The sequence below is a fragment of the Streptomyces sp. NPDC059255 genome, assembly GCF_042752355.1.
Classification (GTDB): domain Bacteria; phylum Actinomycetota; class Actinomycetes; order Streptomycetales; family Streptomycetaceae; genus Streptomyces.
On sequence record NZ_JBHYZP010000013.1, the window covers coordinates 1 to 57,671 of the forward strand.

36 protein-coding genes (1 of these 36 running past the window's edge) are annotated in these 57,671 nt (G+C 72.4%); 13 read left to right on the forward strand and 23 right to left on the reverse strand.

Annotation, left to right across the window (positions count from 1 at the left end; genetic code table 11):
* Positions 1-9,740 (forward strand): amino acid adenylation domain-containing protein (locus tag ACFXKG_RS17140; protein WP_384838869.1); only part of this gene is annotated, 9,740 nt, incomplete at its 5' end.
* Positions 9,741-9,866: 126 nt separating this feature from the next.
* Here ACFXKG_RS17140 and ACFXKG_RS17145 read toward each other — a convergent pair.
* Positions 9,867-11,471 (reverse strand): MFS transporter, encoded by a 1,605-nt coding sequence (locus tag ACFXKG_RS17145; RefSeq protein WP_384838872.1) that lies wholly within the window; start codon positions 11,469-11,471, stop codon positions 9,867-9,869.
* A gap of 304 nt (positions 11,472-11,775) precedes the next feature.
* Between ACFXKG_RS17145 and ACFXKG_RS17150 the strand changes: the two genes are divergently transcribed.
* The 3 genes from ACFXKG_RS17150 (at position 11,776) to ACFXKG_RS17160 (ending at position 16,826) form a co-directional block, all read left to right on the forward strand.
* A complete protein-coding gene (locus ACFXKG_RS17150; protein ID WP_384838875.1) occupies positions 11,776-12,411 on the forward strand; it encodes a YigZ family protein in 636 nt (211 codons plus the stop codon).
* 123 nt (positions 12,412-12,534) lie between these two features.
* Entirely contained in the window at positions 12,535-13,701 is a 1,167-nt protein-coding gene (locus tag ACFXKG_RS17155; protein WP_384838878.1) for an exonuclease SbcCD subunit D, read from the forward strand.
* Complete coding sequence (locus ACFXKG_RS17160) at positions 13,698-16,826, forward strand: AAA family ATPase (RefSeq protein ID WP_384838881.1); 3,129 nt, start codon at positions 13,698-13,700, stop codon at positions 16,824-16,826. Before ACFXKG_RS17155 ends, ACFXKG_RS17160 begins: the two co-directional genes overlap by 4 nt.
* Before the next feature lie 37 nt (positions 16,827-16,863).
* Here ACFXKG_RS17160 and ACFXKG_RS17165 read toward each other — a convergent pair whose 3' ends face one another.
* Positions 16,864-18,084 carry an MFS transporter gene (locus ACFXKG_RS17165; protein WP_384838884.1) on the reverse strand — a complete coding sequence of 407 codons (1,221 nt, stop codon included), beginning with the start codon at positions 18,082-18,084 and terminating at the stop codon, positions 16,864-16,866.
* Positions 18,085-18,141: 57 nt separating this feature from the next.
* Between ACFXKG_RS17165 and ACFXKG_RS17170 the strand changes: the two genes are divergently transcribed.
* Positions 18,142-19,113 (forward strand): transcriptional regulator, encoded by a 972-nt coding sequence (locus tag ACFXKG_RS17170; RefSeq protein ID WP_384838887.1) that lies wholly within the window; start codon positions 18,142-18,144, stop codon positions 19,111-19,113.
* Between the two features lie 220 nt (positions 19,114-19,333).
* Here ACFXKG_RS17170 and ACFXKG_RS17175 read toward each other — a convergent pair whose 3' ends face one another.
* Complete coding sequence (locus tag ACFXKG_RS17175; protein WP_384838890.1) at positions 19,334-20,233, reverse strand: ATP-grasp domain-containing protein; 900 nt, start codon at positions 20,231-20,233, stop codon at positions 19,334-19,336.
* 115 nt (positions 20,234-20,348) lie between these two features.
* On the opposite strand from ACFXKG_RS17175, the gene ACFXKG_RS17180 reads away from it, so the two are divergent.
* Positions 20,349-20,753: a GNAT family N-acetyltransferase gene (locus tag ACFXKG_RS17180; protein ID WP_384838892.1), complete on the forward strand. Its 405-nt coding sequence runs from the start codon at positions 20,349-20,351 to the stop codon at positions 20,751-20,753.
* A 12-nt stretch (positions 20,754-20,765) separates the two neighbouring features.
* Here the strand turns inward: ACFXKG_RS17180 and ACFXKG_RS17185 are convergent, their stop codons facing one another.
* From ACFXKG_RS17185 to ACFXKG_RS17205, 5 genes are all read right to left on the reverse strand, one after another.
* The gene (locus tag ACFXKG_RS17185; RefSeq protein ID WP_384838895.1) at positions 20,766-22,448 is read right to left on the reverse strand and encodes a DUF885 domain-containing protein; all 1,683 of its coding nucleotides are present in this window, start codon (positions 22,446-22,448) and stop codon (positions 20,766-20,768) included.
* Between the two features lie 400 nt (positions 22,449-22,848).
* Positions 22,849-24,300 (reverse strand): GNAT family N-acetyltransferase, encoded by a 1,452-nt coding sequence (locus ACFXKG_RS17190; RefSeq protein WP_384838898.1) that lies wholly within the window; start codon positions 24,298-24,300, stop codon positions 22,849-22,851.
* A 97-nt stretch (positions 24,301-24,397) separates the two neighbouring features.
* Complete coding sequence (locus tag ACFXKG_RS17195; protein ID WP_384838901.1) at positions 24,398-27,097, reverse strand: DUF6493 family protein; 2,700 nt, start codon at positions 27,095-27,097, stop codon at positions 24,398-24,400.
* Positions 27,094-28,563, reverse strand: coding sequence for an SWIM zinc finger family protein (locus tag ACFXKG_RS17200; RefSeq protein ID WP_384838903.1), 1,470 nt, complete (start codon positions 28,561-28,563; stop codon positions 27,094-27,096). Before ACFXKG_RS17200 ends, ACFXKG_RS17195 begins: the two co-directional genes overlap by 4 nt.
* Positions 28,564-28,630: 67 nt before the next feature.
* Positions 28,631-30,280, reverse strand: coding sequence for an alkaline phosphatase D family protein (locus ACFXKG_RS17205; RefSeq protein ID WP_384838906.1), 1,650 nt, complete (start codon positions 30,278-30,280; stop codon positions 28,631-28,633).
* 146 nt (positions 30,281-30,426) lie between these two features.
* Between ACFXKG_RS17205 and sigJ the strand changes: the two genes are divergently transcribed.
* On the forward strand, positions 30,427-31,323 hold the full coding sequence (sigJ, locus tag ACFXKG_RS17210; RefSeq protein WP_384838909.1) for an RNA polymerase sigma factor SigJ: 897 nt from the start codon (positions 30,427-30,429) through the stop codon (positions 31,321-31,323).
* Between the two features lie 166 nt (positions 31,324-31,489).
* Entirely contained in the window at positions 31,490-32,254 is a 765-nt protein-coding gene (locus tag ACFXKG_RS17215) for a GntR family transcriptional regulator (protein WP_384838912.1), read from the forward strand.
* Positions 32,255-32,359: 105 nt separating this feature from the next.
* On the opposite strand, the gene ACFXKG_RS17220 is transcribed toward ACFXKG_RS17215, so the two are convergent.
* The 8 genes from ACFXKG_RS17220 to ACFXKG_RS17255 form a co-directional block, all read right to left on the reverse strand.
* A complete protein-coding gene (locus ACFXKG_RS17220; RefSeq protein ID WP_384838915.1) occupies positions 32,360-33,517 on the reverse strand; it encodes an ROK family transcriptional regulator in 1,158 nt (385 codons plus the stop codon).
* A gap of 201 nt (positions 33,518-33,718) precedes the next feature.
* Positions 33,719-35,173: an MFS transporter gene (locus ACFXKG_RS17225; protein ID WP_384838918.1), complete on the reverse strand. Its 1,455-nt coding sequence runs from the start codon at positions 35,171-35,173 to the stop codon at positions 33,719-33,721.
* Between the two features lie 159 nt (positions 35,174-35,332).
* Positions 35,333-36,385, reverse strand: a complete 1,053-nt coding sequence (locus ACFXKG_RS17230; RefSeq protein WP_384838921.1) for an NAD(P)-dependent alcohol dehydrogenase — start codon at positions 36,383-36,385, stop codon at positions 35,333-35,335.
* A gap of 94 nt (positions 36,386-36,479) precedes the next feature.
* Positions 36,480-38,003 (reverse strand): mannitol dehydrogenase family protein, encoded by a 1,524-nt coding sequence (locus ACFXKG_RS17235; protein WP_384838924.1) that lies wholly within the window; start codon positions 38,001-38,003, stop codon positions 36,480-36,482.
* A 6-nt stretch (positions 38,004-38,009) separates the two neighbouring features.
* A complete protein-coding gene (manD, locus tag ACFXKG_RS17240) occupies positions 38,010-39,233 on the reverse strand; it encodes a D-mannonate dehydratase ManD (protein ID WP_384838927.1) in 1,224 nt (407 codons plus the stop codon).
* A complete protein-coding gene (locus ACFXKG_RS17245) occupies positions 39,230-40,219 on the reverse strand; it encodes a 2-hydroxyacid dehydrogenase (RefSeq protein ID WP_384838930.1) in 990 nt (329 codons plus the stop codon). Before ACFXKG_RS17245 ends, manD begins: the two co-directional genes overlap by 4 nt.
* Positions 40,216-41,277: a LacI family DNA-binding transcriptional regulator gene (locus ACFXKG_RS17250; RefSeq protein WP_384838932.1), complete on the reverse strand. Its 1,062-nt coding sequence runs from the start codon at positions 41,275-41,277 to the stop codon at positions 40,216-40,218. The genes ACFXKG_RS17245 and ACFXKG_RS17250 overlap by 4 nt, the downstream gene beginning before the upstream one ends.
* A gap of 224 nt (positions 41,278-41,501) precedes the next feature.
* Positions 41,502-42,089, reverse strand: a complete 588-nt coding sequence (locus tag ACFXKG_RS17255; RefSeq protein WP_384838935.1) for a TetR family transcriptional regulator — start codon at positions 42,087-42,089, stop codon at positions 41,502-41,504.
* 97 nt (positions 42,090-42,186) lie between these two features.
* Here ACFXKG_RS17255 and ACFXKG_RS17260 point away from each other — a divergent pair, with 97 nt between their 5' ends.
* On the forward strand, positions 42,187-43,236 hold the full coding sequence (locus tag ACFXKG_RS17260; RefSeq protein ID WP_384838938.1) for an NAD(P)-dependent alcohol dehydrogenase: 1,050 nt from the start codon (positions 42,187-42,189) through the stop codon (positions 43,234-43,236).
* Positions 43,237-43,388: 152 nt separating this feature from the next.
* Here the strand turns inward: ACFXKG_RS17260 and purB are convergent, their stop codons facing one another.
* Both purB and ACFXKG_RS17270 read right to left on the reverse strand, forming a co-directional pair.
* On the reverse strand, positions 43,389-44,822 hold the full coding sequence (gene purB, locus ACFXKG_RS17265) for an adenylosuccinate lyase (protein ID WP_384838940.1): 1,434 nt from the start codon (positions 44,820-44,822) through the stop codon (positions 43,389-43,391).
* A gap of 493 nt (positions 44,823-45,315) precedes the next feature.
* Positions 45,316-46,305: a LysR substrate-binding domain-containing protein gene (locus tag ACFXKG_RS17270; protein ID WP_384838943.1), complete on the reverse strand. Its 990-nt coding sequence runs from the start codon at positions 46,303-46,305 to the stop codon at positions 45,316-45,318.
* Positions 46,306-46,415: 110 nt separating this feature from the next.
* On the opposite strand from ACFXKG_RS17270, the gene ACFXKG_RS17275 reads away from it, so the two are divergent.
* Positions 46,416-47,039, forward strand: coding sequence for a LysE family translocator (locus ACFXKG_RS17275; RefSeq protein WP_384838946.1), 624 nt, complete (start codon positions 46,416-46,418; stop codon positions 47,037-47,039).
* A 208-nt stretch (positions 47,040-47,247) separates the two neighbouring features.
* Positions 47,248-48,036 carry an alpha/beta fold hydrolase gene (locus tag ACFXKG_RS17280; RefSeq protein ID WP_384838949.1) on the forward strand — a complete coding sequence of 263 codons (789 nt, stop codon included), beginning with the start codon at positions 47,248-47,250 and terminating at the stop codon, positions 48,034-48,036.
* Positions 48,037-48,355: 319 nt separating this feature from the next.
* On the opposite strand, the gene ACFXKG_RS17285 is transcribed toward ACFXKG_RS17280, so the two are convergent.
* The 5 genes from ACFXKG_RS17285 to ACFXKG_RS17305 form a co-directional block, all read right to left on the reverse strand.
* The gene (locus ACFXKG_RS17285; protein ID WP_384838952.1) at positions 48,356-49,228 is read right to left on the reverse strand and encodes a phytanoyl-CoA dioxygenase family protein; all 873 of its coding nucleotides are present in this window, start codon (positions 49,226-49,228) and stop codon (positions 48,356-48,358) included.
* Positions 49,229-50,271: 1,043 nt separating this feature from the next.
* On the reverse strand, positions 50,272-51,024 hold the full coding sequence (locus tag ACFXKG_RS17290; protein ID WP_384838955.1) for an iron-containing redox enzyme family protein: 753 nt from the start codon (positions 51,022-51,024) through the stop codon (positions 50,272-50,274).
* A gap of 72 nt (positions 51,025-51,096) precedes the next feature.
* Positions 51,097-52,413, reverse strand: coding sequence for an acetyl-CoA carboxylase biotin carboxylase subunit family protein (locus tag ACFXKG_RS17295; protein ID WP_384838958.1), 1,317 nt, complete (start codon positions 52,411-52,413; stop codon positions 51,097-51,099).
* 32 nt (positions 52,414-52,445) lie between these two features.
* Positions 52,446-53,540 (reverse strand): DUF1611 domain-containing protein, encoded by a 1,095-nt coding sequence (locus ACFXKG_RS17300; RefSeq protein WP_384838961.1) that lies wholly within the window; start codon positions 53,538-53,540, stop codon positions 52,446-52,448.
* Positions 53,541-53,598: 58 nt separating this feature from the next.
* Complete coding sequence (locus ACFXKG_RS17305) at positions 53,599-54,840, reverse strand: acetyl-CoA carboxylase biotin carboxylase subunit family protein (RefSeq protein ID WP_384838964.1); 1,242 nt, start codon at positions 54,838-54,840, stop codon at positions 53,599-53,601.
* Between the two features lie 965 nt (positions 54,841-55,805).
* Here ACFXKG_RS17305 and aroA point away from each other — a divergent pair.
* Positions 55,806-57,155, forward strand: a complete 1,350-nt coding sequence (gene aroA / locus ACFXKG_RS17310) for a 3-phosphoshikimate 1-carboxyvinyltransferase (RefSeq protein ID WP_384838967.1) — start codon at positions 55,806-55,808, stop codon at positions 57,153-57,155.
* A 226-nt stretch (positions 57,156-57,381) separates the two neighbouring features.
* Positions 57,382-57,671 carry the start of a histidinol-phosphate transaminase gene (hisC, locus tag ACFXKG_RS17315; RefSeq protein ID WP_384838970.1) on the forward strand. Its footprint extends 778 nt past the window's final position, so 290 of the gene's 1,068 nt are visible here — the first part of the coding sequence; the start codon lies at positions 57,382-57,384; the stop codon falls past the right edge of the window.

Genomic DNA, 57,671 nt, shown 5'->3' on the forward strand with positions numbered 1-57,671 from the left:
GGTCGCAGGTGCTGGGTGTCGGGCGGGTCGGGGTGCACGACAACTTCTTCTCCCTCGGCGGCGACTCCATCTCCAGCCTCCAAGTCGTCTCCCGGATCCGCGATGCGTGCGGTGCGGCCCTGTCGCCGCGGGCGCTGTTCGATCAGCCGACCGTGTCCGGACTTGCGTCCCTCGTGACGGGTGCGGCGAGCACCACCGTCGGCGCGGCGATCACTCCGGCGCCCAGAGATGGGGACCTGCCCCTCTCGTTCGCTCAGGAACGCCTCTGGTTCCTGGACGAGTTCGCGCACGGCAGCGTCGAGTACAACGTCGTGGAAGCGCTGAGGCTCACCGGGCCCCTGGATGTCCGCGCCCTGCGCTCCGCCGTCGCCTCGCTGGTCGGCCGGCACGAGGCGCTGCGCACCACGTTCGACTCCGTCGACGGACGGGCCGTCCAGGTCGTGCACGGTCCGGCGGACCTTCCGGTGTCCTTCCGCACCGTCGATCCGAGCGGCTGCCCCGGTGAGCTGGACGAGTTGGTGCGCCAGGAGGCCGCCACCCCGTTCGACCTGCGTACCGGCCCGCTGCTGCGGGTCCTGCTGATGCCGGTGGCCGAGGACGATCACGTTCTCGTCCTGTCGATGCACCACATCGTCACCGACGGCTGGTCGATGGGTGTGATCGCCCGCGAACTCGGCATCTTCTACGACGCCGCCGTACACGGTGAGCACGCAAGTCTGCCCGATCTGCCCTTGCAGTACCCCGACTTCGCACTCTGGCAGCGCGAGCGCCGGCCCGCGCCGGACGAACAACTCGACTTCTGGCAGCGGACGCTGGACGGTCTCGAACCGCTCGACCTGCCCACCGACCGGCCGCGCCCCGCCGTTCGTACCTCCGCCGGTTCGCTGTACGCGTTCGACGTGCCCGAGGCGCTGTCGCGCCGGCTGCGTGCCGTGGGCCAGGAGCAGGACGCGAGCCTGTTCATGACGCTGACGGCCGTCACCCAACTGCTCCTGTCCCGGTGGACGGGGCAGCGGGACATCGCCGTCGGCACCGCCGTCGCGGGACGTGAGCGCGCCGAGCTGGAGAACCTCGTCGGCTTCTTCGTCAACACCCTCGTGCTGCGCTCGCGGATCGACGAGTCGCGCTCCTTCGCCGAGCTGCTCGCCGACTCGCGCGCGACGGTGCTCGACGCCTTCGCCCACCAGGACATCCCGTTCAGTGTGCTCGTGGACGACCTCGCCCCCGGGCGGGACACCAGCCGCACCCCTCTCGTGCAGGCCATGGTGAGCCTCCAGAACACCCCGGACGAACAGCCGCTGACCCTGGCCGGCCTGGAGGTGTCACCGCTCGAAGTGGAGCGCGAGACCGCGCAGTTCGACATCACCTTCGGGTTCCGGGAGGACGCCGGCACCCTGCGGGCCGGGGTCGAGTACAACACCGACCTGTTCGACGCCGACACCGTCGAGAGGCTGGCCCGGCGCTGGCTGCATCTCGCAGGGGCGCTGCTTGCGTCTCCGGCCGCTCCGCTGTTCACCGCCGACGCGCTGCCCGCCGCCGAGCGGTCCGCCCTGACCGGTGCGAACGATCGTACGAGTGATGACGTGCCCGGACTGTCCGCCCCGGCCCTCTTCGGGAAATGGGTCCACACGACCCCCGATGCCCCGGCCGTACGGTGTGCGGAGGGCCCCGTGCTGACGTACAGCGAGCTGGACGACCGGGCCGGCCGGCTGGCCGGGCACCTTCTCCGTACGGGGATCGGGCCGGAGTCCCGCGTGGCCCTCCTCCTGCCGCGTTCCGTCGACCAAGTCGTCTCGGTGCTCGCGGTGTTGAAGGCGGGAGCGACATTCGTCCCCGTGGATCCCTCGTATCCCGCCGATCGGGTCGGCTACATCCTCACCGACTGCGACGCCGAGCTGCTGATCACACATGAGTCACACGCCGCCGCCCTGTGGGACACGCTGGCGGATCACTCGGGGGCCGGGCCGCTCCCTGTCCTCGCCCTCGATGCTCTCGACATACCCGCTATCCCGGATATTCCGGGCGAATCGGAGGTCAGAAAGGTCCCCCTTTCCGCCGGTGCCTACGTGATCTACACCTCCGGCTCGACCGGGCGACCCAAAGGCGTGACCGTCACCCACGCGGGGCTTGCGAGCCTGGCAGCGACCCAGGCGGAGCGGCTGGGGGTGGGGCCGGGATCGCGGGTTCTCCAGTTCGCCTCGCCCGGGTTCGACGCCTCCTGGTGGGAGCTGTCCATGGCGCTGCTGACCGGCGCCACCCTGATCGTGGACGGACCTGGCCCCGGCGCCGGGACGAACGGGCCCTCCACCGACTGGGGCACCACGCTCGGCCCCCTCGTCGCCGCCTGCGACGTCACCCATGCGACCCTGCCGCCCGCCCTCGTCGCGGCGCTGGACCCCGCCGACCTGCCGCCCACACTCGTGGTCGCCGGGGAGGCCTGCCCCGCCGAGACCGTCGACCGCTGCGCGCCGGGCCGGACCATGGTCAACGCGTACGGGCCGACCGAGACCACCGTGTGCGCCACCATGAGCGGCGCACTCGCACCGGGCGACGGTACGCCGCCCATCGGCACCCCGGTCGTCCGCACCAGGGCCTACGTCCTGGACGCCTGGCTGCGCCCGGTCCCCGTCGGCGTGCCGGGTGAGCTGTACGTGGCGGGGCACGGGCTCGCCCGCGGTTATCTCGGCCGGCCCGGGCTCACCGCGGGGAGCTTCGTCGCCGACCCGTTCGGCAGCGGTGAGCGGCTGTACCGCACCGGGGACGTGGTCAGCCGCCGTACGGACGGCGAACTGGAGTTTGTCGGGCGCGGCGACGACCAGGTCAAGGTGCGCGGCTTCCGGGTCGAACCGCGCGAGATCGAGGGCGTGCTGAGCCTGCACGCGTCGGTCGCCCAGGTGACCGTCGACGCCCCACCGGTGGTGCGGAGCGGGTCCGGAGGCGGTGGCCCGGCCGGGGTGGCGGCGCGGCTCGTCGCCTATGTGGTGCCCGTCGAACCGGGCGGAGTGGACGCGGCCGCGCTCCGCGAACACGCGGCGGCCGTGCTGCCCGACTACATGGTGCCCTCGGCCTTCGTCGCGCTGGACCGCATCCCCCTCAACGCCAACGGCAAGGTCGACCGGGCCGCCCTGCCGGCCCCCGGCCCCGCCGCCGGCGCGGAGGACGGCACGGGCGACGGCGGATACGTCGCGCCCCGGGCGGGTCTGGAGGAGGTGCTCGCCGGGATCTGGGCCGAGGTGCTGGGTGCCGAGCGGGTCGGCGCGCACGACAACTTCTTCGATCTCGGCGGCGACTCCATCCTGAGCATCCAACTCGTCGCGAAGGCACGCCGCGCGGGCATCGGGATATCGTCGCGGGACGTGTTCGCCCGCCAGACCGTGGCCGCGCTCGCCGCTTTCGCCGCACGCGCGTCCGCCACCGGGCCCGGACGCGTGGTAGGGACCGAAGTCCTCGCAGATCAGGGAAGGTTGAGCGGACCCGTCGGGACCACCCCGATCCGGGAGTGGTTCTTCGCCACCCATCCGCTGGACCCCGGGCACTTCGCCATGTCGATGGCCTTCGAGCTACGGGACGGGACCGACCCGGCCCTCCTCCGGGAGGCCGTGCACGCGGTGCTCACCCACCACGACGCGCTGCGGACGTCCTTCACCGGTGACTCCGACGGAGTCGCCACCGCCCGGATCCTGACCGAGGTCGACATCGACACGGTGTTCCAGGAGTACGACCTGTCGGGCGAGCCCGATCCGGACGCCGCCTGGGAGGAGATCGCCGCCGAGGCCCCGGCCCGCATCGGGCTCGGCGGGCCGCTGCTCCGTGTGGTCGTCGGCCTGATGGGCGGCGGGGGCGGAATCCGGGTCCAGTTCACGGCACACCACTTGGTGGTCGACGGGGTGTCGTGGCGCGTTCTGCTGGCGGACATCGAGGCGGCTTACGAGACGGCACAGACGGCTCACGAGACGGCACGGACCGCTCACGAGACAGCACAGACGGCTTACGAGACGCAGGCGTCGCCGTCCGGCCGTCGAGCCGGCCTGGGCCGTAAGACCACCTCCGTACAGCAGTGGGCCGACCGCCTCGTCGCACATGTCGCCTCGGGTGGCTTCGACGCGCAGGTCGGCTACTGGCGGTCGGCCCTCGAAGGCGCGACGACCGAACTGCCGGTGGACACACCGGGCGGTGCCGACACCGTGGCCGACGAGCGCACCGTCCTGTGTGCGCTGAGCGCGGCGCAGACCGACGACCTGCTGCACCGGGTGCCCGCCGTGTACCGGTCGCGTACGAACGAGGTCCTGCTCGCCGCCCTGGCACGCACCCTGCGCGCCTGGACCGGACGGGACCGTGTGGCGATCGATCTGGAGGGCCACGGACGCGAGGAGCTGTTCGAGGACATCGACCTCACCCGTACCGTCGGCTGGTTCACCTCGCTGTACCCGGTGGCACCCCAACTGCCGCCGGGGGAGTGCTGGAAGGACAGCGTCACCGCCGTCAAGGAGCAGCTCCGCGCGGTGCCGGACCGGGGCATCGGCTACGGAGCGCTGCGCCATCTCGCTGCGGCGGGCTCCCCGGGAGAGGCGCTGCGCGCCCTGCCGAGCCCCCGTATCTCCTTCAACTACCACGGTCAGTTCGATGCCGTACGGGAACGGGGTGACGGGGACGGCCAGGCCGACAACGAGGGGCTCTACCGCGCCGAACTCCCCGACGCGGGAGGGGATCGTGGCGGTCGGGAACGGCGCAGCCACCTCCTCGACGTCGTCGGCGGGATCGAGGAGGGCCGACTGACCTTCGCCTGGACCTACTCACCGGGGCTCCACCAGGAGGAGACCGTACGGATCCTCGCCGATCGGTTCGCGGCCGAGCTGGCGGACTTCGTCGCGCACTGCGCCGAGCCCGGGGCCGGTGGATGCAGCCCCGCCGACTTCCCCCTGGTCACCCTCACCCAGGACGAGACGGATCAACTCGCGGGCGACGGAAGGAACGTCGAGGACATCTACCCGTTGACGCCTCTCCAGGCGGGGATGCTGTTCCACACGCTGGCCGAACCGGACGCCTCCGCCTATCTGGAACAGTTCGCCTGTGTACTGGACGGGGTGACCGACCCGGGCGCCCTGGCCCGTGCCTGGCAGCGGGCGGTGAACGCATCGGACGCTCTGCGGATCTCCGTCGCCTGGGCGGAAGTCGACCACCCCGTGCAGATCGTCCACCGCCAGGTGCGACTGCCCGTCGACGTACGGGACTGGACCGGCTGCTCGGAGGCGGAGCGCGCCGGGCGACTGACCGCCGCGCTCGCGGAGGAACGGGAGCGCGGGGTGGATCTCGCCGAGCCCCCGTTGACCCGGGTGATGCTGGCCCGGCTCCCCGGCGGGCGCGTACAGCTCGTCTGGACCTTCCACCATCTGCTGCTGGACGGGTGGAGCAGCGCCGCGCTGCTCTCCGACGTCATCGCCGAGTACGCGGCACTCACCGGCGCCGCACCCGCACCCGCACCGGCACCCGCACCCGGACATGTGTCCGGTCCGGCGCCGCGCGGCCCGTTCCGGGACTATCTGAGCTGGCTGGCGGGGCGTGACCACGCCCAGGGGGCGGCGTACTGGCAGAACCGGCTGGCCGGCTTCACCGAGCCGGTGGCACTCCCGTACGACCGGCCCGCCGCCTGGCAGCACCGCGGCCGGTCCACCGCGCGCACCGAGGTCCCGCTGTCCCCCGAGACGGCCGTTCGGGCCACCCGGTTCGCGCGCCGCCACCGGATCACCGTCAACGCGGTGGTCCAGGGCGCGTGGGCGCTGCTTCTCGCCCACCACGGGGGAACGCAGGACGTGGTCTTCGGCGCGACGGTCTCCGGGCGTCCGGCCGAACTGCCCGGAGCCGGGGAGATCCTCGGGCTGTTCATCAACACCCTCCCGGTACGTGTCGACGTGGACCCGTACCGCGGCCGTTCCGCCTGGCTGGCCGGGATCCAGGAGCACGCGTCGGAGGCCGGGCAGCACGAGTATGTCGCCCTCCGCGACATCGCGACCGAACTGCCCTCGGGCACCGCGCCCTTCGACAGTCTGGTGGTCTTCGAGAACTACCCGGCCGACGCGGACGCCGCCACCCGCCACGGTGTGGCACTGCGCGATGTCGAGGCCATCGAGGCCACGAACTATCCGCTCACCCTGATCGCGGGCGCCGACGGACCGGGCCTGAGCCTCACCCTGGCCTACGACCCGAGCCTGTTCGACGCCGCCACGGCGGACCGCCTTGCCGCCCATCTCGTCCGTATGGTCGAGGAGTTGACGTCCGGTAGAGATCGGCCGCTGGGCGACATCCCGCCGGTCTCCCCGGAGGAGGCGCGCCGCGCGGCCGACCGGGGTACCGGCCCGGCCGCGGCGGCGCCCGTACCGCTGGGGGAATGGTTCGCCCGGCGCGCCGCGGCACACCCCGAGGCGCCGGCCCTGGCCTTCGGCGGCGACGAACTGTCCTACCACGAACTGGACGAACGGGTGAACCGCCTCGCGCACCTGCTGCGCGCACGAGGAGTACGGGTCGAGTCCCGGGTCGCGGTGCTGCTGCCGAAGTCGGTGGAGTGGGCCGTCGCCGTGCTCGCCGTGGTGTGCGCGGGCGGTGTTTACGTTCCGGTGGACCCCAAGTGGCCCACGGAAAGGCTGCGTTACGTCCTCGACGACTGCGGTGCCACGCTACTGCTGACGAACCGTCACCATCTTTCCGTCCAAGGCTCGGACGGGGCCCGGTCCGGGTCCGGGTCCGGGGCCGGCGGGACGGCGTGGCTGGCCGTGGACGATCCGGCGGTCGCCGGGGAACTCGCACACCTTCCGGCGGCGGCACCGGACGTCGCGGTGCCGGCCTCGGCGGCGGCGTACGTGATCTACACGTCGGGGTCGACCGGGCGGCCGAAGGGCGTGGTCGTACCGCACACCGGACTCACCTCGCTCGCCCGGTCGCTGGTCGGGCGCGACACGATGGCCGAGAACCGGGGAGTTCCGCGTGACGCGGACGGCGCGGACGGTACCGACGGTACGGACGGTTGTTCGATGGACGGTTGCTCGTCCGATGCGTCCGCCCGCGTCCTCCAACTCGCCTCGTCGGGCTTCGACGCGTCCGTACTGGAGCTGCTGCTCGCCTTCGGCGGCGGTGGAACGCTCGTACTGCCCACGCAGGAAGGGCCGTTGGCGGGGGAGGAGCTGGCGCGAGTGCTGGAGGAGGGCCGGGTCACCCACGCCCTGGTGCCGCCGACCGTGCTCGCCAGCATCCCACCGGGCCGGGCGTCCGGACTGCGTACGCTGCTGACGGGCGGCGAAGCGTGCGACGCCGGACTGGCCCGGCGCTGGGCCGGCGGACGGACCATGGTGAACGCCTACGGCCCCACGGAGACCACGGTCGTCGCGACGATGAGCGGGACCCTCCCCGGCGGCGAGGAGGGCGGTACGCCACCGATCGGCGCGCCGGTGTCCGGGGCCGCCGTGTCCGTACTCGACCGGCGGCTGCGCCCCGTCCCGGTGGGCGTCGCAGGTGAGTTGTACGTGGCGGGCGCCGTGCTGGCCCGCGGCTATCTCGGCCGCCCCGGACTGACGGCCTCCCGGTTCGTGGCGGCCCCGTCCGGCGGCGGACGGCTGTACCGGACCGGCGACCTCGTACGGTGGCGCGCGGACGGCCAGTTGGAGTACGTGGGCCGCGCGGACGACCAGGTGAAGATACGGGGCCTGCGGATCGAACTGGGCGAGATCGAGGCGGTGCTGGCCCGGCACACCGCGGTGGAGCGGGCGGCGGTGACGGTGCGCGAGGACCGGCCCGGCGTCAAGCGCATCGTCGCGTACGTCGTTCCCCGTACCGAGGACGAGCTGCCGGCGGGAGACGAACTGCGTGCGTTCGCGGGCACGTCGCTCCCCGAATACATGCTGCCTGCCGCCTTCGTCACGCTGCCGGAACTGCCGGTCAACGCCAGCGGAAAGACCGACCGCCGGGCACTGCCCGCCCCCGACGAGGACGCCGACCGCGCCGCCGCCGCGTACACCCCGCCCCGTACCGAGACCGAACGGACCCTGTGCGGGATCTGGGCGGAGGTCCTCGGCGTCGAGCGGGTGGGCGTCCACGACAGCTTCTTCGCGCTAGGCGGCGACTCGATCCTCAGCATCCAGGTCGTGTCACGGGCCCGCCGCGCCGGACTGGAGCTGTACTCCCGCGACGTCTTCGTCGGGCAGACCGTGGCGGGGCTCGCGGCGGAGGCGGACGCGACCCGCGACGCTGCCTCCCCGGCCCCCGCGGCGGAGGAGACCGAGGAGGGGCCGCTGCCGCCCACTCCGGTCGCCGAGTGGTTCTTCGCCACGCACACCAAGGACCCGGCCCATTTCGACATGACGATGTCCTTCGAACTCGCCCCCGACACTGATGAGTCGGCGCTGCGACAGGCGGTCGCGTCCCTGCTCCGACGGCATGGCATGCTGCGCGCGGTCTACCACGAGGGGAGTTCAGGACCGGCGACTACCGCAGCGACCGACCGGGCGGGCCGGTCCGGACGGATCCTTGAACACGTCGACCAGGACGCGGTGTTCACCGGCCACGACCTCGGCGCCGGCAACGCCCCGGCAGCACCGGCATCGGCTCCGGCGTCAGCAGCGGTGGCCGTGGCGGTAGCGGGTGTGCCGGAGGCGCGCTGGGATGCACTGGTCCGTGAGGTGCAGGCAGGATTCCGGCTGGAGTCGGGGCCGCTCTTCCGTGTCCTGTTCGGCACCAGGGGCCCGGGCCTGGCCCCCTGGCTCACCGTTGTCGCGCACCATCTCGTGGTCGACGGTGTGTCCTGGCGGATCCTGCTGGACGACCTGGAGGCGGCGTACGCCGAGACTCTGGCCGCCGCTTCCGCCGCTTCCGCCGCTTCCACCGGTGCCGCCGAGCGGGCCCGGGCGGTCGTACCCCGGCCGAGGACGTCCTCCGTGCGGCAGTGGGCCGAACACCTCGCCCGGCATGTCGCGAACGGCGGATTCGACGGTCAGCTCGACCACTGGCGGGCGGCCACCGATCCGGCGGCGGTCCCGCTCCCCGTGGACCGGCCGGGGGCGCCCAACACCGGTGCCGAACTGACCGCCGTCGCCGAGACCCTCGGTGCCGAGCGGACGCACGCGCTGCTCAACCTGGCCCCCGGCCGGTACCGCACCCAGATCAACGACGTCCTGCTCGCCGGGCTCGCCCGCACCCTCGCCACCTGGACCGGCCGGGCCCGTACCGTCGTCGACATGGAGAGCCACGGGCGGGAGGACCTGTTCGACGACATCGACCTCTCGGGCACCGTCGGCTGGTTCACCGCCATCCACCCGGTCGTGCTGGAGGCCTCCGCCGACACCGGCTGGGACGCGACGATCCGGGCGGTCAGACGACAGCTCCGGGCGGTCCCCGACCACGGAGTCGGGTACGGGGCGCTGCGCCGTCTCAGCCCCCCCGGCGCCCCGGGCGGCACGCTCGCGGACGCCCCCGAGCCGCAGATCAGCTTCAACTACCTGGGCCGCTTCGACCTGGCGGGCGGACGCGGCGGCGAAGGGCTGCTCTGCTCCGAACTGCCGTTCACAGGGCGGGACTTCAGTCTGTCGGAGGAGCGTCCGCATCTGATCGATGTGGCCGCGGTCGTCCAGGAGGGGCGGCTCACGGTCACCTGGTCCTACTCCTCGGCGATGTACGACCGGAAGACGATCGCCGAACTGGCGGCGGCGTACACCCGCGCCCTCGCGGAGATCGCCGACGGCTGCTCGGTGAGGTGAGGTCAGGTCAGGTCAGGTGAGTTGAGGTGAGGTGAGGTGAGGTGACCGGGCCCACCGGGCCCGCACACAGGAAGGCGGCCGGACCGTGGAAGGACGGTCCGGCCGCCACGGGCCCGGCGGGGTGAGTTACGTGCTCGGTGCTTTCGCCTTCTCCGTACCGGTGTCCGTATCCATGCCGGCTTCCGTACCGGCGCCTGAATCCGGGTCCGTATCCGTGGCGGCGCCCGTACCGGCCGGTCCCGCAGCCTCGGCCCGTTCCGCGCGGCGCAGCAGCAGCGCCGCCAGCAGCCCGCCCGCGAGCACCGCGACCGCGCCGAAGAGCTGGCTGGTCTCCAGGCCCGAGGCGAACCCGTCCGCGATACGCTGCCTGGCCGCCGCGCTGTCCGCCTCGGCCAGCACCGTGGGCAGTGACGCCGCCCCCACCGCGCCCGGGACAAGGGCCGCGAAGCGGGAGTTGAGCACCGCGCCGAGCGTGGCGACGCCGAGGCCGTTGCCGAACTCGCCGAGGGTGCCGTTCACCCCCGCGCCCACCCCGGCCTTCTCCGGCGGGATCGCGCTCATGATCGCGTTGGCCATGGCGGGCGTGGCCAGCGCGATGCCGGCGCCCATCACCACCAGGCCGAGCAGCATCCCCGTATACGCGTGGCCGCCCAGCACGGCGATCGCCGTCAGCCCCGCGGCGAGCATGGCCATCCCGATGGCGATGGTGAGCGGCGTGCCCAGCCGGGGCAGCAGCCGAGCCCCGACGCCGGTGAGATTGAGCGCGACGACGGTGAGCGCGAGGGGAGCGGTCCGCAGGCCGGCCTCCAGCGGGCCGTAACCCAGCACGAACTGGAGGTGCTGCGTGAGCAGGAAGAGCGAGCCGCCCATGCCGAAGGCGATCAGAACCGCGCCCGCCACCGCCCCGACGAACCGCCGGTCGCGGAAGAAACGCATGTCCAGCATCGGGTGCGGGATACGCAGCTCCCAGAGCACGAACGCGGTGAGTACGGTCATCCCGACCGTCCCGGAGACCAGGACCTGCCCCGACGCCCAGCCGTGCTCGGGGCCCGAGATGATCGCGTAGACCACCCCGGTCATGCCGATCGTGGAGAGCAGCGCGCCGAGCAGGTCGGGGCGGTCGCCCTCCTTGGTCTTCGACTCGGGTACGAGCGCGATCACCGCGGCCAGCCCCATGACGGCGACCGGGATGTTGATCAGGAAGATCGCGCCCCACCAGAAGTGGTCCAGCATCACCCCGCCGACCAGCGGTCCCACGGCGAAGCCGAGAGAGTTGACCGTGGCCCAGAGCGCGATGGCCCGCACCCGCTCCTGCTCGTCGAAGATCTGCACGACCACGGCGAGGGTGGTGGTGATCAGCAGCGCGCCGCCGACCCCCATGCCCGCCCGCGCCGCGATGAGCTGTGCGGAGGAGTCCGCGAGGCCGGCCACCAGCGATCCGATGCCGAACAGCGTGAGCCCCGCGACCAGCATCTTCTTCCGGCCGTACCGGTCGGCGGCGCTGCCCGCGGTGAGCAGCAGGCCCGACTGGACGAGGGAGTAGGCGTTGATCATCCACTGGATGTCGGCGGTGGACGCGTCCAGCTCCCGGGTGAGGGAGGGGATCGCGACGTTCAGCACCGTGTTGTCGAGCAGCACCGTGAGCTGGGCCAGGCAGATGACGCCGAGGATGAGCCAGCGTTGCGGATGGCCCGACGGGGCTCTGCCCGCGTCGGTGGTCGTGACCGTCATGCGGCCCTGCCCTTCTTGTCCTTCTCGATACGTGTGTACGGAACCGTTCCGGCGGGCACCGACGCGGGCACAGCCGCCCCGGTGGAGAGCCTCCGGCAGAGAGCCCCCGGCGGGGAGCCCCCGGCGGAAAGCCCCGCACCGGCCGTTGTCACCGAACCATCGAGGCGGCCACAGTCGTCGGACCCACGACATCCGTTCACACTCATGGCCCGGCAGTGGCCCGGACAAGGAGTTTCCGTACAGTCCGAAACGCGCTTCCCGGCTTCGGTCGGGGCGGCGATCACGCCCCGCATAGGGTGGGGGCATGCAGGAGCAGTACCGGACCGTCGCCCGCGCGGGCGTCCACGAGACCGAGGTCAACCGGTCGCGCTTCCTCTGTGCGCTGGGACCGGCGGCGACCGAGGAGGAGGCGCAGGAGTTCATCGCGCGCGTCCGCAAGGAGCACCCGACGGCCACGCACCACTGCTTCGCGTATGTGATCGGTGCCGACGCCTCCGTGCAGCGGGCGAGCGACGACGGTGAACCGGGCGGCACTGCGGGCGCACCGATGCTACAGATGCTGATGCGACGTGAGGTGCGCTACACGGTGGCCGTCGTCACCCGCTACTACGGCGGGGTCAAGCTCGGCGCCGGTGGCCTGATCAGGGCGTACGGGGGAGCGGTAGGCGAGGCGCTGGACGCCCTCGGGACCCGGATCAGGCGGCGCTTCCGGCGGGTCACCGTCACCGTCGACCACCAGCGCGCGGGCCGGCTGGAGAACGATCTGCGCGCCATGGGCCGCGCGGTGGGCGAGGTGCGCTACGCCGAGGCGGTGACGATCGAGCTGGGGCTGCCGGACGCGGAGGTCGACGCGTTCCGCGCCTGGCTCGCGGACACGACCGCGGGGACGGCCGTCCTGGAGCTGGGCGGGGAGGCGTACGGCGATGCCCCCGCGAAGTGACCGACTGAACCAACCGCCGGAGCAACCGAACCAACCGAACCAACGGGATCAACAGGACCAACGGGGCCAATCGAGCCAACCGGGCCAACTGCGCCAAGGGTGCGATCGGGAGGAATGTCTCTCTTGAGGTTTCTGCACACGTCGGACTGGCATCTCGGCCGGTCCTTCCACCGCGTGAACCTGCTCGACGCCCAGGCGGCCTTCCTCGACCACCTCGTGGCGGCGGTCCGCACCCACGACGTCGACGCGGTCCTCGTCGCCGGTGACGTCTACGACCGGGCCGTACCCCCGCTCGCCGCCGTCGAGTTGTTCGACCGCGCGCTGCACCGCCTCGCCGGTGCCGGGGTGCCCACCGTCATGATCTCCGGCAACCATGACTCGGCCCGCAGACTCGGCGTCGGAGCCGGGCTCATGGAGCGCGCGGGTATCCATCTGCGGACCGACCCGGCGGGCTGCGCCACCCCCGTCCTGCTGGCGGACGCCCACGGCGAGGTGGCCTTCTACGGGCTGCCCTATCTCGAACCGGCCCTGGTGCGGGCGGAGTTCGAGGCGTCGAAGGCCGGTCACGAGGCGGTGCTCGGGGCCGCGATGGAGCGCGTACGGGCCGACCTCGCCGCCCGCGCGCCCGGCACCCGCTCGGTCGTCCTCGCGCACGCCTTCGTCGTCGGCGGCGCGCCCAGCGACAGCGAGCGCGACATCACCGTCGGCGGAGTGGCAGCCGTGCCCGCCGGGGTCTTCGACGGTGTCGACTATGTCGCGCTCGGGCATCTGCACGGCTCCCAGACGCTCACCGAGCGCGTCCGCTACGCGGGCTCGCCCCTCGCCTACTCCTTCTCCGAGGCCGGCCACCGCAAGACGATGTGGCTGGTGGATCTCGGGCCCGCGGGGGAGATCGACGCCCGGCGGATCGACTGCCCGGTGCCGCGCTCCCTCGCCCGGATCCGTGGCCCGCTCGACGAGCTGCTCGGCGATCCCGCCCTCGCCCGCCACGAGGCGTCCTGGGTCGAGGCGACTCTCACCGACCCCGTGCGCCCGGCCGAACCCATGGCGCGGCTCGCCGCGCGCTTCCCGCACACGATCAGCCTCGTCTTCGATCCCGAGCGGCCGGAGGACGATCCGCTCGCCTCCTACGGCAGGCGCCTCGCGGGCCGTACCGACCAGCAGATCGCCGCGGACTTCGTGGCGCACGTACGGGGCGGGGCGGGGCCGGACGAGCGGGAACGCGTCGTGCTGGGCGCCGCGTTCGACGATGTACGGGTCGAGGCGACGGCGCGCGAGGTGGCCCCGTGAGACTGCACCGGCTGACCGTCACCGCCTTCGGCCCCTTCGCCACCACCCAGGAGGTCGACTTCGACGCGCTCTCCGGCGCCGGGCTCTTCCTGCTGCACGGCCCGACCGGCGCCGGAAAGACCTCCGTGCTGGACGCGGTCTGCTACGCGTTGTACGGGGCCGTACCGGGCGCCCGGCAGGGCCCAGGCACCACCCTGCGCAGCGACCACGCGCCCACCGGGGCCGTCACCGAGGTCGTCCTCGAACTGACCGTCGGCGGGCGGCGGCTGGAGATCACGCGGCGGCCCGCGCAGCTCCGTCCCAAGAAGCGCGTCAAGGGTTTCACCACCGAGAAGGCGCAGAGCCGGCTCCGGGAGTACGCCCCTGACGGCCATCCCGGCGGCGGAGAGTGGCGGGCCCTGAGCCGTTCCCACCAGGAGATCGGGGAGGAGATCAGCCAGCTCCTCGGCATGAGCCGCGAACAGTTCTGCCAGGTCGTGCTCCTGCCCCAGGGCGACTTCGCCCGCTTCCTGCGCGCGGACGCGGAGGCGCGCGGCAGACTCCTCGGCGCGCTCTTCGACACCCGCAGGTTCGCCGCGGTCGAGGAGCGCCTCGCCGAGCTGCGGCGCGCCGCCGAGCACCGGGTACGCGCCGGTGACGACCGGCTCCTCGGCATCGCGCAGCGCATCGCCCAGGCGGCGGAGGGGAGTTCGGCCACGGCGGGAGACGGGGAGGTGCCGCAGCCGCCCGAGGGGAAGCCCGGTGAGGCCGGGCTCGCGCCTGCCGTGCTCGCCTGGGCGGCGGCCGTACGCTGCGACGCCCACGAGCGGGCGGACATCGCGGCGTCGGGCCTCGCGCAGGCCGAGCACCGGCTGGCGGAGGCCCGGAGCATACGGGACGCCGAGGACGAACTCGGCGGCCTCCAGGAACGGTTCGCGGAGGCTCAACGGCGCTCCGCCGCCCTCGAAGCGCGCCGCCCCGAGTACGAGCGGAACCGTACGCTGCTGGAGCGCGACCGCAAGGCCGAACTCGTCGCCCCGGCGCTCGCCCTGCGCGACGAGGCGGAAGAGGACCACCGCGCCGCCTCCGCCGCGCACGGGCGGACCAGGGACCTGCTGCCTCCGGAGCTCGCCGACGCCGGGGCCGAGCAACTCGTCGCCCTGGAAGGGGCCGTACGGCAGGAGCTGGGCGCCCTCGACGCGGCGCGGCGTGTGGAGCGCCGCAGCGCGGAGATCACGGCCGAACGCGCCGAACTGGACCGGCAGGCGCGCGCCGACGACGACATCCTCCAGGAGGCGGCCGCCTGGCTGGCGGGCTGGGAGTCCGAACGGCGCGCCCTGCTCGACCGGGTGGAAGAGGCCCTGGAAGCGGCGACCCGCGCCGAACAACTGGCCGGACAGCTCGAACCGGCCGGGCGGCGACTCGCCGCGGCCCGGCGCCGCGACACCCTCGAAGGATCTGTACGGGAGGCGGAGCGGCGGCTGCTGACCGCGGGCACCCGCGTCAACACCGCCCACGAGCACTGGCTCGACCTGCGCGAGCGACGCCTGAAGGGCATCGCCGCCGAACTGGCCGCCCGGCTCGTCGAAGGCGCCCCCTGCGCGGTGTGCGGATCCGCCGACCATCCCGTCCCCGCGCGCCCCACGGACGACCAGGTCGATCCGGCGGCGGAGGACGCGGCCCTGGCGGAGTACCGGCGCTCCGGCGCGGCCCAGGAGGAGGCCGACCGCGCGCACGCGGCACTCCGGGAGCAGTACGCGACGGCCCGCACCCAGGCCGCCGACCCGTCCCGTGGCAGCGACCCGTCCCGTGGCAGCGACCCGTCCCGGGCCACCGACCCGTCCCGGGGCAGCGACGCCGCTTCCCACCCCCAGGACCCCACCGTCGTCGAACTCGCTGCCCTCACCGGGCGGTTGGACCGCGAACACACCGCGGCGCGCCAGGTCGCCGCCGGGGCGCACGCGGCGCGCGAGGCCCTGGCCGGGGCCGAGCGCGAGTACGAGGGCCGGGTCACCGCGCAGCGGGAGGCCGAACGCCGTGCCGCCGCCCGGACCTCGCGGCGCGAAGCGCTGGAGCGCGAACAGGGCTCGCTGCGAGCGGAGTTGAGCCGCGCCAGGGGAGAGGCCGCCACCGTCGCGGACCGGGTGGCCGAACTGGCGGGCCGGGCCCGGCTGCTCGCCGGGGCGGCGGAGACCGCACGCGCCGCCGACGCCACCGCGCTGCGCCTCAAGGAGGCCGACGGGCGTCTCGCCGGCGCCGCCTTCCGAGCCGGCTTCGACACCCCCGGCGCCGCCGCCGAGGCACTGCTCGGTGCCGCCGACCGGCGCGCGCTCCAGCACCGTATCGACGACTGGCAGGCCGAGTCCGCCGCGGTCGCCGACCGGCTCGCGGAACCCGCGCCCCGGGAGGCCGCCGCGCGACCGCCCGCCGACCCCGGCCCCGCGCGGGCCGCCCACGACGCCGCGGAACGCGCCCTGCGCGCCGCCTCGGCCCGGGGCGCCGCCGCGCGGGAGACCCGGGAGCAGCTCGCCGGGCTCTCCCGGCGGGCCGAGACCGAGGTGCGCGGGCTCGGCCCCGTACGCGAGGAGTACGACCGGGTGGCCCGCCTCGCCGGGCTCACCGCGGGCACCTCGGCCGACAACGAACGCCGGATGCGTCTGGAGTCGTACGTCCTGGCGGCCCGCCTCGAACAGGTCGCGGCGGCCGCCACCGTACGCCTCCAGCGCATGTCGTCCGGGCGGTACGCCCTGTCCCACACCGACGCCCGCGCGGGCGGACAGCGTCGCTCCGGGCTCGGGCTGCACGTCGTCGACGCATGGACCGGCAGCGCCCGCGACACCGCGACGCTCTCCGGCGGCGAGACGTTCTTCGCCTCCCTCGCGCTCGCGCTCGGCCTCGCGGACGTCGTCACCGACGAGGCCGGCGGCGTACGGCTGGACACACTCTTCATCGACGAGGGCTTCGGCAGCCTGGACGACCAGACCCTGGACGAGGTCCTGGACGTACTCGACTCGCTGCGGGAACGGGACCGCAGCGTCGGCATCGTCAGCCATGTCGCGGACCTGCGCCGCCGTATCCCGACCCAACTGGAGATCGTCAAGGAACGGCACGGGTCCGCGGTGCGCCAGCGCGTCGTCGGGGAGTGAACCGGCCCGCCCCTCCGGCGGTGCCACCGCGGCAGTGTCAGGGCGACGGTGTTTCCGTACGGGGTGCCCGCGCCGGCCGTGGTGCCCCACCGCCGGCCACCAACCCCTTCCGCAGACCGGGGGCCAGGGACAGTGTGACGGTGACGGAGAGCACCGCCATGACGGCCGGCGCCACCGGCACCGAGGTGAGCTGGGCGACGCCGCCCGCCAGCGCCGCGCCCACCCCCTGCATCGCGAGCATCCCCGAGGTGTGCAACCCGAGGGCGTGGCCGCTCAGTTCATCCGGAGTCAGGGACATCAGGCGTTCCTGGAGGACCAGGCTCGCGGCGAACCCCACCGAGGCCAGGGCCACGGCCGCCGCCACGAGCGGCAGCGCCGGACGCAGGGCGAGCAGCGGATACGGCAGGGCGAGCAACAGCAGCAGCGGTACGCCGAGCCGCCCCCGCCACCGGGGCGGCACGAACCGGCCCACCGCGACGTCACCGGCCAGCATGCCGCAGGCGCCGCAGGCGAAGAGGAGCCCCGCGTACCGGGGCGCGTAGGCGACGAAGAGCGATTCACAGCCGACGACCAGCCCGTTGGGCACCCACAGTGCGAGATAGACGGAGCGGCGGGGACGCGAGGACCACAGCAGCGCGTTGGTCCGCCAGGTCTCGGCGGGCGAGGGGCGCCCCGTCGCACGCGGCGGCCGACCGCTGAGACCGAGGTAGGCGACGACCGCGGTGGCAAGGTGGAGGACGGCGCCCGCGAGCAGGGTGCCGCGGGGCGACAGGGCGGTCACCAGCAGACCGCCGGCCGCGAAGCCGCCGATCTGCGCCGCGCCCGCGCACAGGTTGAGCACGGAGCGCCCGAGCAGATAGCCGTCCCGCTCAAGAATCTCGTTGAGCAGCCCGTACCGCACCCCGCCGACCGGCGAGGCGACCGTACCGAGAAGGAACAGCACACCGAACGAAGCCCCCACCGGCATCCCGGGGACGGCCAGGACAGCGGTGCCGAGGGCGAACAGCAGCGACGTCCCGGCCAGCGTGGCACGCGGCGGCAGCCGGTCGGCCGCTGAGAGGAGCGTGGCCGCGCCGATCACCTGGGCGAAGGAGGTCCCGAACATGGCGAGCGCGGAGAGCAGTGGTGAACCGGTCGCCGAGTAGATCAGGGTGCCGAGCGCGAGCCCGCCGACCGTCTGTGCGCCGACCTGTCCGGCGGACATGAGGAACAGCGGGGTGAACTCGGGCACACGGAAGAGTTCGCGGTAGGTACGCATGATCGGAGTGTCGAGCGGCCACGGCCGGGCCGTTACTCTTTCGCGGGGAGGCGAAACATGGGCTGGTGGCAGATCAGCACGGACACCCTCGCGAGCAGCCGCTTCGTCGTCTCCGCCCTGGCCGAGACGGTCGCGAGCCTCAAGACCCTGGAGCGGGGCACGGCCGCGCACCCGGGCGAGCGCGCCTGGCTCGGCCGCCACCTGCCCGCCTACCGCGAGCGCCAGGCGGACGACCCGGTCGGCGCGCTGCTCGTACGGGCGGCGCTGGGGCGGCACTGGAACGCGGACTATCTCACGCCCACCCCGACCGGCGACGGCGACCCGCCCTTCGAGGACGAGGTGAGGCGCGTACGCGAGACGCCCGCCGACGCCGCCCGCGCCGATCTGACCGTATCGTCGAACGGCCCGCTCCCCGCCCGGCTGCACCGCTCCGACTTGCCGGAACGCACCGCCGAGGTCCTGACGTGGGTGTGGACACGGACCGTGCTGCCCACCTGGCCGAGGCGCCGCCGCGTCATCGAGGCGGACGTCGTCGCGCGTACGGCCCGGCTCGGCCGGGCCGGCTGGGCCGCGACCCTGGACGGCATGCGCCCCGGGATGCGCTGGCTCGGCGGCAGCCGCCTCCAGATCAACACCAAGGACAACCCGCCGAGAGAACTGTCCGGGGCGCGCCTGATGTTCGTCCCCGTGACACCGGTCACCGGATGGGTCTCCTGGGACGCGCCGCACCGGTACGCCGTGGTCTACCCCTGCTCCGGCACTCTGGCCGAGGCGGACCGCACCCCCGTCCCCGAGAGCCTCGGCGCGCTGCTCGGGCCCGCGCGGGCGGGCGTCCTGGTCCTCCTCGACACCCCGAAGAGCACCACCCAACTGGTGGCGCTGACCGGCCAGGGCCTCGGCTCGGTGGGCCGCCACCTCAAGGTCCTCCTCGACGCCCGGCTGATACGCCGCCGCCGCGCCGGCCGGTCCGTGCTCTACTTCCGCACCGACGCCGGCGAGGCCCTGGTCAACGCCCAGCACGACGCCTGACCGGGCACGCGGGAACCGCCCCGCACCCCAGGGGAAAACCGCATGACAACCGCCCCCGCCCCGGCCATCATGGTCGCCCATGCCCGCACTTGAGCCGCCCGCCCGCCGTGCCGCCGGACGCCCTGCGGCACGGGAGGCCGTCCCTGGCAGGGGCGCGTCGGTCGCTGGCAGGGGTGCGTCGGTCCGTGGCAGGCGCGGGTCAGTCCGTCGCAGGCGCGGGTCAGTCCGTGGCGCCGGCCTCCGCGAGCGCGGTGAAGAGATCCGTCAGGTCCGCCCCGGCCGGCGCCCCGCTCACCTGTCCGTCGCCCACCTCCACCACCCGCCACACCCCGTCCTTCCGCAGCGCCAGATCCGTCGTCAGGAACCGGCAGCCGAGGGCCCGTACGGCACGGGCCACCGCCGCCGGCACCGGGGCCGCACCTCGCGCGGAGGCCAGGTCCGGCAGGTGGCCGGGGGTGTCCGGGTGGGGGGTGGTCAGGACCGGGGCGCCGTCCACCCACCACACACGGGCCTCACCGCCGGGCGTGAACGGCTCGTACGCGCGCAGCACCACCCCACCGGCCAACGAGTCCTCCTGAAGCGCGAAGAAGCGGTCCACCACCGCCATGAGGTGTTCGTGATCGGTGAGTTCGGGGACGAAGCAGGCCTCGTCCCACCGGTCCTTCCGGGACTTCACGTAGTCCTTGACGATCCCGGGACCCGGACCGAGGGGCGCCGCCAGCGCCGCCAGTTCCGCCCGCGCGGGGGGTGCGGCGGGTGGCCGCTCCTGCCAGACGCTCCGCGGCGTGAGGTCCGCGAACTCCTCGTACCAGCCCGGAAGTTCATGGGCGCGCCGGTACGAACCGGGGTCGGTCAGCAGCCGGCAGCCCCGTACCTCCATGCCGCGCGCCAGTTCCTCGTACGACGCGGGGGGCATCATCCACCCCCGGTACCAGTACGGCCCCGAACCGCGCCGCACCCCCGCCAGCGCGCCCGCCGTGTCGCCGGAGAGCAGCGCGTCATGGTCGAGCAGCGCGAACGCCGAGTCGGGCGAGCGCGCCAGGGCCGCCTCGGCGGCGAACACCGGATCGGTCCGGACAGTCCGCAGCGGATCGGCGCAGAACAGAAAACCGGCTTCCATCGCATCCCCCAGACATTTCACACGCTTGAGTCGCGCACCTTGTGACTGCCCTTTGACTGCCCTGTGATTGTCGCGCTTCCGGCGGACGAGAATCAGAGGAGAACCAGGAGAGAACGTGTCCACGACCCCCGCACTCGACATCCGTCCCGCCCTCTCGGACGACGAGCTGAACGAACTCTTCGCCGCCTCGTGGCCGGACCACACCACGACGGCGTTCGCGCCCCTCCTCGACCGCAGCCTGCTCTGGGTGGCCGCCCGGAGCGCCGGGCGGCTCGTCGGGTACGTCAACGTCGTCGGCGACGGTGGGCTGCACGCCTTCGTCCTCGACACCACCGTCCACCCCGACGAGCGACGCCGGGGCCTCGGCCGCCGGCTCGTGCGGACCGCGGCGGCCGAGGCGTGCGCGCGGGGCGCGCACTGGTTCCACGTCGACTACGAACCGGCGCTCGCGCCCTTCTACGCGAGCTGCGGTTTCCGGACCACCGAGGCCGGGCTCATGCCGCTCGTGCCACGCGGCTGAGCCCGGCCCGCGTCAGAGCTTCGACAGCTCGTCCACCAGATCGTCCAGGCCCAGCGAGCCCTGCGACAGTGCGGCCATGTGCCACGCCTTCGCGTCGAACGCGTCGCCGTGCGCCTTGCGCGCGTTCTCCCGGCCCAGCAGCCAGGCCCGTTCGCCCAGCTTGTAGCCGATGGCCTGGCCCGGCATCGACAGATAGCGGGTCAGCTCGCTGCTGACGAAGTCCGCGGGACGGCCGCTGTGGCTGCCGAAGAACTCCTCCGCCAGCGCGGGCGTCCAGCGCTCGCCCGGGTGGAACGGCGAGTCCGCCGGGATCTCCAGTTCCAGGTGCATCCCGATGTCCACGATCACCCGGCAGGCACGCATCATCTGCGCGTCCAGATAGCCGAGCCTGCGCTCCGCGTCCGGCAGGAAGCCCAGCTCGTCCATGAGACGTTCCGCGTAGAGCGCCCAGCCCTCGGCGTTGGCGCTGACCTGCCCCACCGACGCCTGATAGCGGGAGAGCTGGTCCGAGACATGCGTCCACTGCGCGATCTGGAGATGGTGGCCCGGGACGCCCTCGTGGTACCAGGTCGACACCAGGTCGTACACCGGGAAGCGGGTCTCGCCCATGGTCGGCAGCCAGGTGCGGCCGGGGCGTGAGAAGTCCTCGGAGGGCCCGGTGTAGTACGGGGCCGCCGCGCCGCCGGGCGGGGCGATGCGGGACTCCACGCGGCGTACCCGCTCGGCGAGTTCGAAGTGCGTGCCGTCCAGCGCGTCGATCGCCTCGTCCATCAGCTTCTGGAGCCAGATCCTGACCTCGTCGACGCCCTCGATGTGCGCGCCGTGCACATCGAGATGGGCCAGCGCCTCCCAGGGGCCCGCGCCCGGCAGAATCTTCCCCGCCTCGTCCTTCATCTCGGCGAGCAGCCGGTGGTACTCCGACCAGCCGTACGCGTACGCCTCGTCCAGATCCAGGTCCGTACCGTTGTAGTAGCGCGCCCAGCGGGCGTAGCGCTCCCGGCCCACGGTGTCGGGCGCGTCCTCGACGGCCGGGGCGTACACCTCACGCATCCAGTCGCGCAGTTCCGCCACGGCGGCGGTCGCCGCGTGGGCGGCACCGTCCAGTTCGGTACGGAGCGAGTCGGGGCCGGCCGCGGCGAACTCCTCGAACCAGCCCCGGTCCGTACCCGCCCACTCCGTGAGCTGTTCGACGAAGGTCGCCGTCGCGCGCGGCCCGGCCGGCAGCTTGCGCTCGATGCCCAGCGCCAGCGACGCGCGGTACCCCTCCAGCGCGGCGGGCACGGCACGCATCCGCTCGGCGAGCGCCGCCCAGTCCGACTCGGTCTCCGCGGGGGTCACGCTGAAGGCGTTGCGGATGAAGTGCGGGGCGGAGTGGAGGTTGCTGACCTCGCGCAGCCCTTCGTCCGTGTCGTGGACGGCGAGGAACGCGGTGAGCCGCTCACGCAGCAGCCGGCCGCAGCGCCGCTCGGCGTCGCTGTCGGCGCCCGGCAGGGCCTCGGCCTCGTCGAGCCGGGCGAGCGTGGCGCGGGCGAGATCGGCGCGGGCCTGCTGACCGGCAGGGGAGAAGTCGGGGAGGCGGCGGGAGGATTCCGCCACGCCGAGATAGGTCCCGGTGATCGGATCGAGTTCGATGAGCGCGTCGACGTAGGCGTCGGCGACCTGGCGGGGCAGCGCGCTGCCGGCTGTGTCTGACATGCCGCCATCCTCTCCGACCCGGACGGTCGCGTCACTTCACCTTCTCCGGTGCACGGTCGGAATGGCTGATCAGGTGAGCCGGCGGAGGCGGGCGGCCCGGCGCCGCCCACGTCGTACGGCTCGGGACGGCGCGGGCAGGCCACGACGGACACCGGAATCCGGCCTTCTCCGTGCGGCGAAACGGCCGGTCAATTCGGCCCGATACGGACCGACGCGGGCCCGGAACCGAGGGGGAGCGGTGCCCGCGGCCCCGGACCGACTTTGGCCGGATCCATACGCTCCCGCGCGCCGCCGGACGGCGGGGTGGGGGCGGCGGCACGACCGGGCGGTGGCACGACCGAGGCGGCGGCGCGATCGAGACGGCGCCGGGGCCGGGCGGCCGGCCACCGCCCGGCGGGCGTCACGGAGTGGTCCGGTCGAACAGTCCGGAGTCGTTGTACGACGGACGGGGCGACCCGCCCGGCGCGGCCTGCTCCAGCCGGGCCGTGATCACGAGCGTGCCCTCGTCGATCTGGTAGTCCAGCGGCAGCCCGAGGTCACGCATGGCCGCGACCATGCCCGTGTTGGACGCCTGGGTCACCGCGTACACGCTGCCCGAGCGGGCCTCGACGGCCAGCGCGATCAGCCTGCGCAGCAGTTCGGAGCCGATGCCGCGCCGCTGCCAGGTGTCCTCGACGATCAGCGCGACCTCCGTCTCGTCGCCGTCCCAGAGGAGATGGCCGAGCGCGACGAGTCGCCCCGAGGCGGTCCGGACGGCGAGCGTCCGTCCGAAGCGCGGGCTGAGCAGGTGCGTCAGATAGCGGTCGGCGTCGCCCACCGGGCCGTGGTAACGCAGGCCCAGGGTGCGCGGCGTGCAGCGGCCGTGCATGGCGAGCGCGGCGTCGAGGTCGGCGATGTCGGCCCGGCGGACGGTGATCTCCTCGCCCTCGGGGAGGGTGAGCACGTCCTGGCTGCGGGGGATGCGCGGACCGAGCCGGGTGTCCAGCTCCACCAGCGCGTGGGCGCGGGCGAACTCGGTGGGGGTGAAGGGGAGATACGGGCGCTCTATGGTGATGCTGCCGCCGTGCGGGTCCCGCAGCCGCATCTCCGTACCGTCCTGTCCGTCGATGCCCTCGCACTCACCCTCCGGGCCGCCCTCGTCGTCGGCCGCGCGTCCGCCGGTGGATCCGGCGGGCCGGGAGTGGATGGTGCACCGCCCCAGCAACTGACGTAGTGCGAGGGGGAGTTCGGCCCCGTCCAGCGCCGTGCGTGTGGCGAGGCCGAGCACCCGGGTGGGGGTGTCCACCAGGTCGTGCGCGTCGGCCCGCTCGATCCAGGTGGCAGTGCCGCCCGCGGCCGAGACCTCACGGACGAGGTCCTTCGCCTGGAGCGACGCCGGGGCGCGCAGCAGGAATTCGTCGACCGTGCCGTCGGCCAGCGGATGGGTCCCCAGGGTGAGGATGTCCACCCGGTGCGTGGCGAAGGTGACGCACAGCGCGGCCAGGCTGCCCGGTTCGTCCTTCACGGTCGTCCGCATCCGCCACAGGGCCGTCTCCTCCGGCTCCGCCCTCTCCGGGTCCGCACCCTCCCGTACGTCCGGTGCCGTGGCCGGGGCGGAGGCGGGCGGTCCGTCTCCTCCGGACACCGGTGGCGCGTGCCCGTGCCTCCGGGCCCACCAGGTGTGGAACGCGGCCGTGGCGATCAACGCCACGGCCGAGGCGACCAGCAGGAACCCGCCGTCGGGTCCGTGCGCGATCAGGTTCGCCAGCGCGTCGGCGACCGCCACCGCGGTGAACAGGGCGGCCAGCTCGACGAGATCCCGCCGCCAGTGGTGGGGGCGGCGGGCACTCCTCGCGGAAGTCACATTGGTCATGACCTCACTCTGACCGAACGGTGTTGCGTGATCACGAACGGTTTGTGACTGATGGGTTAAGGCTGGATCTGTTCCCTTTTGGTCCATCTTCAGCCATTTATGGCGCGGAGTGATCGTTTCCCTGGCGGATTGCGATCAGAAGCCGGGAGGCTTGTGTGATCACCTGTGAGGTGCCCCGGCGTCCGGCGAGCTCCGCCAGCCCCGGTATCTCCTCGGAGCCCCCGCCGCGCTCCACACAGTCTGCGGCCACGGACAGTATCTCCCCGAGCCCGGGGTGCGTGGCAGCGGAGCGTGAGCCGCCACCCGGCGCCGCCGGCTCCGGGGCGAGCAGGGCGGGCAGGGCCGGCAGCAGCACCGAGGCGACCGTTCCGTACGCACCGGTCGCGGCCGCCGTACGGGCCGCGTCGGCCAGCCGGTTGATCTTCGCATCCCCCGAGATCACCAGCGCGGCCAGCTCCTCGCCCAGCATCGGCCCGGACAGCTCGCCCCGGGCCGCGAGCACCAGCAGCGCGTCCACGGCCGGCAGCCGGTCCTGCGGATGCCGGGCGCCCAGCCCGTACGCCAGCCCCCGGTGCAGACACCGGCCCACCGGCCCCCCTCGCTCGGCGAGCAGGGGCAGCCACCAGGTCCCGCCCCGCACATCGTCGCGCGCGCTCGACGCGGACTCGGTGAGCAGCCGGGCGGCCAGCGCCTCCCGGTCCTGGGGCAGGACCGCCGTCCAGTGGCCGCCCCGCAGCCCGTCCCAGTGGTAGCAGGCCTGCACCGTCCGCGGCGCCGGGTGGCCGAGCCAGTGGAACGACTCGGGGAACTCCCGCCGCACGGCCGACTGCTCCTCCCGCTCGGTGTTTTCGGTCTTCTCGGGCTTCTTCCCCGCCCGGCTCGGCCACACGGGGACCTTGACATCCGCGGGCCGGGGAGGCTCCGCCATCGGCCGCAGCGCCGGTACGGGGGCGCCGTCCGCCGTGAGCCAGGCGACGAGCCGGTCCGCCTCCGGCGTGCCGAGCTTCCCCGCCGCGCGCACCGCCGCCGGATCCCCGCCCCGGTCCACCCGCAGCAGCGCCTGGGCGAAATCGGCCGGCCCCGGCGTCGCACCCAGCCGCCGGTACTCCCGCAGCCGCTCGACGAGAACCCCGGCATCGAGCGCGCCCGTCTCCCAGCCCGGGGTGGCGAGCAGGAAGGGCGGCGGCTTCGCGTGCACCAGATACGCCGCCTCCCGCAGCCGGGCGTCGATCACCCCGACGAGCGCGGAGTGCGCGCACGACCGGCCGGACTTCCCCCGGTTGGACGAGGCGTGCAGCGTCCGGGTGGACAGCCGGTCGAGCAGCGCGGCGGCCACCACCTCCAGGTCGCAGATGTTCCGCGTGAACCACTGGTCGCGGTCCCGGCGGTCCTCGTCCTCCAGCCACCAGCACCCCGCCAGCGCCGGGCGCAGCGCGGCCACCAGCGCCACCCGGTCCCGGTACGCGTGTCTGACCAGGCCGTCCAGCGCCCGCTCGAACGCCGGCATCTCACCCGGCGAGGCGATCAACGCCGCCACTTCCTCGACCAGTTCGGCCAGATCCGCCGGGGCGGGCGCCAGGGCCACCCGCTCCGGGACGGGCGGCAGGATCTCCACGTACGGCGCCGCGTCCGCCGACGGAACGTCACCGAAGATCTCGCCCGCCCGGGAGTGGTGGACCGGACTCAGCAGCTCCGCCGCCCCCGCCACCTCGACACGCCGGTCCGCGTCCAGGGCCGCGTGATGCCGGGCCACCAGCTTCAGCGCCCGCTCCTGGACATCGGTGTCCTCGTGCCCGAACGCCTCCGCGACCACCGGCAGCAGCTCGCCCGCCGCGCCGGCGTCGGCACGCAGCACCTTGCCCAGCAGCACCAACTGCGCCCGCACCAGCTTCTTCTCCGGCCGGAACAGCATCGAGGCCGACAGGTCCGCGAGGCTCCGTACGGGCAGCGCCCCGGAGAGCGCGAGCCGGCTCAGCACCTCCTGGGCGTGCCCCGCCACGGCCACCGGACCGTCCGCCGCCATGCCGATCCAGTCGGCGGTACGGTCCAGCTCCTCCTCCGCCGTCAGCGTCAGCCGGCGCAGCAGACGCAGGAAGAACGTCAGCGCGCCCGGCCGCCCGCCGCGCAGCAGCCGCGCCACCGTCGCGTCCACCAGCATCCGACGCTCCACCACATCCTCGTCCGCGAGGACGGCGAGCACCGAAGGCCAGTGATGCGCCTCGTCCGGATCGTTCTGCCAGGCGAGCGGCCCGGACAGCTCGGCCGTCTCGAACAGCCGCGGCACCATGATCCGTACGTCCGGGTCCGCGCGCAGCGCGGGGAGCAGCTCTCCGTGCGAGGGCAGCGCCGCCGCCCAGCCGTGCACATAGCCGTCCGTGGTCGGCACCTGACATCCCGCCAGGCGCACCAGCTCCGTGATCAGCCGGTAGTCCAGCGCGGCCGTCGACGGCCGGTCCGCGAGCCGGTGGGCGACATCGCCCAGCCACCCCGGGTCACGGTCGGCGAGGACATCGATCAGCAGCCGGTGCGGGAGCGGCGAGCTGACCCGCAGATCGCGGGCGCCGATCCAGGCCGCCGCGGCCGCCGCGCCCGTCAGGCATCCGGCGCCCGCCACCACCAGCGCGCACCCGACCTTCTCCCGCTCCTGCCACCGCCGGAACCCCCAGCCGCGCAGCTCCGCGCGGAGCGCCTTCAGCGCGGCCAGCTCCGCCCTCCGCTCCACGGCGGTGAGCGGCTTCACCAGTCCGGGAACGGCCGCGACACGCCCAGCCCCGACGGCGTCGAGCAGCGCGCTCATCGCGCACCGCCCGTGGCCGCCACGGCCGCGCGGCGCGCCATCCGGACGGCGAGCGCGTGCTTGCACGGCCCCCGGCGCCCCCGGTGGTCGGCCCACCACCGGCATGTACAGCTCGGCACACCGCCCGACTCGCGCACCTGGTACCGGCGTTCACCCGAGGCGACGGAGGAGACAGAAGAGACGGAGGAGACAGAGGAGACGGAGGCGTCGGAAGAGACAGAGGCGACCGTGGAGACGGACGCGTCCGACGCGGCCCGGGCCGGCCCGTCGTCCAGCGTCACCGCCCCCTCGGCGAACAGGGCGCGCGCCGAGACCAGCCGCGGGTTGTGCCGCTCCACGCGCCCCGCGTCGTACGGCAGCTCCCGGTGGAAGTACGCCGCGTCCGCGACGTCGTAGCCGACCCGGCCCGCCGTGCCCAGCCGGGTCAGCGCGGCCCGCACCCGCTCCACCGTGAGCCCCGACTCCGCCGCCAGCTCCGCCGGATCGATCCGCGGCTCCCACGCCAGCAGCACCGACACCAACTCGGCGTCCCCGGCCGCCTCCTCGGTGGCCAGCGCCTCCAGCACACCCCCCTCGCCGGAGAACCCGCGCGCCGCCTCCGGCGACAGCGTGAGCGTCAGCCGCATCCCCGGCAGCACCGCCTCCCAGGCGCTCGACACCGCCGCCCCGTCCGTCACCGGCGGTCCGTACACCCGCAGCGCCGTCGCGTCCCGCAGCACCCGCTGCAACGCCGCCAGCCGCTCAGGACCCGGCAGGCAGGCGCCGCCCGGCACCGGCCGGGTCGTCGGCCGCAGGGTCCGCCCCGCCGGCACCACCCACAGGGCCCCGCGCGAGGCACTGCCCCCGCCGCGGGGCAGCGAGCGCAGGAAACGCACCGCCTCGGCCCCGGTCAGCTCCGCCCGCAGATCGAATCCGGCGGTGGCCACCTGCGCCTCGGCGAACCCCCGCAGCCAGCGGTCCGGCAGCGGAACCTTCTTCTCCACCACCGCCCCGCCGACCGTCGTGACCGCCAGCTCGTCCGGCCCCACCCGCAGATGCAGCGGATCGTCGCCGGTCATCCGGGACAGCGCCTCGCGCAGCGGATTGTTCACGTCCACATTGGTCGTGCCATGGCCCGTCCCGGCCCCGCCGAGACCGTCCTCCAGCACATCCAGCCGTGCGTACACCCCGCAGCAGCCGGAGAACGACTCGAAGCGCAGCCGGTCGCCGTTCCCCGTCACCACCGGGTCCAGCGAGGCCCCCGGCACCCGCTGGTGGTACCGCGCCCCCGCCACGTCCGCGACGGCCAGCAGGCCGCGCGCCGCCGCCCGTGGCGCGGACAGGAACCCGGAGAAGAAGCGCGGATGCGCCTCGGCGCCGGCCGGAGTGAGCCCGCCCGACGTCTCCAGGCCGAGCAGCCGTCCGCCCCGGGTGTGGGCCAGGGCGGACGGACGGGAATAGGCCAGAGCCTGCGTGGATCGCGTCATGGGAAAACCGTAGACGCGACCACTGACAATCAGCCTGAGCTGGGAAAACCCCGCTCTCCGAACGGTTCTACTGGCCGACCTTGCCCGGCTGGAGCACCTTCGTGAACAGCACCGTGCCGCCCTGCTCCCGCAGCCGCACCGTCAACTCCCCACTGGCGCCGTCGATCTCCACCTCGCCGAAGAGCGGAGGCGTCTCCATCGGCGAGAGGTTCGAGCCCGTCGGCGCCTTGACGAAGACCCGGTCCGGGCCGAAGGTCCCGTCCAGCGCACTGGCCGGGAACTGACCTGCCGCGATGGGGCCCGTGACGAACTCCCAGAAGGGCTCGAAGTCCTTGAAGGCGGCCCGCTCCGGCAGGTAGTGCTGCGCCGAGGTGTGGTGCACGTCCGCCGTCAGCCACAGCGTGCCCGTGATCCGCCGGTGCTTGATGTACCGCAGCAGATCGGCGACCTGGAGCTCCCGGCCGAGCGGCGCGCCCGGGTCGCCCTGCGCGACCGCCTCGATGTTCGCCGTACCGTCCGGCACGACCAGACCGATCGGCATGTCGGCGGCGATGACCTTCCACACCGCGCGCGAGCGCGACAGCTCGCGCTTGAGCCACTGGAGCTGCTCCGCGCCGAGGATGCCGGTGGTGTCGTCGGACTGCCGACCGGGGGAGTTGGCGTTGCGGTACGTCCGCATGTCGAGGACGAAGACGTCCAGCAGCGGACCGTGGTTGATCACCCGGTGCACCCGCCGGTCCGCGCCGCGCGCGTGCAGCGTCGAGATGGGGAAGTACTCGCGGAACGCCTGGCTCGCGTAGCCGGCCAGCACGTCCACGTTCTTCTCGGTGTAGCGGGCGTCGTCCAGGATCTGGCCCGGGTACCAGTTGTTGCGCACCTCGTGGTCGTCCCACTGGGTGATGGAGGGCACCTCGGAGTTGAAACGCCGGACGTTGTGGTCCAGCAGGTTGTAGCGGAAGTTGCCCCGGTACCCGGCCAGGGTCTCGGCGACCTTCGCCTTCTCCTCGGTGGTGACGTTGCGCCAGACACGGCCGTCGGGCAGCGTCACGCTCGGCTCGATCACCCCGTCCGCGTAGATGTTGTCGCCGCTGGACAGGAAGAAGTCCGGGGCGAGCTTGCGCATCTCCTCGTACACGGTGAAGCCGCCGATGTCGGGGTTGATCCCCCAGCCCTGCCCCGCGATGTCGCCCGACCAGACGAAGCGCACGTCCTGACGGCGTTTCGCGGGCGCCGTACGGAACGTGCCGTACACCGGTTCGCCGGTACGGCGCGGGTCGTCGGGGTCCGCGAGCGTCACCCGGTAGTGGACCTGCTCGCCCGCCGGGAGCCCGCGCAGCGGGACCGTACCGGTGAAGTCGCTGCCGGCGCCCAGCAGCGGACCCCGTACGCGGTGCGCGCGGCGGAACGACTCGGTGGCCGAGGTCTCCACGATCATCCGGGCGGGCCGGTCCGACCGTACCCACACCAGCCCGGAGGAGGTCGTGATGTCGCCCGCCTGTACGCCCCAGCCCGCGCGCGGCCGGCCCGACAGGGCCTGCGCGGGCGCCGCGCCGCCCAGTACGGCCGCGCCGGGCAGCGCCAGCGCGGCGGAGGCGGCGAGCGAACCGCGCAGCACACCGCGCCGGCCGGGGTGGCGCGCGGCGCCGGAGGAGGAGGGGGAGGGGGAGGAGGCCGGGGAGGAAGGGGGAAGCTGGCTGTTCTGGGGGCCGTACGGCATCGATGCGTCTCCTGGGCGAGAGGTGACCCTGGTCGCGTGGTGACCGGAGTGTCCTGCCATGCCTAATGCCCGGCGACGGCCACCGCGCGAACCCCGGGTGAACAACCGCCCGCGCTCGTAAGGGAACCGGACCGTAGGATGGCGGGGTGGCAGCCGACACCGTGAGCACCGAGGCGTTCGAAGCACACCGGCCGGTGCTGACGGGGGTCGCGTACCGCATGCTCGGCCGGTACGCCGACGCCGAGGACGTCGTGCAGGAGGCGTGGCTGCGCTGGAGCGCCGCCGACCGCGCGGACATCCGCGAACCGCGCGCCTACCTCGTACGGATCACCACCCGCCTCGCCATCGACCGGCTGCGCCTGGCCCACACGCGGCGCGAGGCGTACGTGGGCCCCTGGCTGCCCGAACCCGTCGTCACCGATTTCGGCCCCACCGTGCCCGACACGGCGGACCGCGCCGTGCTCGCCGACTCCGTCTCCCTCGCGGTCCTGGTCGTCCTCGAATCGCTCTCGCCGCTGGAGCGCGCGGTGTTCGTCCTGCGGGAGGCGTTCGGCTTCCCGTTCGCGGAGATCGCCACCACGCTGGAGCGCAGCGAGGCCGCCGTACGGCAGCTCGCGGGCCGGGCCCGCCGCCACGTGGAGGAGCGCAGGCCCCGCTACGACGTCGACCCGGCCGAACGCCGCGACCTCACCGAGCGGTTCCTCGCGGCGGCCGGCGGCGGCGACCTGGAGAAGCTTCTCGCCCTGCTCGCCCCCGACGCCCGGCTGGTCGGCGACAGCGGGGGCAAGGCCCTGGCGCCCCCGCGCGTCCTGGAGGGCGCCGACAAGGTCGGCCGCTTCCTCTCCGCGATCTCGGCGGGCCTCGCGCTGTACGACTTCACCCTCACCGAGGTCAACGGCGCCGTCGCGGTCCTGGCCCTGGACGGCGGAAAGCCCGATTCCGTCCTCCAGTTGGAGATCAGGGACGGCCGGGTGCAGTGCGTGAACATCATCCGCAACCCCGACAAGCTCGGCGGCATCACCGCGGGCCGGCCCGCCGTGTAAGGCGGGCCTCCACACCGGGTAAAAGATCCGTTTCCTTCCGTGACCGGCGCGCCCATTGGTCTTGACCAAGGGGTGGGGCCGTCTTATGGTCGCTTTTTAGTGAGGAACCTTTAATAAACAAGGGCACGGAAACCCGCCGGGCGGCCGGCGATTGCGGAGGATCAGGGTGGGGACCACGCAGCTCGAAACGGTGCCGGAGCCCAAGTACTGGCATCTCAGGACCGTCCTCGCGGAGGCGCTCGACTCCGACTTCGTGGTCGGTGAGGTGCTGCCCAACGAGCGTGAACTCGCCGCCCGTTTCGGGGTCGCCCGCGCCACCCTGCGGCAGGCGCTCGAACAACTGGAGCTGGAGGGCCGCCTCCAGCGCCGTCGCGGCGTCGGCACGACCGTCGCCCCGCCGCGCGTCGGCGTCGACGTCTCCACGCCCCGGCGGGTCTGGCCGGGCGCGGGCGAGGACGCCTGGCAGCCGCTCGACTGCGGCCCGGCGGCGGCACCCGCCGCGGTGGCCCGGCTCCTGGAGACCGACGACGGCGATCAGGTCCACACCGTCCGCAGGATCCGCGTCACGCACGGCCAGTCCGTGGCCGCCGAGCTGATCTACGTGCCGTCGTCCTCGGTGCCCGGCCTCTCCGCCATCGACGCCCCCTCGGGCCCCGCGCGCGCCCGCGCCGTCCTGCGGGAACTCCAGCACCTGGAACTCGACTCCCAGGAACGGGCGGTCGAGTTGGGCTCGGCCCGCGCCGACGACGCCAAGGAGCTGGACCGCCTCCCCGGCGCTCCCGTCCTCGTGGTCACCACGCGCTACGTCGTGGCGGGCCGGGTCGCCGCGGTCTCCGTGGCCACGTACCGGGCGGACACCTGCCGGCTCACCTTCGGGGACTCCGGCGGTCTGGAGATCAGCGACGAGACGCAGGAGCGCAGGGCGTCCTAGCCGAGCCGGGCCGAGTCGAGCCACGTACCGACAGGCCGGGCCTGCCGAGGCGGAGGCCGAGAACCAGGTCGCGGCCGAGGGCCTGCCGTCCCCCGCGCGAAGTCCCTAGCGGCGGGCCGTCACCGTGCTCTCCACCGCGAAGAGCTGCTCCTCCACATGGTCGATGGCCAGCCGCAGCGCGCCCGTGGCCACCGCCGCCTCGCCGAGCAGGGAGAGCGCCACCCGGGGCGGGCGCAGGCAGTAGCGGGCCAGTTCGTCGCGGAGCGGGTCCAGTACGCCGTCGAGCCCCGCCGCCCAGCCGCCGATCACCACGAGCTCCGGGTCGAGCGCGAGCACCAGCGCCGCCACGTCGTGCACCAGCCGCAGGATGAACCGCTCGACGGCCTCCTGGGCGCGTGGGTCGCCCTGCCGGGCCTCGGCGAAGACCTGCGCCACCGCCTGCTCGTCCAGCGGATGCAGCGGCTCGTCCGTCGTGGACAGCAGCCGCTCCGGGGTGACCCCGCGTCCCAGCAGATGCAGCGCGCCGATCTCGCCCGCCGCCCCGCCGAACCCGCGGTGCAGCCGTCCGCCGATCAGTGAGCCCGCGCCGGGGCTGAGCCCGGCCAGGACGAAGACGATGTCGTCGGAGTCGGTGGCCGCGCCCTTCCACTGCTCGGCCACGGCCGCCGCGTTGGCGTCGTTCTCCACCAGCACCGGGCAGCTGAACGAGCACCGCAGCCGTTCGCCGAGCGCCAGCCCCGTCCACTGCGGCAGCGCCGTGCCGAGCCGTACCGTCCCGTCGGCCTCGACGATGCCCGGGCTGCCCACCCCCACCGCCCGGAGCGAATCGCGCGCCACCCCGGCCCGCGCCAGCACCTCGTCGGTGACCAGGCGGACGCCCGCCAGCCGCTCGTCCGCGTCCGCCTTCGCCGAGACCTCCCGGGACCCGGCGCCGATGATCTCGCCGTCCAGCCCGGCGACCATGGCCGCCACCCGGTGCGGCCCGATCTCGATACCCAGCAGATGCCCGGCCTCGGCGCGGAACCGGAACCGCCGCGCCGGGCGGCCCTGTCTGCGGGTCTCGCCCTCCTCCGGGGCCGACCCGGCGACCAGCCCGGCCTCGATCAGCCCCTCCACCACACCTTCGACCGTGGGCCGGGACAGACCGGTGATCCTGGTGATGTCCGTGAGGGTGAGCGAGCCCGCGTCCCGCAGGGTGTGCAGTACCACCGCGGAGTTGATCCTCCGCAGCAGGGACGGATCTCCGCCGGTCAGCCGCCCCACGGTCCTCCTCCAGCTCGTGCGCGTGTGTGGCGGATCGTACTCGGTGCCTGACGGCCCGGCGAGTGGTGTGCACGAGAGTGTGAGCGGGCGGACCCGGCCGCCGCCCGGGCGGGCGTGCCCCGACGCGGAAACGGGCAGCGCGGTGCGGAGTGCACCACGCTGCCCGGGACGGCCCCGGATCCCGGCGGTCCGCCGCGGCGGTCAGTCGCCGACCTTCTCCATCCGCTCGGCGGACCGGTCCGGCGCCCGCTCCTGCCGGGCGCGTACGTCTCGTGGATCCGTGCTGTCGTACGGCAGCGTCAGATCGCGGTCACGGGTCTCCGGTGCCATCCGGGTGGCGATGAGGCTCACGGTCGTGACCAGCATCATGTAGACGGCGACGGGGATCCACGAGCCGGAGAACGCGGTGACCAGCGCGGTGCAGATCAGCGGGGCGACCCCGCCGCCGATCACGGAGGAGAACTCCCGTCCCAGGGTGACCCCCGCGTACCGGTAGCGGTTCCCGAACAGCTCGGGGAAGAAGCTCATCTGGACACCGACCGCGCCCTGGCAGGCCAGGATGAAGCCGACGATGATCGCCACGGTGATCGCGACCTTGGACCCCGAGTTCAGCGCGACGAAGGTGGGCGCGGGGAGCAGGATCAGGGCGCTCAGGATCAGTGTGTACACCGGCCTGCGCCCGAACCGGTCCGAGAGGGTGCCGAAACAGATCGCCGCGATACCGCCGCAGATGGCGCCGAGCAGCAGCACCTCCGGTACGAAGTCCTTCGGGACGCCCACGGTCGTCACCAGGTAGGAGGCCATGAAGACCTGGTACGTGTAGGACTGCGTGCTGATCCCGAAGTTCATGAACAGCACCAGGAGCATCGGCCTGCGGCCCTGCGTGAGGACCTCCCGCACCGGTGACGCGGCCTTCTCCCGCCGCTCCTGCTCCTGTGACTGCTGCTCCTTGAGATCCTTGAAGACGGGGCTCTCGTTGAGCTTGCGCCGGATGATCATGGCGGCCACGGTCACGACGAGACTCGATCCGAAGACCAGCCGCCAGCCCCAGGACATCAAGGCCTCGTCGGAGAGGCGCTGGGCGAGGATCCAGGCGACGGCACCGAGGGCCGTACCCAGCGCCGCGCCGGTCATGACCAGCGACGACAGCCTGCCCCTGCGCCCCTTGGCGGCTGTCTCGGTGAGCAGGGCGGCGGCACCCGACTGCTCGGCGCCGGCACCGAAGCCCTGGCCCATGCGGCAGATCAGCAGCAGGATCGGGGCGAGCAGACCGACCTGTCCGTACGTCGGCAACAGCCCGATGGCGAGCGTGGAGCCGCCCATCAGGAGGAGCGTCGCGACCAGGATCCACTTACGGCCGAGCCGGTCCCCGTACCGGGAGAAGAAGAGCCCGCCGAGCGGCCGGGCGGCGAAGCCGACCGCGTACGTGCTGAAGCTGGCGAGGATGCCCACGGACGCGGAGACGTTGGGGAAGAACAGCTCGCTGAAGATCAGCGCCGAGGCGGTCCCGTAGATGACGAAGTCGTACTGTTCGAGCGCGGTGCCGATCAGGCCGGCCCAGGCCGCGCGGCGTACCGCGGCGGGTTCCGGCGTGGGTTCCCCGGACGGGGTCGCCGGCGGGGACGGGGGTGTCACGGCAGGTGTCGTGTGATCCATGATCCATGCCTCCTTGAACGGATCGGAGTTCCGGAGCGGAACGGAACTGATGGAGCAAAGCTGGTCAAAAGGGGTGCGTGGGGGTGTGGGGGAGTGTGTCGCGGTGTGCGGTACGAGGTGGTGCGGGTGCCCGGGGCCGCCGCGGGGCCCGTCCGTGTGTCAGGCGGCGCTGTCGCCGGGGCGTACGACGACCTTGAGGTGGGCCGGGTCGTTCCCCGGTGCGCGCAGGGCGTCCGCCGCCCGGTCGAGCGGGAACCGTCCGGTCAGGACGCCCGCGAGGTCGACCCGTCCCTCGGCCACCAGCGCGATGGCGGTGGGGAAGGCGTGGGCGGAGCGGAACGCGGTGGACAGTTCGATCTCCCAGCGCTGGAGATGTGCCAGCGGCAGCCCGTCCACGCTGGGCGGGGCCTGCCCGACGACGATCGCCCGGCCCGCGGGGCGCAGCGTCGCGAGCCCCTGCCGGAGCGCGGCCGGATGGGCCGAGCACTCCAGCAGCCGGTCGGCACCGGTCAGTTCGAGCTCCTGTTCCGCCGTGTTGACGACGGAGCTCGCGCCCAGCTTGAGCGCCTGCGCGAGCCGCGCGTCGTTGACATCGGTGACGATCACCTCGCTCGCCCCCGCGGCACGCGCCACCTGCGCGACGAGGATGCCGATCGGCCCCGCCCCGGTGACCAGCACACGGTCGCCGAACTCGACACCGGCGCGCCGCACCGCCCACACCGCGACGGCCAGCGGCTCCACCAGCGAGCCGACCTCCAGGGGGATCGTGTCGGGCAGCGGATGGACGGCGCGCGCGGTGGTGACGATGTGTTCGGCGAAGGTCCCGTCGGTAGGCGGGGAACCGAGGCAGGTGCCCACGGGGCAGAGGTTGTAGCGTCCGGAGCGGCAGGTCGGGCACGAGCCGCAGCCCACGGCCGGCTCCACCGCCACCCGGGTGCCCACGTCCAGCGCGACGCCGGAGCCCTTGGCGCTGATGACGCCGGACGCCTCGTGGCCGAGCACCGTCGGCCGGCGCAGCTCGTTCCGGCCGTTGCGGCCGCTGGTGAAGTAGTGCATGTCCGAGCCGCAGACACCGACGGCGTCGACCGTGACGAGGACGTCGTCGGGGCCGAGCGGCCGCAGCGGGCGGTCTTCGACGCGCAGGTCGCCCGGGCCGTACAGGACGGCGGCACGGGTCGAATCGGGAGCGAACACTTCTCTGACGTCTCGCACGTCTCTCACATCCTTGTGAGCGGGGACCGGGAAACCCGGGGAGGGGGAAGGTGACGAGGGTGGAAGGGGAAGGGGGCCGGCCCCCGGGCGGGGCTCAGCCCGTCGGCTGCGGCTCGCACTCCGCGGCGCGCGCGGCCTCGGCGGCCGCCGCGCCCGGTCCGAACCGGACGATGACATCGATGAGTTCGGCGATCCGGCCGCCGAACGACGGGTGCTCGGTCAGCCCGTCGCCGAGCAGCCCGCTGTCCAGCACGGCTTCGACGAACGCGGCGCGTGCCGCCCCGGAGGCCGCGGGCGCCGTGGCCGCGCGCTCCGCGATCGCCGCCAGTGTCCCGCGCGCCGGATCCACCATCGCGGCGGCGTGCGGACCGGGCGAGAACCCCTCGGGCGGGGCGACGCAGCACAGGTACGCGGCCACGGTCAGCGCCAGCCGGTGCGGCATGCGCCCGGCGCGCAGGTGCAGCAGCGCCGGTTCCGGCACCCGCTGGCGGAGCTTCACCGAGCCGTCGGACCCGACCTGCTGGGTGCGGTGGCCCAGCGCCGTGTTGGCCCAGCGTTCGAAGAGCTGCCCGACATACGCGTCGAGATCGATGTCGTCGGGCACGGTGAGGCTCGGCAGGTACTCGCCGCGCAGCACGCCCCGCGCGGCCTCCGCGACGAACGGACGGCCGATCGACTCCGGAACCGTCGCCCGCCCGTCCAGCGCGCCCAGATACGCGATGAGCGAGTGCGTGCCGTTGAGCAGCCGCAGCTTGAGCAGCTCGTACGGCTCGACGTCCGCCGTGAACAGTGCCCCGCCGTGCTCCCAGCGCGGCCGCCCGGCGGCGAACCGGTCCTCCATCACCCACATGGAGAACGGTTCCGCCGGCACCGGTACCGCGTCGCGCACCCCGAGCCGGGCGGCGACCGCCTCCCGGTAGGCATCGGTCGTCGCGGGGACGATCCGGTCCACCATCGAGCTGGGGAACGTCACCGAACTCTCCAGCCAGGGCGTCAGCGCGTCCCGCTCGGCGGCGGGCAGCGCCTGGGTGAACTCGTGCACCAGGCGCTCGGTCTGCGCGCCGTTGGCCACCAGGTTGTCGCAGCTCAGCACCGTCACCGGAGCGGCGTGCGTACGCTGCCTGCGCTGCAGCCCGCGGACGATCTGCCCGATGGTGGTGCGCGGTGGCGCGTCACCGCGCAGATCCGACCGTACGGCGGGGGCGTCGAAGTCGAGACCGTGGGTACGCGGCGAGTACGTGTAGCCGTGCTCCGTGACCGTCATCGTGATGACGGCCGTGCCGGGCGCCGCCAGTGCGTCGAGCACCTCGTCCGGCTGCGCGGCGGCCACCAGCGCCCCGGTGTGCACCGACGGGACGGTCACCTCGGTGTGTTCCGGGGAGATCTCCACGACCGCGTACCGCATGTCCTGCTCCCGCAGGGCCCGGGCCACCCCGGCCGACCGGCTCGCCACCCCGAGGATGCCCCACGGCCCCTCGGTGTGCGCCAGCGCGGCGGCCGTGTGCACGGCCTGGTGGGCGCGGTGGAAGTTGCCGAGCCCGAGATGGACGAGGCCGGTCTCGGCCGGCGGCTTCGCCGCGACGGTTCCGGCACCGAGCCGGGGGAGCGCTGTGGTCATCACCGGTCACCAGTCCGTCATCGAGCCGTCGCGGCGGCGCGCGATCGGCAAGTAGGCCGGTTCGTAAGGGAATCGGGCGGCCAGCTCCTCGTCGACCTCGATCCCGATACCGGGCTGCTCCCCGGGGTGCAGATGTCCGTCCTCGTAACTCCACGCGTGCCGGAACACCTCGTGGACGAGCGGCTCGTACCCCATGTACTCCTGGATGGCGAAGTTCGGTGTGGAGAGGCCGACATGGAGGGAGGCGCCGAGCGCGATCGGCGACACGTCGGAGGGGCCGTGCGGGCCGAGCTTGACCTGCCAGATCTCGGCGAGCGCGGCGATCCGCCGGAGGTGGCTGATGCCGCCCGCGTGCGTGACACACGTGCGTACGTAGTCGATGAGCTGCTCGGTGATCAGTGACTGGCACTCCCACACCGTGTTGAACACCTCGCCGATGGCGAGGGGGACGGTGGTGTGCCGCCGGACGTGCCGCAGTACCTCCTGGTTCTCCGCCGGAGTGACGTCCTCCAGCCAGAACAGGTCGACGCCGTCCAGCCGTTGTCCCAGTTTGGCCGCCTGGCCGGGCGTCAGCCGGTGGTGCACGTCGTGCAGCAGCTTCAGCTCCGGGCCGACGTGCGCGCGGGCCGCCGCGAGGACGCCGGGGGCGTGCCGCAGGTAGGACTCCGTGTCCCAGACCTCCTCCACCGGTGCCGCGCCCCGCCCGGCGGGCTCGTACCCGGTGCCGCCCCGCGTCACCCCGTACACCATGTCATGACCCGGCACACCGCTCTGCGCCCGTACGGCGAGGAAGCCCCGGTCGCGCTGTGCGTCGATGGCGTCGAGCAGTTCGGGCACGTCCCAGCCGGAGGCGTGGGTGTAGGTGAGGACGCGGTCGCGGACCGCGCCGCCGAGGAGCTGGTACACCGGCTGCCCGGTGGCCTTGCCCTTGATGTCCCACAGCGCGAGGTCCACCGCGCCGATGGACGTCATCGTCACCGGACCGCGCCGCCAGTAGACGCCCCGGTACAGGTACTGCCAGGTGTCCTCGATCCGCGCCGGGTCCCGGCCTATGAGGAGCGGAGCGACATGGTCGCGCAGATACGAGGCGACGGCCAGCTCACGCCCGTTGAGGGTGGCGTCGCCCCAGCCCACGAGCCCCTCCGCCGTGGTGATCTTGAGGGTGACGAAGTTACGGCCGGGGCTGGTGACGAGCACGTCCACGGCGGCGATGGTGTCGGTCCTGGTCATCGGGCCACCGCCACGACGTTGTGGAGCTGTTCGTCTGCGGCGAGTCGGCCGATGTTGGCGGCGATGTCGGCGGCCCTGCGCGCGAAGGTCTCGCGGGTGAGGCCCGAGGAGTGGGGAGTCATCAGTACGTTGTCCAGCGTTTCGAAGGGGTGTGTGCCGGGCGCGGCGGAGTGGCCGTCGGAGGGGTACCGGTACCAGACGTCGAGTGCGGCGCCGCCGATGGCCCGGGTGCTCAGTGCGTGGAACAGGGCGTCCTCGTCCACGACGGGGCCGCGGCCCACGTTGACCAGGACGGCCGAGGAGCGCATCCGGGCGAACTCGGCCGGACCGATCAGCCCGGTCGTCGCCGCGCTGAGCGGCGCGGAGACCACCACGACGTCCGACGTCTCCAGCAGGGTGCCGAGATCGTCCACCGTCCCCGACCACTCCAGCCGGTGCGCCGCCGCGTCGACGTCGCCGCGCCGGGTGACCGCGACGCCCCGCGCGCCGAACGCCCGGAACAACTCCCAGCTACGGGCGCCGATATGACCGAAGCCCACGAACCCGACCGTCGCCGCGCCCAGGCTGTCCACCCAGGGCGCGCGGGCGTCGTACACGGGGGAGTCCCACTCCCCGCGGCGCAGCGCCTCGTGCTGGCGCAGGAAGCCCCGGCGCAGCAGGACCGCCGCCGAGACGGCGTACTCCGCCATGGAGTTCTCGTGGTGGAAGGTGTTGGCCACGACGGTACCGGCGGCGAGGGAGCCGGCCTCGATCTTCTCCGTGCCGGCGCCGGCGGCGTGCACCAGACGCAGCCGGGGAGCCGCGGCGGCCATGGCGGCGGTGCACTGGCCGGAGACGAGGACGTCGGCGTCGGCCAGGGCGGTCCCGACGGCGGTGGTGTCCCGCGGGTCGGGCCAGCGTACGGCCGTACCCGCCGGGAGCGCGGCCTCGAACTCGGCGCGCAGGGGCCGGAGGTTGGATTCGGCGACGACCACGGTGAGTGTCATGAGGCGTCCTTCGTGGCTCGCCCCGCGGTGGTGTGGAGCCGGGCGTCGTGGCTGCGGGCCGCCCCGCTGTGAGTGAGGGCCGGGCCGCTCGAACCGCGGACGATGAGCTGGGTCGGCAGCCGCAGTGTGCGCGGGGTGTGGCGGTCACCGGCGAGCACCTGGCCGAGCAGGTCCATGGCGAGGGAACCCGCCTTCGCCATGGGGACGGCGATGCTGGTGAGGGAGGGCTGGGACACCTCCGCGAACGGGATGTCGTCGACCCCGATCACACTGAGGTCCTCCGGCACACCGATCCCCAGCGCGCGGGCACCCGCGATCACACCGAGCGCGACCAGGTCGTTGTGGGTGATCACCGCGGACGCCCCGGAGGCCATCACACTGGCCGCCGCGGCGGTCCCGCCCGCCACCGTCTCGGACTGCCACCCCAGCAACTCCAGCTCCAGACCGGCCCGTTCGGCCTCGGTGCGGATCAGCTCGACGCGCTGGGCGTTGGACCAGGAGCGCTGCATGCCCTGGACGTACGCGATCCGCCGGTGGCCGAGGGCGGCGAGGTAGTCGACGGCCTGGCGCAGCCCGTGCGCGGCGTCGGTGAGCACACAGTCCGCGCCGGTCGTCTCCCGGTTGACCAGCACGGCGGGCGTACGGCCGCAGAGGCCGAGGATCTCGTCGGCGTCCAGCCGTGACGACACCACGACGAGCCCGTCGGCCTGGTCCCGCAGATGGGCGATCACCTCGCGCTCGCGGTCCGGGTTGAGATCGGTGTCGGCGAGCACGACGGTCTGCCTGCGGTGCCACCCCTCACCCTGGGCGGCCTTCACGAAGGCACCGAACACGGGGTTGGCGATATCGGGGACCACCACGGCCACCGTGGCGGTCTCCCCGTCGGCGGCGGGCTCGGCGGCCCGCGATCCGTTCGGTTCGTATCCCAGTTCTTGTGCAACGGAGAGAACCTTGCGCAAGGTTTGCGGTCCGAGCCGGTCCGGGTCGCTGAAGGCGCGGGACGCGGTGGACAGGGCGACGTTGGCGCGTTTGGCGACGTCGGTGAGGGTGGGGGCCATGGAGTACTCCGTTTACCGGTTCGACGGAGAAGGGTGCGTGAACGACATGCTGCATGGTCGTCACCGTTGCGCAAACTTGTCAACGCTTGCCACAAAATTGGCAAGGGTGCTGCCCCGTGTTGCCACTCCGGCTGTTGCCGCTCCGGTGTCGCCGCCCCGCCCCCGGAACGGCAGCGCGCTGGGAAGCTCGCGGTGAGCGGCTGTGTGACGCTCGCGATGAGCGGCTACGCGACGGTCACCGCGCGCCGGACGCTCTCGCGCAGCAGGGCGCGACGCCGCTCGTGCACTTCCGCCGGCTCCTCGGCGGTCGCCGTGTAGACGTTGCTCACCGGTGACCAGGCCATCGACAGGGCGATCACCATCGCCATCAGGTCGAACGGGTCGCCCTCGCGCACCAGGCCGGCGGCCTGCGCCCGGGCGATCGCGCCCAGCTTGCCGTCGTCGAGACGGTCGGGGCCCTCGACCAGGTGGCCCGCCGGGCGCCGCTCCAGGCGTACCCAGGTGGCCAGGCGGATGAGATCGGGGCGGCGGAGGTACTCGTCGTAGAGGCGTACGGCCCAGTCCGCCAGGTCGGTGGCATCGATCGGGACGACGTTGACGATCCGCTCCAGGGAGCTGAGGAAGATGGCGTCGAAGAGCCCTTCCTTGCTGCCGAAGTAGGCGTACAGCTGCGCCTTGTTGGTGCGTGCCGCGGCCACGATCCGCTCGACGCGCGCCCCGGCGATCCCGTACGCGGCGAACTCCTCGGTCGCCACATCGAGGATGCGCTGGTACGTCGCGGCTCCGCGCGTGGTCAGGGGCCGATCGCTCATACCGGAACCGTAGCAGACAGAACAGTTGGTTTGCTTTCTGCCCCCTGCTGTGCCTACCGTCAAATAGACCGAACAGTCTGTCTGGGGAGTGAGAAACATGAGGACCACTGTTGGCTGGCAGGCGGAGGGCCCGGCGAAGGCGACGACACTGCGACGAGCACCGCTGGAACGGCGGGAGCTGCGCCCGGACGACCTCGCGGTCCGCGTGGACTACTGCGGCGTCTGCCACTCCGATCTGCACGCCCTCCATGCCCGGGGCGGCGCGGGGCGCCCGCCGCTGGTACCGGGGCACGAGTTCACGGGCACGGTCATCGCGACCGGGCCCGAGGTCACCCGCTTCGCCGCCGGTGACCCGGTGGCGGTGGGCAACATCGTCGATTCGTGCGGCACGTGCGCCATGTGCCGGGCCGGCCAGGAGAACTTCTGCCACACCTTCCCGACCCTGACCTACGGCGGCGTGGACCGGCACGACGGGTCGACCACGCTGGGGGGGTTCTCCCGCGAGTACGTCGTGCGTGACCGGTTCGCCCACCCGCTGCCCGCCGGGCTGGACCCGGCCGCCGCGGCGCCGCTGCTCTGCGCCGGGATCACCGTCTGGGAGCCGCTGCACGCCCTGGGGGTGGGGCCCGGAAGCCGGGTCGGCGTGGCGGGCCTGGGCGGTCTCGGCCATCTCGCGGTCAAGATGGCCGTGGCGCTCGGCGCCGACACCTCCGTCATCAGCCGCTCACCGGACAAGGCCGACGACGCCCGCCGGCTCGGCGCCCACGGGCTCGTCGTCTCGACGGACCCGGAGCAGATGGCGGCGGCCCGCGACCGGTTCGACGTCCTCATCGACACCATCTCCGCCCCGCACGACGTGGGCGCGTACCTGGGTCTGGTCGCGATGGACGGCACGCTCAGCCACCTCGGGCACCTCGGCCCCGTCACCGTGGACACCATGGACCTGCTCGTGGGGCGCAAGAAACTGAGCTCCGCGGGGAGCGGCGGCGTCCCCGCCACCGCCGCCATGCTGGACTTCTGCGCCGAGCACGGCGTCACCGCCGACATCGAACTGCTGCCGTCGGCGCGCGTGAACGAGGCCCTCGACCGGCTCCGGCGCAACGACGTCCGCTACCGGTTCGTGCTCGACATGTCCGACCTGGACTGAACGGCGGGGACCGGACGGGCGGACGAGAACCGCCCGTGACCACGTCGGGCAGGACGTGGTCACGGGCGGTTCAGGGCCCGGGCCCGTGGTTTCAAGCTCCGGTCAGCATCGGCCGGACGCGGATCGTACGGAAGTCACAGCAGTCACAGCCGTCACAGAATGGAGCCCGGTGTGTAGCCCGCCGCCGTGGGGTGCCGCTTCAGGATCTCCTCGATCCGGCCCACCACCGCCGCGATCTGCTCCTCCGCCGCACCGGTGAAGGAGAGCTTGTCGGCCATCAGCGCGTCCAGCTCCGCCCGGTCGAGCGGCATTCGTCCGTCCGCCGCCAGCCGGTCGAGCAGTTCGTTGCGCTCGGCGCCCTGCTCGCGCATGGCCAGCGCCGACGCCACCGCGTGTTCCTTGATGACCTCGTGCGCCGCCTCCCGGCCGACCCCGGCCCGTACCGCGCCCATCAGGACCTTCGTCGTCGCCAGGAACGGCAGGTAGCGGTCCAGCTCGCGCGCCACCACCGCGGGGAACGCGCCGAACTCGTCCAGGACGGTCAGGAAGGTCTCCAGCAGCCCGTCGAACGCGAAGAACGCGTCCGGCAGCGCCACCCGGCGCACCACCGAGCACGAGACGTCGCCCTCGTTCCACTGGTCGCCCGCCAGCTCACCGGTCATCGACGCGTAGCCGCGCAGGATCACCATCAGCCCGTTGACCCGCTCGCAGGAGCGCGTGTTCATCTTGTGCGGCATCGCCGAGGAGCCGACCTGGCCGGGCTTGAAGCCCTCCGTGACCAGCTCGTGCCCGGCCATCAGCCGGATCGTCTTCGCGACGGAGGACGGCGCGGCGGCGAGCTGCACCAGCGCGGTCACCACGTCGTAGTCGAGCGAGCGCGGATACACCTGGCCCACGGACGTGAACGCCCGCCCGAAGCCGAGATGACCCGCGATCCGCTGCTCCAGCTCGGCCAGCTTCGCGGTGTCGCCGCCCAGCAGGTCGAGCATGTCCTGTGCCGTGCCGACCGGGCCCTTGATCCCGCGCAGCGGGTAGCGGCCCAGCAGGTCCTCCAGCCGGCCGTACGCCACCAGCAGCTCGTCGGCCGCGGTCGCGAACCGCTTGCCGAGGGTGGTGGCCTGCGCGGCGACATTGTGCGAGCGGCCGGCCATGACCAGCGCGCCGTACTCGCCCGCCAGCTTTCCGAGCCGGGCCAGCACCGCCACCGTACGGTCGCGCGTCAGCTCCAGGGAGAGCCGGATCTGGAGCTGCTCGACGTTCTCCGTCAGGTCGCGCGAGGTCATGCCCTTGTGCACCTGCTCATGACCGGCGAGGGCGTTGAACTCCTCGATCCGCGCCTTCACATCGTGCCGGGTGACCTTCTCGCGCTCGGCGATCGACGCCAGGTCGACCTGGTCGAGGACGCGTTCGTAATCGGCGAGGGCGGCGTCGGGCACCTCGATCCCGAGGTCCCGCTGCGCCCGCAGCACGGCCAGCCAGAGCTGACGCTCCAGCTTCACCTTCTGCTCGGGGGACCACAGCACGGCCAGCTCCGCGGAGGCGTAGCGGCCGGCAAGGACATTGGGGATACGAGGCTTGGGAGTCACGTGAGGTGAGCATACCCGCCGTCCTGGGCGGTCTCCGCCCGTCTGTACCGTCCACAGATTCCGTGGTCAGTCGCTCACAGCCCCTCTCGCGCCGCGTCGCCTGTGAGATGCGTGTGAGACGGTACGGGACCACCCGGTGGTGGCACACCGGACGACGCCTTGATCCAGACTCTTCCCGATCGAGGAGTCCGGACCCGTGAGGAACCTTCCCCTGCCCGCGCCCGGGCGGAAGCGGCGAGCCCGCCATCCCGCCCGCCGCCACCGAGCTGCTCGCGGCCGTACTCGAAGCGGTCGACATCCCGCACCCGGCCACCACGACCACCACGGGCTGACGGTGATCACGGCCGGGACATCCCACGGTGTGTATCCGAGGTGGTAGGCGATCTCGCCCGGCCGGCCCGCACTGCGGCGTGCCGGCGCCGCCAGGAAGCAGTGGCCGCCGGGACCCCTGACGGCAGCCTTGCTCCCACCTCGACCAGAAACGGACATCCCCTTACGAATCGCTCACTGGGGCTCCGTGCGGTGCGCCGGCTGAGCGTTGTCCCTCCCGGGGAGGAGCTTCCCAGGTGGCGGTGATGTCGCGGGCGACATCACGCAGGAGGTCGATGAGCATGTCCGCGAGCGGTGTGAGGCTGGCGTCGGTCTTGGTCACGGCGTAGAGCTGGCGGTAGGGCCTGGGGTGGGCCAGTTCGCGATGGGTGGTGCCCGGCGCATGCGTCAGGGCCAGGCGCGAGACCAGGGCCACCGCTATGCCTGTGCCGACGAGGGCCTGGGCGACGTCGTAGGACTCCGTCTCGAACCGCACAGTGGGTGTGAAACCGGACTCGCGGGCGGCGTCGTGGAACTGTTGGCGGGCGGCATGGCCGCCCACGATGGAGACCCAGGACTCGTCGCGCAGCTGTTCCAGGTGAAGTTCGGTGTCCGCGGGCTGCGAGGTGGCCAGTGGATGGTCGTCGGGGAGCACCACGACCATCGGGTCCAACAGGAGTGAGTGGGCCCGTACATGTGGGGGCGGCACGAGCGGCGTGCCCCAGGACGCGACTATGGCCACGTCCAGGCGGCCCGCGCCGATCTCGTCCGCTCCGCGTCCCGACACCACGTCTATGACGGAGACGTCGGCGTCCGGATGGCGGTGTCGCAGTGTCGTCAGGGCCGGTGGCAGCAGGTGCAGGGCGGCCGCCTGGAACGTCCCGATCCGCAGACGGAGCGAGAGGTGGCCGAGCAGTGCGGCCAGTTCCGCCTCGGCTCTGTCCGATGCCTCCTCCACCGTCAGGCCGTGGGAGGCGAGCAGGGCGCCGGCCGCGGTGAGCGTCGCTCCGCGGGGACCACGGATGACCAGGGGCACCTGCCAGTCACGTTCGGCTTTGGCCACCTGCTGGGTGACCGCGGCGGGCGTGAGTTGGACCGCGTGAGCCGCCGCCGTCAGGGAGCCGTGACGCTCTATCAACGCGAGAAGCCGCAGCTGGCCCGGATCCACCACCATTCACTAATCCTAACGCTGTACCCTCCTTTTTTAACTTCTCTTAGGGGTGCGGGACGGGAAGCCTGGAGTTACACCCATCGGCTGCAGTCCCCGAAAGGGGTTCTTCTCCCATGCCCACACATGTGCCCGTTTTCATTGCCACCACCTTGCTGCTGGCGATGCTGCCAGGCGCGAGTGCAGCCCTGATGATCCGGCAGGTTCTGGAGGGCGGTCAGCGTACGCTCCAGGGCACACTCGCGGGTAACGCCAGCGGCTTTCTGCTGTGGTCCACGGCCGCCGCGGCCGGGCTGTCCGCCATCCTGCTGGCCAGCCCCACCGCGTACGCGGCACTGCGGATCGCGGGCGGCATCGTGCTCATCTACCTCGGGGTGAAGACACTACGCACCTCGCTCACCGCCCCCTCGACCGCCACGCCCTCGGAGGACACGCGCCGCACGGGCTTCGCGAGCGGTTACCTCGTCGGCCTGAGTACCAATCTCGGCAACCCCAAGGCGGGCGTGTTCGCCGTCTCGGTGCTGCCGCAGTTCGTGACCGCGAAAGGGCCGGTGTTCCTGTCGACCGTCGCCCTGGGCGCCCTGTGGGCGCTCGTCAGCGCCTCCTGGTACATGTTGCTCACCTGGGCCGTCAGCCGAGGGCGCGACCTGGTGTCGCGGCCGACCGTCCTGCGGGGACTCAACGTGGCCACCGGCATCGTCCTGATGGGGCTGGGCGCCGTGGTGGTGGCGGATGTCTGAGGGCCGGTACGGTGCTCCTTCCCGGCGCCGGACCGCCCGGGGCATCGGCCGCCCCGCGCACGGGCCGCCCTGAGGTGGCCCGGTACGACCGGTGGAGTCATGACCGGTGGCGACGGAGTACGACGCAACGACGGCCCCGGCTTCGCCGTACGCTCGGGTCCGGGGCCACGCGGGCACTCCGCCCGACGGCACGGGAGCGAGGAAGCCGATGACGTACGTCATGACACCGGACGGAACCCGCGTCGCCTACCAACTCCAGGGAAACGGGGCGCCACTGGTCCTGCTGGCCGGCCAGGCCAACAACCACCATTGGTGGGACGCGGTGCGCGCCGACTTCCACTCCGCTCGCAGCACCCTCACGCTCGACTACCGCGGCACCGGCGACAGCGACAAGCCCGACGCCCCGTACAGCACCGAACTGTTCGCCCGCGACGTCATCGCGATCCTCGACGAACTCGGGGTCGACCGTGCGGACGTGTACGGCACGTCGATGGGCGGACGAGTGGCCCAGCAGATCGCGGCCCGCCACCCCCACCGGGTGGGCGCCCTGGTTCTCGGCTGCACCTCACCCGGCGGCCCGCACGGAGTCGAACGCGGCAACGACGTTCGCAAGGCCCTGACCCAGCCTCAGCCCGAAGCCGCCCGGCAGGCCCTGCTGGAGCTGATGTACACCCCGCGATGGCTCGCCTCCCATCCCGGTCCGCACCACACCCTCGGCGACCCGCGTATGCCGGCCCACGCCCGGCGCCACCACCTCACGGCGAGCAACCGGCACAACGCCTGGGATCTCCTGCCGGACATCAGCGCACCCACCCTGGTCGTCCACGGAACCGACGACCTGCTCAACCCCAGCGCCAACGCGCCCCTGCTCGCCGACCGCATCCCCGGCGCCCGGCTGCACCTGATCCCCGATGGCCGGCACGCCTACTTCGAGGAGTGCCGCACCCACGCCAGCCCCCTCGTGCTGGACTTCCTCACCACCGCGCTCAAGCCGTAGGACGGCGCGGCGGGTATGCGGGTCCCTGCTGTCCGCCCGCGTACCGGCGACGTCTCGACCCGGGCTGTACGAGGGCGTGTCGTGCGCGTCGGCGTCGTTCTGCGGTCGCCCGATGGCGTGTGTGCGGGGGCGGTCGGAGCCGTTACGGGTACCCCCTCGGAGGCCGACGTGTCGTCGGTGTGACGTGCGTACACGGTGTGCGAGCTGCCCTGTACCGCGGCGCCGCGTCGTCCTCCCGGGCGGCGGCCGCGGGGCTGCCGCCCGCGCCGCCCCCAGGCAGGCGCGGACGACCGTCACGGTCGGCGTGTCTACGAGGCTGTCACTCCGCCTCCTCCAACGTGGCGTACCCCGTGGTCGCGGTCCTGTCAGCGCCCTCCTGGAGCTGGAAGAGCGAGCCGAAGGGACGCTCCGCGAGCGGCAGACGCCACGCCCCGGCTTCCACACGCGCTGTGTCCGACACGTTGCCGCGGAGCAGTTTCACTCCGGGCTCGTTGTGACCGGCGTGCGAGCCGAAGTGGATCGGGTAGGCGTCTGCCGCCCGGTAGGCCGGCAGGAAGGCGCGGCGGTACCGGTCGGAACGGTTCGGGGAGGAGTAGTGCAGGAGCAGGGGGTGGATGAAGACCACGCTGCCCGCAGGAGCCTCGATGGGCACGGCGAGCTCCGGGTCGGGGGCGTCGGCGCCCGCTACCTTGCCGCGGAAGAAGCCGTCGGCGTAGTGGTCGGCGAGACCGCGCTGGTGAGAGCCGGGGATGGCCTGGAGGGCGGAGTTCTCGATGGTGGTGTCGTCGAGGTAGACCAGAGCCGTCACCAGGTCGGTGTTGGTGTGGGGGTAGTAGGCGAAGTCCTGGTGCCACTGCACGACACTGCCCACCTGCGGGGCCTTGAGGTGGAGCTTGCTGTAGTGGAACAGGATGTCGGGGCCGATGAGTGCCTCGACATGGTCGAGCAGTTTCGGGTGAGCTGCGGCCTGCTCGAACGCGGAGTGCTGTTTGGTGGGCGACCAGATCCGGCGGGCCATGCCGTTGTCGCCCGGCTCGACTTCGGCGACAGAGGCGATGTCGGCGACGTTCAGGATCTCCGTGATGGCGGTGTTGAGTTCGGCGACTTCGCTCGAATCGAAGAGACGCTCGGAGACCGCGAAGCCGTTCTCGCGGTATTCCTTGACGAGCGCGGCTGTGTCGGGTGCGGACATGCGCGGGGTTCCTCATCCTCGAGTGCGTGGTTCCGGCGCGTCCCCTCGGGGACCGGCCGGACTGGTGTTGTCATGGGGCTCGCGCTGGTCACGGGGGCGCCGGGCCGATTCCTGTTGCTTCCCGGCTCATGAGGCCACCGGAGAGAACGGTGGCGCCCGGTGTCTTCGGGCCCCCGCGAAACCCACTGCCGGTGCGCGGTGTTGACATCGTGGTGGGAGGCCGCCGCGGGGCGCCCCCTGGGGGCCGCGAGTGTCGTCCCGGCGCAGCCGCCACACTCACGGTCCCGGACCGCGCCCAGCAGCACGCGGTCCGGTCCACCGGCGGATCGGCCACCGGGTCCGTTCGCCGCCGCGCGAGTACCGCCCGGTCGATCTGGACGCTTTCGGCGTCCCTGGCATGAGTGTCCGGCTCGGTGCCGGAGGGCTCGCCGCGACCGGCGACGACCGTGAACGCTCCGCCGGCGCCCGTGTGCCGAGGGCCTGTACCGGCTCGGCCCCCGTCACTCGCACCTCGGGCAAGAGGCGGCCCTTCGGACGCCTCTCCATCCTGCACCACCGTCAGGCCGATGCAGGCCACCGGTACGCCTTCGCGGCTGCTCACGCCTCGCCCGGAGCCGACATCCACGACCGGCGACGGCGCAGGCACGGGCATACGCAGGCTCAGCGGCACCTCTTCCATCGCGGGACCGGACGGCTCCACCACCGCCCCCGGTCCCGGCAGCCCCTCAACGAGCGGCACACCCTCACCTCCTCGTCAGCCGGTCTCGTGGTTCCGGCTTGCCTTCGCAGGCATGTGAGACGTCTCTGTGCCCCGGTGGGCGGGGTGCGGTGGAGTGGGACCGTACGGGGCCGCCGGGCGACGACCGCCGGCGGTCCCGCGATGGTGCAAAGGCGCCACCGCACGGCGCCGGGGCCGGTTCCCGTACGGGCCGGGGGCCCGGGGGCCTCCTCCGGCCCGGGGAATCGCCCGGACCGCCCGCCGTGTCCCCGGCTCCGGGGCGGGGACACGGAACGTCCCCGTACGACTCTCGACCGGTTCCCCCTCAGACGTCCGCGGTCTCCTTGTGCTTGCTGACGGTGTCCTCGTAGATCTCCCGGAAGAACATCGCGAGGATCTCCTGGACGTCGTCGATGTACTTGAACACCTTCTGGAAGTCCTCCTCGCTGAAGATCAGCTGGTGGAGGATGTCCCACATCTCCTGGGAGTGGTCTTCGGTGGTGTCGACGTGGAGGTGGGCGGCCTGCCCCTTGACCTTCTCCTTGCCGAGCCGCGACTGGAGGTTCTCGACGATGGCCGGCTGGAGCTTGACCTGGGTGTATTCCACCAGGTAGTTGGAGACGACCGGGGCGAGGGCCGACTCGTGCTCGAGAGCGTAGTAGAAGAAGCCCTCGAAAAGGCGGGTGGAGAGGTACGGTTCGGTGGCGAGGATCTCTTCCTCGGTGACACCGGCGGCCGCGGCGTCGCCGACGTACAGCTTGTCGTGGAGCATCTCGTCGGCCTGGTACTGCGCGTAGTCGCGGGCGGCCCTGGGCGCGATCTGGGCGATCTTGTAGATGGCCTTGGTCTGGCTGACCCGGGAGAGGCGGATGCGCCACACGTGCTCGATGAGTGTGCGACGGTAGTACGCCTCGTGGAGCTTGGGTTCGGTCAGGTGGGACGCGAAGGGGACGGTGGCCTTCCACTCCGCCATTTTCTTGTCCATGTAGCGGTCGAGTTCGGCCTTCTTCAGACGGCTCTGCTCCTCGTTGTAGAACGGCTTCGGGTAGTCGATCCCGGTGTTCTGCACGCGGTTCATCGCACTCTCCTTCATAAGAGGGTTCGCGGACGGACGTTCACGGAAGGGGCGAAGTTCGGTGCCGCTCGCGGGTCAGCGGTAGCGGACATGGAAATGCTCCGTCGCATGTCGGTCGAGAAAGGCGGTCTCGGCGTCGAGGTCGTCGGCCGCCACGTCCCACAGGGCGTCCATCAAGCAGATTCCCCGGTCGGACGCGTCGAGTTCGGTACCTTCCGCCACGTGGACGCGCAGGATCCGCGGCGGGCGGGTGGGCGGCTCGAAGCGGATCGTGTCGACGGTCCGCCCCTTCTCTCCGTACTTGCTGAGGAACACGGCCGCCCGGGTGGGCGCGCCGGTGCGCAGGGCCTCCAGCTGGGAGGCGCGGGTGAGCCGGTCGTGGAAGGCGTCCCGCTCGGCATCGGGCAGCAGCAAGGTCTCGGTCCACAGGTCGAGGAGGGAGTACCCGGTGACGGTCTCCACGCTGGCGTTGATGAGGCTGCCGCCCATCCGGGGGTTGATCTCGATGATCTCCCAGCGCTTCCTCGACTCCCAGTACTTGACCTCGATGTGGAAGACACCGGCGGTCAGCCCCTGCCGCGCCAGCGATTCGAGGCAGCAAGTGACGTAGTCGGCGCCTTCCAGGACGAGTTCGGGGTCGAGGCTCACGGGCGGGCTGACCGACATCCCCTCCAGAGTGGTTCGCGCCAGGCGTTCCACGCGGGCCTTCTCGTGGACGCACAGGTGGTGGACCCGGCCGTCGAGGACGAGCGTCTCGAAACTGAATTCCGGACCCTCGACGTACTCCTCGACGAGGAAGTCGTACCGGTCCATGAAGATCGCCTTCATGCGCCGGTCGGCACGCATCTGCTCCTGGATGGCGGGCAGGTCGGCCAGGTCGCCGACGTCGTTCAGAACAAAGGTCCCGAAAGACGAGGCACCACGCACCGGTTTGACGAACCAGCGGGCGGATGGGTCGAGTTCGGGCGTCACGCCGGGGGCGAGCCGGTGGAGCCGGACCTCGCTCAGTCCCTCGGCGAAGAGGTGGTGGCGCAGTTCGTACTTGTCGAGGCAGAGACGCAAGGCGCCTTCGGCGGAGTCGCGCGCGCCGAGCCGGTCGTTGAGCTCCGCCATCAGCAGCCGGTAGCCTTCGAAGGAGGCGAGGGCGGCCTCGACCCGGTAACCCTGGTCGGCGAGTTCGCGCACGGCCTTGTCGAGGTCGCCGGAGCACAGCACGGGTTCCTCGGTGACCACACACTGCGCCACATGACGGCGGCTCGCCTCCAGGGCTCCCGGCGTCTCCGGCCGGGAGCTGAGGGCGACCAAGGTCAGGCCGAGCCCGGCGGTCGCCGCGGCGACCTCCTCGGTGTACGACTTGCCCTGGTGCATGAGGAGCAGGATCGCTTTCTTCATCTGTGCATCTCCTCGAGGTTCCGGGGCCGCACTCAGCGCCGGCCGCCCGACAGCCGGTCCGCGGTCTCGCGCTGGTGGGCGCGCAGGATCTCCACGAGCCTGGCGGCGCCGCCCTCGCGGACCGGGTCGACGACAGGCAGGCCGGTGTCGGCCTCCAGCTTCTCGGCCTCGCGGCGGTAGTCCTCCTCGGAGAACCCGAAGCTGTTGACGCTGACGGCGGCGACCTTGGCGGGCCGTTCGAAGACCGAGAGCTCCTCGTTCATGCGGATGAGTTCGGGAATGGGGATAATGGGCGTCTCCCAGACCTTGGTGTGCTCGGCGCCGAGACGGTGGCAGAAGACCAGGGCGTGCGGCAGGGCGCCGTGCAGGATGGCGAGGGCGACACCGCTGAACCCGATGTGGTTGAGGGAACCCTGCCCCTCGACGACGACCCATTCGTTGCCGGCGGCTGCTTCCAGGACGACCTGTTCGACAGCGCCGGCCATGAAGTCGCCGGGCACACCGTCGACCGCGATGCCATGGCCGGAGATCAGCATGCCGCTCTGGCCGGTTGCGGCGAAACCGGCACGGATGCCGCTGCGGTTGGCCTCGTTCCAGATCTGCAGGGCGGCGGTCTTCTTGCCGATGTTGGAGTCACTGCCGCACGTGTGGATGACCCAGGTGTCAAGGTCCAGGACGCGGGCCTTGTTGAGCTCCACCGGCGGGGCGTCCTTGGTCTCCCAGACGGTGATGCCCTTTTCACGGACGGCACGGGCGATGTCCGGGTCGTCCGTGAGGCGGTAATGGATCGAGTTGATCAGGTGCAGGCCGTTCTGGACAGCAGCGAGGAGGTGCGGCTTCCAGGCAGAGGGCAGGTTGGCCGAGTGCAGGCCCTTGCCGATGACCATGACCTCGGGGCGTAGGTGCAGAGCGTGCTCGACGCGGCTGACGATCGGGATGGCGCCGCCGTAGCCGAGGACGTCCTGAACGGTCTGGCCGCCCTTACGGCTGTCGATCACGGCGACGCAGCGGTCCCCGTTGTAGCGGATCAGTGAGGCGGCGATCTTGCTCGTGAAGAGTCCGAAGCACCCCTCGGCGAACAACACGAAGTTCTTGTCGACCAGCTCCGCATGGCTCAACTGATCCACGTTTTCCTCCACGGACTCGACGGTTCCATTGCTGGTGGTACGAGATGGTTCGGGCTGTCTACGGGACGGGCTCGGTCGTCAGGCGATACTGCTCACGTGCCTGGCGAACGGCGTCCTCGATCTGCTCCTGGGCGCCGCCCCGGAAGAGGAAGCGGCCGCCTTGGAGCGTGGCGTACGCGCCGGGCTGGGAGACCAGAACCTCCCCCGGCCGCGGCACCAACTCTCTGTACAGGTAGGGAATGCGCCCCAGGAGCGAGGTGGCGGAGGTGACCTGCTGGGGCAGCGGCCCGGGGCCTTTGACGATCAGCCAACCGCCGCTCTGCTCCGGGTCGGGGGCGGGTGGGTCCACCGGCCGGCCGAGCAGCACGTCGACCCACAGCCGGAAGAGATTCACGCCGTGGACGTCGTTGATGACGTACGACACGTCGGCGCCCGGCACCCGGGCTCCGACCTCCAGGAACACCAGTTCGTCGCCAGTGTCGAAGAGTTCGAGGTGGAAGGCGGAGCTACGCAGGCCGAGCGCGGTCAGGCAGCGCACGGCGAAGTCCTCGCAGCGGCCGCGCACGACGGGGTCCGTCTGGAGGACGGAGCCGAGCGGTGTGCCCAGGACCTCGAAGTCCAGGCAGGTGGAGACGTAGCGCGAGGTGCACAGGAACAGCGGTTTGCCCGCGGCGTCCAGGACACCGTCGACATGCAGGATCTCGCCCCGCACGAACTCCTCGATCTCCAAGTCGTGCAGGCTCCGTTCGGCGCACAGGGCCCGCAGCTCCTCGGCCGAGGCGATCTGGCGCACACCCTGGCTGGACGCCCCCCGCACCGGCTTGACGATCACCGGGTAGCCGAACTCCTCGGCGACCGCGAGCATGTGGTCCTCGGTACGGCAGGAGGCCCAGCGCGGCACCCGGAGCCCGGCCCGCGACACCCTCTCCTTCATGACGGTCTTGTCGCAGAACCGGGAGATCTCCTCGGGGCTGGTGCCCGGGATGCCGTACCTCTCGCGCAGGGTCGCCGCGAGGTCGAGGAGCAATTCGGAGAAGCCGATGACGTGGTCGAAGGGGCCTTCGTCGCGAACGATGGTGTCGACGAGCTCCAGCACGCCGTCCACGTCGCCGAAGTCCGTTACGAAGTGGACCCGTTCGGCGGTGGCGGGAACTCCGCTGCGCCCCCCCTCGTCACAGACGTACGTGACGCGGTCGGTCTCCGGGGCGAAGACCGACTCGGGAGCGGCGAGGCGGTTCTCCCATCGCCGCTCGTCCTCGTACAGGGGCCAGCGGGTCAAGAACAGGATCGCGCCGGACATGGATGTCGTCCTCACTGTTCACAGGAAGCATGGACGTGCCCTGCCAGGGGGGAACCGGTTGACAGCGGCGGTGGCGGCGGGCCTTTCGAAACCGAATAACGAGCCCGGACCTGGATCCCCGGGAACGGCCTCCAACGTGCTGATCGCGCTGCCACAGCCTCGCATGGGACCGGCCTGGTCAGAATAGGACCTAGGTCCCAGCGCCTCCGGCGTTGCCGGTGCGATGGCACGCGCGCACCGGCTGCCGAGCCATTCGCACCCGCCTGACCAGGACGAAGAGCAGTGGTCCACGCGGACGAGGGCGACGCGAGCAGGGGCCGGCGCCGTGTGACCTGGCCCCCGCACCGGCTCGACGAGTTGAGGTCGGGCGAGCGAGCAGAACAACGGTGGCACGGCCGCGTGCGGGAGTTCGGCCGTACGGCGCGAGCACACCGGTGCCGGGCAGGCGTCCTGAGCATCGCCCGCACACACCGTGCCCTGAAAGGTCATGTCGCGGCAGCCCCAGGTGTGTCCTCCGTAAGGCCGACAGGTGAAGCCGGCCCAGCCGCACCGGGCCCGCACCGTGGTCAGGGTGGCGGGACACGGCACTTCGATTCAAGGGCATCTCACCACACGAGCGCCTGTGAGTCCCGACGACCCCGACCAGGGGCGTCCCAGGTCCGCCGACGTGGCAACACCCCCCGGCGGTAACGGGGGGTCTGGGTCATCTTGTGCCGAAAACACCATGGGCGGATGGGCCTATTGCCCACGCGCTCGACGGGACACAGAATTCTTATCGCGCCCCCACCGCCGAAAGTAGGGCTGTCGTGCGCGCCAGGAGATTTTCCGAACTGCCGCCCGACATTCAAACGCCAAGCGGTGGGATGGCATGTTCTTTCTCCGCGGATATCGTCGGCCCCGGACGTCAAAGCGAAATCGCTTGCAAGGTATCAGACGGCTAACGATGGGAAAGAGGAGACAGGAGCATGCTGCTGAAGGTCGATCCGGTCGATACATTTTCCGGAACTTTCCGCGTCCCTTCTTCGAAACCGGAGACGCAACGGGCAATTCTGACCGGCACACTGGCCGAGGGCACCTCCCGCGTTTACAACGACCTCCGTTGCGACGAGACGGAGACCATGAAGAACGCTTGCCGTGCCTTCGGTGCCAAGATCACCGAGCATGACGGATTCCTGGAGATCCAGGGCATCGGAGGGTCGCTCCCGCACATCCGCCGCGTCATCCAGTCCCGCGGCTCGGGGCTGGTGTTCCGCGTCGTGACGGCGCTGGCGTCCGTACTGCCGTCGCCGGTCGTGGTGACGGGCGACGCGACGCTGCGCAGCCGTGTGATGGAGCCCCTGCTGGTGGCGCTGCGCGAACTCGGCGCGGACATCGAGTCGATCGTCAGCGAGAGCTCGGCCCCGGTCGTCAACTGGGGACGCGGCCTGAAGGGTGGGACCTGCCGGCTGCCGGGTGACATCAGCTCGCAGTTCATCACCGCCATTCTGTTCGCCGCGCCGCTGGCCGACGGCCCGGTGGAGATCGAGGTGGACGGCGAGGTCTTCTCCCAGTCGTACATCCGGCAGACGCTGGCGAGCCTGACCGGCGCGGGCATCAAGGTCTCCGCGTCGGAGGACATGCGTCGCTACCAGGTGGAGCCCTCCACCTACCAGGCACAGGACGTCACCACGCACGAGGACTACACCTCGGCCTCGTACCTGCTGGCCGCCGCCGCGCTCTTCCCGGGCCGGACCGTCCTGACCAACGTCTACGGCGACAGCATGCAGGGCGAGTTCGCGATCGTCCCGATCCTGGAGCAGCTCGGGGTGAGCGTCACCTTCGACCGGGCCACCCTGTCGCTGACCGTCGACAATCCGCCGGGCAGTCTGTGCGGCGACTTCGAGGTGGATGTGCGGGACTGCCCCAACATCGTGCCCACGCTGGCCGCCCTCGGGGCATACGTGCAGGGCAGCCTGCGGGTGACCGGCGGGCGCCTCACGCGCTTCCACAAGGCGTCGCGCATCGAGGCCATGGCCGCCGAGCTGACGCGCGCCGGCGTGGACATCGAGGTGCTGTACGACGACGGGGTCTGCGACGGCTTCGAGGTCCGCGGCGCGCGGACGTACCCCGGCGGAGTGATGCTCTCCAGTTGGGGCGACCATCGCATCTTCATGTCGCTGTTCGTGGCCGGCCTGCGCATGCAGTCGGCCAACCGGTTCTCGGGCTACGAAGACGTCCGGCTGTCCTTTCCCAGCTTCATGGAGGAGTTCACCAGGGCTGGGGTACGGACCACGGCCGTCGAGGAGGAGAGCACGCCCGCAGTGGCCGTCGGCTGACCCTGCCCGCGGCAGACCCGGCGGTCCACTGCGCCGCAACGGTGCGGCGCAGCGGACCGCCGGACCCAACAGGGTCGGCGGGACGCGCTGCCGACCACGGCGGAGGTGCCGGCGCGCGGGCTGGATCTCGCGCCCGCGCGCCCCGTCGCGGCGCACGGCCCCCGGAACCCCGGATGAACGACACGCGCATGCCCGTACCCTCTCCCCCTTCAGGAAGTTTCCCTCGATGCCCCCTGCACCTGTCCCCCGGCTGCGTGTCGATGTCGCCGGGTTGCCTCACTACGTCCCCGGTCGGACGGCGCCCAGTGACCTCGTGGACAAGTTGTCGTCGAACGAGAACCCCTACCCTCCGCTGCCGTCGGTCGTCGCCGCGCTGCGCGAGGAATTGGGGCGCGTCAACCGCTATCCCGACTCGCGGAGCGGTGAACTGGTCACTGAACTGGCTGCGGCCCTCGCGGTACCCCCGGAGCACCTCGTGCCCGGCACCGGATCCCTCGGGGTCATCAAGGACCTGTT

Coding starts and splice junctions, on each gene's coding strand:
- ACFXKG_RS17145 (WP_384838872.1), bottom strand. CDS start 11,471: ATGACGGTCACGACCACCGACGCGGGCAGAGCCCCGTCGGGCCATCCG.
- ACFXKG_RS17150 (WP_384838875.1), top strand. CDS start 11,776: ATGCAGGAGCAGTACCGGACCGTCGCCCGCGCGGGCGTCCACGAGACC.
- ACFXKG_RS17165 (WP_384838884.1), bottom strand. CDS start 18,084: ATGCGTACCTACCGCGAACTCTTCCGTGTGCCCGAGTTCACCCCGCTG.
- ACFXKG_RS17170 (WP_384838887.1), top strand. CDS start 18,142: ATGGGCTGGTGGCAGATCAGCACGGACACCCTCGCGAGCAGCCGCTTC.
- ACFXKG_RS17175 (WP_384838890.1), bottom strand. CDS start 20,233: ATGGAAGCCGGTTTTCTGTTCTGCGCCGATCCGCTGCGGACTGTCCGG.
- ACFXKG_RS17185 (WP_384838895.1), bottom strand. CDS start 22,448: ATGTCAGACACAGCCGGCAGCGCGCTGCCCCGCCAGGTCGCCGACGCC.
- ACFXKG_RS17190 (WP_384838898.1), bottom strand. CDS start 24,300: ATGACCAATGTGACTTCCGCGAGGAGTGCCCGCCGCCCCCACCACTGG.
- ACFXKG_RS17195 (WP_384838901.1), bottom strand. CDS start 27,097: ATGAGCGCGCTGCTCGACGCCGTCGGGGCTGGGCGTGTCGCGGCCGTT.
- ACFXKG_RS17200 (WP_384838903.1), bottom strand. CDS start 28,563: ATGACGCGATCCACGCAGGCTCTGGCCTATTCCCGTCCGTCCGCCCTG.
- ACFXKG_RS17205 (WP_384838906.1), bottom strand. CDS start 30,280: ATGCCGTACGGCCCCCAGAACAGCCAGCTTCCCCCTTCCTCCCCGGCC.
- ACFXKG_RS17225 (WP_384838918.1), bottom strand. CDS start 35,173: ATGGATCACACGACACCTGCCGTGACACCCCCGTCCCCGCCGGCGACC.
- ACFXKG_RS17235 (WP_384838924.1), bottom strand. CDS start 38,003: ATGACCACAGCGCTCCCCCGGCTCGGTGCCGGAACCGTCGCGGCGAAG.
- manD (WP_384838927.1), bottom strand. CDS start 39,233: ATGACCAGGACCGACACCATCGCCGCCGTGGACGTGCTCGTCACCAGC.
- ACFXKG_RS17245 (WP_384838930.1), bottom strand. CDS start 40,219: ATGACACTCACCGTGGTCGTCGCCGAATCCAACCTCCGGCCCCTGCGC.
- ACFXKG_RS17250 (WP_384838932.1), bottom strand. CDS start 41,277: ATGGCCCCCACCCTCACCGACGTCGCCAAACGCGCCAACGTCGCCCTG.
- ACFXKG_RS17255 (WP_384838935.1), bottom strand. CDS start 42,089: ATGAGCGATCGGCCCCTGACCACGCGCGGAGCCGCGACGTACCAGCGC.
- ACFXKG_RS17260 (WP_384838938.1), top strand. CDS start 42,187: ATGAGGACCACTGTTGGCTGGCAGGCGGAGGGCCCGGCGAAGGCGACG.
- ACFXKG_RS17270 (WP_384838943.1), bottom strand. CDS start 46,305: ATGGTGGTGGATCCGGGCCAGCTGCGGCTTCTCGCGTTGATAGAGCGT.
- ACFXKG_RS17275 (WP_384838946.1), top strand. CDS start 46,416: ATGCCCACACATGTGCCCGTTTTCATTGCCACCACCTTGCTGCTGGCG.
- ACFXKG_RS17280 (WP_384838949.1), top strand. CDS start 47,248: ATGACGTACGTCATGACACCGGACGGAACCCGCGTCGCCTACCAACTC.
- ACFXKG_RS17285 (WP_384838952.1), bottom strand. CDS start 49,228: ATGTCCGCACCCGACACAGCCGCGCTCGTCAAGGAATACCGCGAGAAC.
- ACFXKG_RS17290 (WP_384838955.1), bottom strand. CDS start 51,024: ATGAACCGCGTGCAGAACACCGGGATCGACTACCCGAAGCCGTTCTAC.
- ACFXKG_RS17295 (WP_384838958.1), bottom strand. CDS start 52,413: ATGAAGAAAGCGATCCTGCTCCTCATGCACCAGGGCAAGTCGTACACC.
- ACFXKG_RS17305 (WP_384838964.1), bottom strand. CDS start 54,840: ATGTCCGGCGCGATCCTGTTCTTGACCCGCTGGCCCCTGTACGAGGAC.
- aroA (WP_384838967.1), top strand. CDS start 55,806: ATGCTGCTGAAGGTCGATCCGGTCGATACATTTTCCGGAACTTTCCGC.